This is a genomic window from Terriglobia bacterium, assembly GCA_020073205.1.
In the GTDB taxonomy this organism is placed as follows: Bacteria; Acidobacteriota; Polarisedimenticolia; order Polarisedimenticolales; family JAIQFR01; genus JAIQFR01.
Genome location: JAIQFR010000009.1, coordinates 57,672 through 103,171, shown reverse-complemented (window position 1 = coordinate 103,171; position 45,500 = coordinate 57,672). Strand labels below are relative to the sequence as shown.

At 70.0% G+C, this 45,500-nt stretch carries 41 protein-coding genes and 1 pseudogene (1 of these 42 only partly in view); 20 read left to right on the top strand and 22 right to left on the bottom strand.

What is annotated here, in order from left to right; genetic code table 11:
• The 6 genes from LAO51_03460 to LAO51_03435 form a co-directional block, all read left to right on the top strand.
• Window positions 1-1,186 (top strand): PAS domain-containing sensor histidine kinase (locus LAO51_03460; GenBank protein MBZ5637797.1); only part of this gene is annotated, 1,186 nt, incomplete at its 5' end.
• On the top strand, window positions 1,167-2,504 hold the full coding sequence (locus tag LAO51_03455; GenBank protein MBZ5637796.1) for a sigma-54 dependent transcriptional regulator: 1,338 nt from the start codon (window positions 1,167-1,169) through the stop codon (window positions 2,502-2,504). The genes LAO51_03460 and LAO51_03455, both read left to right, overlap by 20 nt.
• 147 nt (window positions 2,505-2,651) lie before the next feature.
• Window positions 2,652-4,748 (top strand): FAD-binding protein, encoded by a 2,097-nt coding sequence (locus LAO51_03450; GenBank protein MBZ5637795.1) that lies wholly within the window; start codon window positions 2,652-2,654, stop codon window positions 4,746-4,748.
• A complete protein-coding gene (locus LAO51_03445; GenBank protein ID MBZ5637794.1) occupies window positions 4,745-7,636 on the top strand; it encodes an alpha-hydroxy-acid oxidizing protein in 2,892 nt (963 codons plus the stop codon). Before LAO51_03450 ends, LAO51_03445 begins: the two co-directional genes overlap by 4 nt.
• Window positions 7,633-10,245 carry a glutamate synthase gene (locus LAO51_03440; protein ID MBZ5637793.1) on the top strand — a complete coding sequence of 871 codons (2,613 nt, stop codon included), beginning with the start codon at window positions 7,633-7,635 and terminating at the stop codon, window positions 10,243-10,245. Before LAO51_03445 ends, LAO51_03440 begins: the two co-directional genes overlap by 4 nt.
• Window positions 10,242-10,457, top strand: a complete 216-nt coding sequence (locus LAO51_03435; protein MBZ5637792.1) for a hypothetical protein — start codon at window positions 10,242-10,244, stop codon at window positions 10,455-10,457. The genes LAO51_03440 and LAO51_03435 overlap by 4 nt, the downstream gene beginning before the upstream one ends.
• A 95-nt stretch (window positions 10,458-10,552) precedes the next feature.
• Here LAO51_03435 and LAO51_03430 read toward each other — a convergent pair whose 3' ends face one another.
• The 5 genes from LAO51_03430 to ftcD form a co-directional block, all read right to left on the bottom strand.
• Window positions 10,553-10,726 (bottom strand): hypothetical protein, encoded by a 174-nt coding sequence (locus tag LAO51_03430; GenBank protein MBZ5637791.1) that lies wholly within the window; start codon window positions 10,724-10,726, stop codon window positions 10,553-10,555.
• A gap of 10 nt (window positions 10,727-10,736) precedes the next feature.
• Window positions 10,737-10,934 carry a type II toxin-antitoxin system Phd/YefM family antitoxin gene (locus tag LAO51_03425; protein ID MBZ5637790.1) on the bottom strand — a complete coding sequence of 66 codons (198 nt, stop codon included), beginning with the start codon at window positions 10,932-10,934 and terminating at the stop codon, window positions 10,737-10,739.
• A 7-nt stretch (window positions 10,935-10,941) separates the two neighbouring features.
• On the bottom strand, window positions 10,942-11,313 hold the full coding sequence (locus LAO51_03420) for a type II toxin-antitoxin system PemK/MazF family toxin (protein MBZ5637789.1): 372 nt from the start codon (window positions 11,311-11,313) through the stop codon (window positions 10,942-10,944).
• On the bottom strand, window positions 11,292-11,537 hold the full coding sequence (locus LAO51_03415; protein ID MBZ5637788.1) for a hypothetical protein: 246 nt from the start codon (window positions 11,535-11,537) through the stop codon (window positions 11,292-11,294). Before LAO51_03415 ends, LAO51_03420 begins: the two co-directional genes overlap by 22 nt.
• A gap of 118 nt (window positions 11,538-11,655) precedes the next feature.
• Window positions 11,656-13,329 carry a glutamate formimidoyltransferase gene (ftcD, locus tag LAO51_03410; protein MBZ5637787.1) on the bottom strand — a complete coding sequence of 558 codons (1,674 nt, stop codon included), beginning with the start codon at window positions 13,327-13,329 and terminating at the stop codon, window positions 11,656-11,658.
• A gap of 127 nt (window positions 13,330-13,456) precedes the next feature.
• On the opposite strand from ftcD, the gene LAO51_03405 reads away from it, so the two are divergent.
• Complete coding sequence (locus LAO51_03405; GenBank protein ID MBZ5637786.1) at window positions 13,457-14,515, top strand: DUF2157 domain-containing protein; 1,059 nt, start codon at window positions 13,457-13,459, stop codon at window positions 14,513-14,515.
• Window positions 14,512-15,252 carry a DUF4824 family protein gene (locus tag LAO51_03400; GenBank protein ID MBZ5637785.1) on the top strand — a complete coding sequence of 247 codons (741 nt, stop codon included), beginning with the start codon at window positions 14,512-14,514 and terminating at the stop codon, window positions 15,250-15,252. The genes LAO51_03405 and LAO51_03400 overlap by 4 nt, the downstream gene beginning before the upstream one ends.
• 21 nt (window positions 15,253-15,273) lie before the next feature.
• Here the strand turns inward: LAO51_03400 and LAO51_03395 are convergent, their stop codons facing one another.
• Entirely contained in the window at window positions 15,274-16,071 is a 798-nt protein-coding gene (locus LAO51_03395; GenBank protein MBZ5637784.1) for an ATP-binding cassette domain-containing protein, read from the bottom strand.
• A 28-nt stretch (window positions 16,072-16,099) separates the two neighbouring features.
• The gene (gene cbiM, locus LAO51_03390; protein ID MBZ5637783.1) at window positions 16,100-18,061 is read right to left on the bottom strand and encodes a cobalt transporter CbiM; all 1,962 of its coding nucleotides are present in this window, start codon (window positions 18,059-18,061) and stop codon (window positions 16,100-16,102) included.
• A gap of 83 nt (window positions 18,062-18,144) precedes the next feature.
• Here cbiM and LAO51_03385 point away from each other — a divergent pair, with 83 nt between their 5' ends.
• From LAO51_03385 to LAO51_03375, 3 genes are all read left to right on the top strand, one after another.
• Window positions 18,145-19,215 carry an NADH:flavin oxidoreductase/NADH oxidase gene (locus LAO51_03385; GenBank protein MBZ5637782.1) on the top strand — a complete coding sequence of 357 codons (1,071 nt, stop codon included), beginning with the start codon at window positions 18,145-18,147 and terminating at the stop codon, window positions 19,213-19,215.
• 70 nt (window positions 19,216-19,285) lie between these two features.
• Window positions 19,286-21,844 (top strand): alpha-glucan family phosphorylase, encoded by a 2,559-nt coding sequence (glgP, locus tag LAO51_03380; protein ID MBZ5637781.1) that lies wholly within the window; start codon window positions 19,286-19,288, stop codon window positions 21,842-21,844.
• A gap of 12 nt (window positions 21,845-21,856) precedes the next feature.
• Window positions 21,857-22,264 carry a zinc ribbon domain-containing protein gene (locus LAO51_03375; GenBank protein ID MBZ5637780.1) on the top strand — a complete coding sequence of 136 codons (408 nt, stop codon included), beginning with the start codon at window positions 21,857-21,859 and terminating at the stop codon, window positions 22,262-22,264.
• Window positions 22,265-22,281: 17 nt separating this feature from the next.
• On the opposite strand, the gene LAO51_03370 is transcribed toward LAO51_03375, so the two are convergent.
• A complete protein-coding gene (locus LAO51_03370; GenBank protein MBZ5637779.1) occupies window positions 22,282-22,488 on the bottom strand; it encodes a hypothetical protein in 207 nt (68 codons plus the stop codon).
• Window positions 22,489-22,745: 257 nt separating this feature from the next.
• Between LAO51_03370 and LAO51_03365 the strand changes: the two genes are divergently transcribed.
• Window positions 22,746-23,132, top strand: a complete 387-nt coding sequence (locus tag LAO51_03365; GenBank protein ID MBZ5637778.1) for a VOC family protein — start codon at window positions 22,746-22,748, stop codon at window positions 23,130-23,132.
• A gap of 323 nt (window positions 23,133-23,455) precedes the next feature.
• Here LAO51_03365 and LAO51_03360 read toward each other — a convergent pair whose 3' ends face one another.
• The gene (locus LAO51_03360) at window positions 23,456-23,875 is read right to left on the bottom strand and encodes a hypothetical protein (GenBank protein MBZ5637777.1); all 420 of its coding nucleotides are present in this window, start codon (window positions 23,873-23,875) and stop codon (window positions 23,456-23,458) included.
• A gap of 296 nt (window positions 23,876-24,171) precedes the next feature.
• Between LAO51_03360 and LAO51_03355 the strand changes: the two genes are divergently transcribed.
• Window positions 24,172-25,836, top strand: a complete 1,665-nt coding sequence (locus LAO51_03355; GenBank protein ID MBZ5637776.1) for a hypothetical protein — start codon at window positions 24,172-24,174, stop codon at window positions 25,834-25,836.
• 104 nt (window positions 25,837-25,940) lie between these two features.
• Window positions 25,941-26,408: a hypothetical protein gene (locus LAO51_03350; protein ID MBZ5637775.1), complete on the top strand. Its 468-nt coding sequence runs from the start codon at window positions 25,941-25,943 to the stop codon at window positions 26,406-26,408.
• Window positions 26,409-26,447: 39 nt separating this feature from the next.
• Here the strand turns inward: LAO51_03350 and LAO51_03345 are convergent, their stop codons facing one another.
• The 3 genes from LAO51_03345 to LAO51_03335 form a co-directional block, all read right to left on the bottom strand.
• Window positions 26,448-26,897 (bottom strand): VOC family protein, encoded by a 450-nt coding sequence (locus tag LAO51_03345; protein MBZ5637774.1) that lies wholly within the window; start codon window positions 26,895-26,897, stop codon window positions 26,448-26,450.
• A gap of 95 nt (window positions 26,898-26,992) precedes the next feature.
• Complete coding sequence (locus LAO51_03340; GenBank protein MBZ5637773.1) at window positions 26,993-27,640, bottom strand: hypothetical protein; 648 nt, start codon at window positions 27,638-27,640, stop codon at window positions 26,993-26,995.
• A 305-nt stretch (window positions 27,641-27,945) separates the two neighbouring features.
• On the bottom strand, window positions 27,946-29,001 hold the full coding sequence (locus tag LAO51_03335) for a zinc-dependent alcohol dehydrogenase family protein (protein ID MBZ5637772.1): 1,056 nt from the start codon (window positions 28,999-29,001) through the stop codon (window positions 27,946-27,948).
• Between the two features lie 488 nt (window positions 29,002-29,489).
• On the opposite strand from LAO51_03335, the gene pepF reads away from it, so the two are divergent.
• Together pepF and LAO51_03325 are read left to right on the top strand one after the other, a co-directional pair.
• The gene (gene pepF / locus LAO51_03330; GenBank protein ID MBZ5637771.1) at window positions 29,490-31,091 is read left to right on the top strand and encodes an oligoendopeptidase F; all 1,602 of its coding nucleotides are present in this window, start codon (window positions 29,490-29,492) and stop codon (window positions 31,089-31,091) included.
• Window positions 31,092-31,122: 31 nt separating this feature from the next.
• Window positions 31,123-32,304, top strand: a complete 1,182-nt coding sequence (locus tag LAO51_03325; GenBank protein MBZ5637770.1) for an aminotransferase class V-fold PLP-dependent enzyme — start codon at window positions 31,123-31,125, stop codon at window positions 32,302-32,304.
• On the opposite strand, the gene LAO51_03320 is transcribed toward LAO51_03325, so the two are convergent.
• From LAO51_03320 to LAO51_03295, 6 genes are read right to left on the bottom strand one after another with little or no spacing between them, the layout of a single operon-like run.
• Entirely contained in the window at window positions 32,301-34,547 is a 2,247-nt protein-coding gene (locus LAO51_03320) for a carbamoyltransferase (GenBank protein ID MBZ5637769.1), read from the bottom strand. The genes LAO51_03325 and LAO51_03320 overlap by 4 nt on opposite strands.
• Window positions 34,544-35,350, bottom strand: coding sequence for a L,D-transpeptidase family protein (locus LAO51_03315; protein MBZ5637768.1), 807 nt, complete (start codon window positions 35,348-35,350; stop codon window positions 34,544-34,546). Before LAO51_03315 ends, LAO51_03320 begins: the two co-directional genes overlap by 4 nt.
• The gene (locus LAO51_03310; GenBank protein ID MBZ5637767.1) at window positions 35,343-36,701 is read right to left on the bottom strand and encodes a (Fe-S)-binding protein; all 1,359 of its coding nucleotides are present in this window, start codon (window positions 36,699-36,701) and stop codon (window positions 35,343-35,345) included. Before LAO51_03310 ends, LAO51_03315 begins: the two co-directional genes overlap by 8 nt.
• Window positions 36,685-36,969, bottom strand: a complete 285-nt coding sequence (locus LAO51_03305) for a hypothetical protein (GenBank protein ID MBZ5637766.1) — start codon at window positions 36,967-36,969, stop codon at window positions 36,685-36,687. Before LAO51_03305 ends, LAO51_03310 begins: the two co-directional genes overlap by 17 nt.
• Entirely contained in the window at window positions 36,966-37,328 is a 363-nt protein-coding gene (locus LAO51_03300; GenBank protein ID MBZ5637765.1) for a hypothetical protein, read from the bottom strand. The genes LAO51_03305 and LAO51_03300 overlap by 4 nt, the downstream gene beginning before the upstream one ends.
• Window positions 37,329-37,338: 10 nt before the next feature.
• Window positions 37,339-37,647, bottom strand: a complete 309-nt coding sequence (locus tag LAO51_03295; GenBank protein ID MBZ5637764.1) for a TusE/DsrC/DsvC family sulfur relay protein — start codon at window positions 37,645-37,647, stop codon at window positions 37,339-37,341.
• A gap of 137 nt (window positions 37,648-37,784) precedes the next feature.
• Between LAO51_03295 and mscL the strand changes: the two genes are divergently transcribed.
• A complete protein-coding gene (gene mscL / locus LAO51_03290; protein ID MBZ5637763.1) occupies window positions 37,785-38,222 on the top strand; it encodes a large conductance mechanosensitive channel protein MscL in 438 nt (145 codons plus the stop codon).
• A gap of 26 nt (window positions 38,223-38,248) precedes the next feature.
• Window positions 38,249-38,578 carry a TMEM14 family protein gene (locus LAO51_03285; GenBank protein ID MBZ5637762.1) on the top strand — a complete coding sequence of 110 codons (330 nt, stop codon included), beginning with the start codon at window positions 38,249-38,251 and terminating at the stop codon, window positions 38,576-38,578.
• Here the strand turns inward: LAO51_03285 and LAO51_03280 are convergent.
• Entirely contained in the window at window positions 38,575-40,797 is a 2,223-nt protein-coding gene (locus LAO51_03280) for a heavy metal translocating P-type ATPase (protein MBZ5637761.1), read from the bottom strand. The genes LAO51_03285 and LAO51_03280 overlap by 4 nt on opposite strands.
• A 185-nt stretch (window positions 40,798-40,982) precedes the next feature.
• Here LAO51_03280 and leuS point away from each other — a divergent pair, with 185 nt between their 5' ends.
• On the top strand, window positions 40,983-43,616 hold the full coding sequence (leuS, locus tag LAO51_03275; protein MBZ5637760.1) for a leucine--tRNA ligase: 2,634 nt from the start codon (window positions 40,983-40,985) through the stop codon (window positions 43,614-43,616).
• Window positions 43,617-43,680: 64 nt separating this feature from the next.
• Here the strand turns inward: leuS and LAO51_03270 are convergent.
• Window positions 43,681-44,015 (bottom strand): annotated as a pseudogene (locus tag LAO51_03270) (nucleotidyltransferase family protein).
• A 229-nt stretch (window positions 44,016-44,244) separates the two neighbouring features.
• Here LAO51_03270 and LAO51_03265 point away from each other — a divergent pair.
• Complete coding sequence (locus tag LAO51_03265) at window positions 44,245-44,625, top strand: hypothetical protein (GenBank protein ID MBZ5637759.1); 381 nt, start codon at window positions 44,245-44,247, stop codon at window positions 44,623-44,625.
• A gap of 29 nt (window positions 44,626-44,654) precedes the next feature.
• Here the strand turns inward: LAO51_03265 and LAO51_03260 are convergent, their stop codons facing one another.
• Together LAO51_03260 and LAO51_03255 are read right to left on the bottom strand one after the other, a co-directional pair.
• Window positions 44,655-45,146 carry a hypothetical protein gene (locus tag LAO51_03260; GenBank protein MBZ5637758.1) on the bottom strand — a complete coding sequence of 164 codons (492 nt, stop codon included), beginning with the start codon at window positions 45,144-45,146 and terminating at the stop codon, window positions 44,655-44,657.
• A 136-nt stretch (window positions 45,147-45,282) separates the two neighbouring features.
• Window positions 45,283-45,500, bottom strand: partial view of an FAD-binding oxidoreductase gene (locus LAO51_03255; protein MBZ5637757.1) — the end only. It continues 1,204 nt past the right edge of the window; only the last 218 of its 1,422 coding nucleotides appear in the window; the start codon falls outside the window, past its right edge; it ends in the stop codon at window positions 45,283-45,285.

The window sequence follows — 45,500 nt, the reverse complement described above, 5'->3', positions numbered from 1 at the left end:
CTACGAGAGCTTCGCCGAGAGCCTCGGTGACGCGCTGACGCACCAGAAGTCGGCGTGGGCGCTCCGGGAGCGCGTCAAGGAGCTCACCTGCCTCTACGGGATCGCCCAAGTCGCCGAGCGCCCGGGGATCACGCTCGAGGAGATGCTCAGGTGCATCGCGGAGCTTCTCCCGCCGGGGTGGCAGTACCCGTCCGAGTGCTCCGCGAGGATCGTCCTCGACGGCCGCTCCCATCCGACCGCCGGTTTCCGGGAGGGGCCGCACCGGCAGGCCGCCGACATCGTGGTGGACGGAGTACCCCGAGGCTCCGTGGAGGTGTTCTACACGGAGGAGAAGCCGCCGCTCGACGAAGGCCCGTTCCTCAGGGAAGAGCGGAGCCTGATCCACGAGGTCGCGCGACAGGTGGCGCTCATCCTCTCGAGGCGCCAGGCGGAGACGGAGAAAGCGCGCCTCCAGGACCAGCTCCGGCACGCCGACCGCCTCGTCACGATCGGCCAGCTCGCCGCTGGCGCCGCGCACGAGCTGAACGAGCCGCTCGGAGGGATCCTGGGGTTCGCCCAGCTCGCCGGGAAGCACGAGAAGCTCCCTCCCGAAGTCCGCCGGGATCTCGAGAAGATCGTCCGGTCCGCGCTGCACGCCCGCGACGTGGTCCGCAAGCTCATGCTGTTCGCCCGCCAGACGCCGCCTCGGAAGATGCGCGTGGACCTGAACCGGCTCGTGGCCGAGGGGATCATGTTCGTCGAGCCGCGCTTCGCCGCCGAGGGGATCGTCCTGCGCCGGAGGCTGGCCACGGACCTGCCCGAGATCGTCGCCGACCCGGGCCAGATGCACCAGGTCATCGTGAACCTCGTGGTCAACGGGCTCCAGGCGATGCCGGAGGGCGGGACCCTGACCCTCGAGACTCGCGCCGGGAAGGACCACGTCGTGCTGGCGGTGGAGGACACGGGAACCGGCATGACCGAGGACGTGGTCGAGCGCGTTTTCATGCCGTTCTTCACCACGAAGGACATCGGCCAGGGAACCGGGCTCGGTCTCTCGATGGTGCACGGGATCGTCACGTCCCACGGGGGCTCGATCCGCGTGGACAGCAAGCCGGGACGCGGCTCCCGATTCGAGGTCCGGTTGCCTCGGCGGTCGGCCGGGGACGCGGCCAAGAGGGAGGAAGGGAATGGCGCCGTCGGCAGGTGAGCGCATCCTGCTCGTGGACGACTCGCCCGACACGCTCGAGGTGCTGGAGCGCAATCTCACCCTGGAGGGGTACTCGGTGGCCACCGCGCCGGGTGTCGCCGAGGCGGTGAGGATGTTGCGCAAGACCCCGTTCGACGTGGTGGTGACCGACCTCAAGATGCCGGGGGCCTCGGGACTCGAGCTGGTCCGGCACGTGCGGGACAATCACCGGTACACCGAAGTGCTCATGATCACCGGCTACCCGACGGTGGAGAGCGCCGTCCAGGCGGTCAAGATCGGCGCGGAGGACTACCTCTCCAAGCCGTTCACCGCCGAGGAGCTGGCGGCGGCGGTCGAGCGCGCGGTCGCGAAGCTGCGCTCCCGACGCGCCCTCCCCGTCGAGGATCGACGCGCGCGGGGGCCCCTCGCCGCCCTCGTCGGGAGCTCGGGAGCGATGCGCGCGGTCTCGGCGGCCGTGGAGCGGGCGGCAGCGAGTTCGGCCCCCGTCACGGTCTTCGGTGAGCACGGGACCGGGAAATCGCTGGTCGCCCGGGTGATCCACCTCGCCGGGGCGCGCTCGCGTCGTCCGTTCGTGCGCTTCGACTGCGAGCCCGTCCCGGGGCGTCACCTCGCCCGTGAATTGATCGGGGAGGCCGAGCGCGGCTCGGGCGCGAGATGGGGCTCGGACCCCGGGCTCCTCGCCGCGGCCCGAGGCGGAACCCTGGTTCTGGAGGGTTTCGACGAAGGCGACCCGGAGCTGCACAAGGCGCTCGCACGCGTTGTCCGCGCCGGGGTGACCGGCCGGTCCGGGGCCCGCGGCGGCGGTGCGGTGTCCTCTCGGGTGATCGTGGCCGTGGCCGCCGAGGCGGGAGATCCTTCCCGCCGCCCCCCCCCGCGGACGGAGCGGGGAGACGTGCTGCCCGGTATCGAGATCTCCTTGCCCCCGCTCCGCGAGCGGATCACCGACGTTCCGGCGCTCGTGGAGCACTTCGCGCGACGTTTCGCCGCGGGCGTCGGTCGTGCCGCGCCGGGCTTCACCGAGCGGACGATCGCCGCGCTCATGGAGCACGTTTGGCCGGGCAACGTCGGCGAGCTCGCCAATCTCGTCCGATGGCTCGTGGCGCGGAGCGGTGAAGACTCGGTGGACGTTCCGGACTTGCCGGCGCTCCTGCGTTATTCTGCGCAGCGGGATCCGGCGCGGTTTTCGACCCTCGCGCAGGTGGAGGCCGCGCACATCCGAAGCGTGCTGGCGGCGGTCGGCGACAACCGCACGCGGGCCGCCGAGATCCTGGGCATCGATCGCAAGACGCTGAGGGAGAAGGTGAAAAGGGGCGCCTAGCGTAGGGCGCGGGATCGAGGCACGCCGGTTGCAACATCGATCGGTGACGAACGGGACCGGAGGGCGGGCTCGAAACCGATGTCTTGGTCGGGATTCTGGAAGGATCGGGCGAATCGGGCGGCGGATCGGCGGAGGCTCCGCGACGGCGTGGAGCCGCCGCGCGCGGTGGCGCGCCTGCTCGAGGCGGGTGGCAGGGCCCTCACGCCGTGGGGCTCGGTCCGCCTCGCCGTTTACGCGGTCTTCGGCGCGCCCGGGGCGCGCCTCAGGCTCCTGGCCCTCCATCTTCTCGACCGGGACACGCCGCGGCGGATGCGGCTCGTCGCCTCGCTGGCCGCCGACCTCCGGGGGCGGCTCGGCGACGGCTGCCGGGTGACGACCGGCGGGTTCGAGCGCCGGCTCCTCCGGCGCGACCTGGCGCGGGTCCCGCGGGCGATCGGAGTTCTCCTGCACCGGTCGACACCGCTCCTCGTCGCGCAGCCTCGCGCCGAGGAGCACGTCGTCGAGATCCTGCGCTTCGCGTCCGAGCGGCGGCTCGCGGTGTTCCCTCGGGGGATCTCGTCGTCGGCCTTCGGCGGGGCCGTTCCCACCCGGAACGGCATCGTCGTCGACTTCTCCACGATGGCCCGCGTCCTCGAGATCGACCCGGTGGCGCGCGTCGCGCGGGTCGAGCCCGGGGTGCGCTGGGCCGATCTCGCCGCGCGGCTCGCACCGTTCGGACTCGCCCCGCTCACGACCCCGTCGAGCCGATTCTCGACCGTCGGCGGCTGGGCCGCGACCGGCGGCCTCGGCCTCGAGAGCTTCCGCTACGGCGCGCTCGTGGACGCGCTCCTCGCCGCCCGGGTCGCGACCGGCACCGGCCGGACGCTCGAGCTCCGCCGCGAGGACGGAACGCTCCGAGACTTCGTGGGCACCGAGGGGCAGCTCGGCCTCTTCACCGAGCTCGCGCTCCTCGTCCGCGAGATCCCGAGGACCAGCGGTCCGCGCCTCCTCTATTTCGACGGCCTTTCCGCGGCGCTCGAGTTCGTCGAGCGGCTCGCCGCCTCCGGTTGCAGGCCGTCCCACGTCGCGGTCAACGACCGGGAGCGGATGGCCGAGGAGAACCGGCTCTTCCGCGACCGCACCCGCCTCGCCCAGCCGATCGTGGAGGAGCGCGACGCCGTGCTCCTCCACTTCGACGACCCGGCCGAGGCCGCCTCGGTCCCGGCGGGCGGCGAGCCCGCGGGGGAGACGGCCGCCCGGTACCTGTGGTCCGAGAGGTTCTTCCCGCTCAAGGCGCAGCGGCTCGGGCCGAGCCTGCTCGCGAGCGAGGTCGTGCTGCCGCTCTCCGCCGTCGCCGGCTTCGTCGGCGAGGCCCGGACCGCCGCGCGGCGCTTCGGGGCCGCACTCTCCGTGGAGATGTCGGTGACGCGGGGCGAGCGGGAACCGGAGGGGGTCGTCATCGCGGCGTTCGCGTGCGACGCGTCGCACGGCCTCGACTACACGCTCCGCCTCGGGCTGGTCCAGCTCCTCACCCGGGCCGGGATGAGGCGCGGCGGCCGGCCGTACGGGATCGGCATCTGGAACGCGCCGTTCGTTCGTGCCGCGTTCCCGGCGGAGCGCCTCCGGGAGCTCGCCCGGCGAAAGCGGGAGCTGGACCCTCACGGCCTCGTCAATCCCGGGAAATTCTTCCGCGTGCGGACGCGGCTCCGCAACGTTCCCGCCCTCCTGTTCGGGCCGCGGGCCAATGCCGCGGCCCTGGCCCTCCTGGCTCTGGCGTCGCCCGCGGTGGGAGCGCTCGGCCGCGCCCTGTCGCGGCGGCGTCCGCACGCCGAGGGATGGAGGATCCCGGCGCCGGAGGAAGACGGCGGGCGCCGGCTCCTGGTCGAGACCGCGAAGCGGTGCACGTTCTGCGGCGCGTGCGTCTCCACCTGCCCGGCGTACCTGCTCACGCGCGAGGAGCTGGTCACCGGGCGAGCCAAGCTCCAGCTCGTCGAGACCCTCTCCCGTGGCGGGGCGGTTCGCGCGGAGGAGGCGCACCGCCCGTTCCAGTGCTTCGCCTGCGGGCTCTGCGAGGAGGTGTGCCAGACCCGGCTCCCGCTGGTGGCGTGCTACGAGGCCCTCGAGCGTTGGATCGCGGAGCGCGACGGCCGTCCCGACGAGCTGATCGCGGCCTTCGCCGCGCGGGCGGACGCGGAGCGGGCGAACTTCTCCCGCGCCTTCGGCCTCGATCTTCCCGAGTGGCCCGACCGGGAGGCCGAGGCGTGAGCCGCAACCACGACCTTACGCCCCGTCCGGCTCCGCCGCTCCGGCCGATTCCCCGGCCCTGTCGGGTGATCCGCTCGACCCGCTGCATGAACTGCGGAACCTGCATCGAGGCCTGCGTCTACGACTGCCACGAGCGGCGCGCGGACGACCCGCGCCGCATGGCGGACCCCAAGGAAGCCTGCTGCCGCAACTGCTTCGCGTGCGTGTTCCGCTGCCCGCGCCAGGCGCTCAGGCTCGAGCGGAACCCGGTCCACGCGGCTCTCGGCGACGCCACGTACACACCCGAGATCGTCTGCTCGCTCCAGGAACAGGCGACCGAGGGCAAGGTCCCGGTGAGCGGCGCGGGATACGGCGGCCCGTTCGACGGCGAGGGGTACGACGGGATCTGGACCGACATGTCCGAGATCGTCCGGCCGACGCGCGACGGGATCCACGGCCGAGAGCAGATCGCGACCACCGTGACCCTGGGCGCCGCGCTGCCCGATCTCTGCGGCATGGTCTTCGACGCGGAGGGAAGCCTCAAGTCCCACATCCCTCCGAGCCGCGAGATCCCGATCCCCGTGGTGTTCGGCCTCCTTCCGTTCTCTCCCGGCTCGGGCGCGGAGGAAGCGCTGGCCCTGGCGGCGAGCCGCCTCACGACCTACGCGTCGGTGCGCGCGGAGGACCGCCCCGAGCGGTTCACGGAGCACCTCAACCACCTGGTCGTCTGCATGCGCCCCGAGGAGCTCGATGCGCGGCGGTCCGTGCTCGACTGGGCGACGATCGTGGAGTTCCTGCCGGGCGGAGGCGCGGTCGCCGCCGTCGCGCGGGTGCGCGAGATCAACCCCCACGTGCTGACCGTCGTCCGCGTTCCGGCCGGGGCCGGAGCCGCCCGCGAGATCGTCGCCCTGGCCGACGCGGGTGCCGAGACGATCCACCTCGCGGCCGGGACCGACGGCCGCGGCGAAGATGGCACCGCGCTCCTCTCCTGCCTGAGGGAGAGCCACCTGTCGCTGGTGGAGCGCGGGCTCAGGGACCGGCTGACCCTCCTGGCGTCGGGCGGCGTCGCCGTGGCGGAGCACGTGCCGAAGGCCATCCTCCTCGGCGCCGACGCGCTGGTCGTGGACGTCCCTCTCCTGATCGCGATGGGCTGCACCGTCTGCTCCGACTGCGGCCTCGCGCGTCCATGTCCGCTCGGTCTCGGCGGCGTGGACGTGCGCTGGGGCGCGACGAGGGTGATCAACCTGATGCTTGCATGGCGGGACCAGCTCCTCGAAGTGCTGGGGGCGATGGGACTCCGCGACGTGCGGCGATTGCGCGGCGAGACCGGCCGGGCGATCTTCGCCGCCGACGCGCGGCGCGGGTTCCTCGAGCGCCTGGGCCGGGGCGCCGCCGGGACGCCCGCGGGAGCGCCGGGCGGGAGCGAGGCCGGGCCACGTCGTGCGGCGATCGCCGTGGCGCCACACCGCTTCGCCACCGCGCTAGGCCCCTTCCGCGTCGCCGTGGACCGTGGGCGGTGCACCGATTGCGGCCTCTGCGTCGCGAGCTGCCGGCCCGGGGTCCACCGCAGGACCGAGGGGAAGGCCTCGCTCGAAGAGCCGCGCCACGAGCGCTGCCTCGGCCCGTCCTGCCTCGAGAACGACTGGTGCTGCGTCCGGGTCTGCCCTTGGGACGCCATCGAGATCGAGGACGACCCGACGGAGCTTTCGCTCGGCGACCGCAGATGGACCGCCGCGCTCCTGCGGGAGACGTGGCGGCAGGCGAGGACCGGAGCGCCGACGCCCGATGCCCCGTCGGCGCTCTCGGGGGGCTCGGGCGGGGGCTTCGACGCGCTCAGCCTCGAGACCCCTCCGGGGGTCGAGCCACGCTCGGGCCCGATCGACCTCTCGATCGACCTGAACCGGCGGTCGGAAGGGCCGAGGCTCGCGATCCCGATCCCGATCTACGGCGGCGGCATGTCGTTCGGGTCGGTGTCCCTACAGGTCATGATGGGCCGCGCGCGCGCGGCGCGGCGCTGGGGGACGTTCACCTCGACCGGCGAAGGGGGCTACCCGCCCGAGCTGGCCGAATACTCCGACCACGTCATCACGCAGATCGCCACCGGCCTCTTCGGCGTGCGCGAGGAGACGATCCGGCTCGCGCGCCTCGTCGAGTTCAAGTACGCGCAGGGAGCCAAGCCGGGGCTCGGCGGCCACCTGCTCGGCGAGAAGAACACGCCGGGGGTCGCGGCGATGCGCGAGGCGGTCCCGGGGACGGCGCTCTTCTCGCCGTTCCCGTTCCACTCCGTCTACTCGGTGGAGGACCACAAGAAGCACCTGGACTGGATCCGCGCGATTCACCCCGAGGTCCTGATCTCGGTGAAGGTCTCGACGGCCGCCGACGTGGACATGGTGGCGGTGGGGAGCTACTACGCCGGGGCCAACGTGATCCACCTGGACGGAGCGTACGGAGGGACCGGCGCGGCGCCGGACATCGCCAAGAAGAACATCGCCCAGCCGATCGAGTACGCGGTCGCCCAGGCCCACGACTTCCTGGTCTCCGAGGGGATCCGCGACGAGGTGGCGCTGATGGCGAGCGGGGGCGTCAGGACCGCCGAGGACGCGCTCAAGGCGATCGCCCTCGGCGCCGACGGGGTCGTTGTCGGCACCGCGGAGCTCGTGGCCATCGACTGCGTCCGCTGCTGCAACTGCGAGCGCGGACGGGGCTGCCCGATCGGCATCGCGACCACCGATCCGTCGCTCGCGCCGCAGCTCACGCCCGACCTGGTCGAGGCGCGGATCTCGAACCTCTATCGCGCCTGGGCCGATCACTTCGCGCGGCGGCTCGGGGAGCTGGGACTCTCGTCCGTGCGCGCGCTGCGCGGCCGCCGCGACCTCTTAGCACCGTCGCGGGAGGAGGTGAGAGCTTGAGCGACGCCCGCGCGATCCTACGCTCCCGCATGCGTCTCGTCTCCGGCACGCCGCAGGAGCGCCGCACCCTCGAGGGGGGCTGCGGCGTCATCGGGATCGTCGGCACGGCGCCGCTTCCGGGCCGGTTCATCATCCGCCCCTGCTGCCAGATGAGGAACCGCGGCAACGCCAAGGGGGGCGGCGTCGCGGCCGTCGGCCTCTTCGGCGACCTCCGCGAGCACTACGCGATCCACGTGGCGTACCTCGAGGCCGGGCTCCGGGAGGAGATCGAGAGGGACTTCATCTTCTCCCGCTTCGACGTCGCGCACGTCGAGCGCCAGGAGAGCCTCGACGACCACCGCGAGGCCGGCCTCTCGATCCGGCCTCCCGCGGTCGTGAGGTACTTCTCCCGTGTGCGTGAGGACGTCCTCACGGCCTTCCGCGCCGAGACCGGGATCGAGGATCGCGGGGCCGCCGAGGACGAGATCGTCTACCAGAACAGCTTCCGGCTCAACCGGACCTACTACGTCCGCGAGCGCCCCGGAGCGTTCGTCCTCTCCCACGGCCGGGACCTGATGATCCTCAAGGGCGTGGGATACGCCGAGGAGATCGCGCGCTTCTACCGGCTCGAGGAGCGGCGCGCCCACCTCTGGATCGGGCACCAGCGCTACCCCACCCGCGGCCGCGTTTGGCACCCGGGGGGCGCCCACCCGTTCGCGGGGCTCCACGAGGCGCTGGTCCACAACGGCGACTTCGCGAACTACCACGCGGTGACCGAGTACCTCCGCCAGCGCGGCATCGTCCCGCTGTTCGTGACGGACACCGAGGTCTCGGTGCTCCTGTTCGACCTCTACACGCGCGTCCTGGGGTACCCGCTGGAGTACGTGATCGAAGCGCTCGCGCCGACGCCCGAGGGGGACTTCGAGCGGCTGAGCAAGAGGCGCCAGCGGATCTACCGCGCGATCCAGGCGTCGCACCTCCACGGCTCCCCCGACGGCCCCTGGTTCTTCATCGTGGCCCGCGCGGAGCCTCTGAGTCTCGCGCCGCAGCTCATCGGGATCACCGACGTCTCGATGCTGCGGCCGCAGGTGTTCTCGCTGCAGGTCGGCGACGAGAGCTACGGCGCGATCGCCTCGGAGAAGCAGGCGATCGACGCCTTCTTCGAGGGGCTCGCGGCCGAGGACCCGCGGGTGCCGCCGGTGGCGGACCGGTACTGGAACGCCCGGGGTGGAAGCTGCACCGACGGCGGCGCGTTCGCCTTCACGGTGAGGCGAAACGGGAGCGGCGCCGTCCTCGACGTGCGGGACAAGTTCGGGACCGAGGTGACCGCCGAGGCGACGGGCGCGCGCGAGCGCGCGCCGCACGTTCTCTCGCGTCCGGGCCGTCCCGCCGTGGCCGCCGCGGCGGAGGGCGGCGGATGGGAGCGGGAGGGGAGCGGCTGGCTGCCCGGCGTTCCGTTCGGGACCCGGCTCGCGCCCGGAAGTGCTTCGTTCGGACTCGCCGAGCGACTCATGCGCGATCTGAGGCGCGGAGAGTTCGGCGCCTTCGCCGAAGGGGCGGCGAAGGCGAGGAGCGAGGGAGGTCGCGCCGGCTGGCGCGCGGCGCTCGATGTCCTGACGTTCCTCCGCGACCGCCGGTGGCCGGCGGGAGGGCAGCGACACGCGTTCGTCCTCGCCGCCGCGGACCGCGCGATCCGGGAGGAGCTCGACGCGCTCCCCGGCCCCGCGGCGGCCGACGGCCTGGGAGCGGTCCGGCTCACGCGGGACACGGCGGAGATTTCGCTCGGCCCGCCTCCCGATGCCGACGCGTGCCTCGCCGTGGACGCGCGAGGGTTCGATCCCGAGGGGCCGGGGTCGACGTCGCGGGCTCTCGTCGCCGCTCACGCTGCCGGGTGGCGCCGCTACGTGGTCTACGGCGCTCGAGGGGACCGCTTCCTCGGCTGCGGCCTGGGGCCCGACACCTCGGACGTGCGGATCGACGTCTACGGCTCGAGCGGCGACTACCTCGGCTCGGGGATGGACGGCGCGACGCTCGTCGTCCACGGCGATGCCCAGGATCAGGTCGGGCAGATCCTCAAGGCCGGCCGGATCGTCGTCTTCGGAAGCGTCGGGCAGACGTTCCTGTACGGCGCCAAGGGCGGCGAGGCGTTCGTGATGGGCTCCGCGGCGGGGCGGCCCCTGATCAACGCGGTCGGCAAGATCCGCGCGATCCTGAACGGCACCTGCCTCGACTACTGCGCCGAGAGCTTCATGGCGGGGGACCAGCTCGGCGGCGGGTTCGTGGTGATCAACGGCCTCGCCTACGATGGCGGCGAGGTGATCGGCCTCGAGACCAAGTACCCGGGGAACAACCTGTTCTCGCTGGCGTCCGGGGGCGCCTGCTATCTCAACGATCCGTATCGGACCGTGACCGAGGACCAGTTGAACGGCGCCAGCTTCGTGCCGTTCAAGCAGGCGGACTGGAACGTGGTCCTGCCGTACCTTCGCCTCAACGAGGACCTCTTCGGGATCTCGATCCGACACGACCTCCTGATCGTGGACGGCGTCCTCAAGTGGCCGAAGGAGGTCTTCCGCAAGATCGTCGCGAGCGTCGCGACCGGCAAGCTCGATTGGTCGTCGCTCCCGGCGTGAGCGTCCTGCTCATGTATTGGCAAGAGGGCATCGGCTTCTTGTTGATGTCGGGAGGGCTTCTTATCCTGGGGCTGAGGCTGAGACCCGGAGATTACGATGAGGGCTCTCCGTGGCTCTACCTGACGCGATACGCCAAGTACACCTCCTTGATCGCGGCCGTGGCAGGCATCATCCTCGCCCTGAGATTGTTGATCTTCCCGCCAGCACCGTGAAGGTCGATGACGGCGGAGTGAGTCTGCTCTTCGCGTCGGGGTCCCCCTGCCCTCGTTGTGGCCTCGGATCCGAGCCGACTGAGTGTTGAAGACCGTCAAGCGGAGCCCTTGCGTACTTCCGCGAGGATCGGCTCGATCCGGAGCCCTGGAATCCGTCCGTAGTGGCGGACGTTTCCGGTGACGAGATCGAGACCGTGGTAGAGGGCGGTAGCCGCGATCGCGAGGTCCGCGTCGGCGAGGGGCTGCCCTTTCCGAGATCGGACAGCCAAGGCATCGGGTTCAGCGACTTCGGGACGGCCTCGGCCGGGTCCGTTTGATCTCGCGGATCGTCTCGACCAACTCCTCCGATCCTTTCCATCCGCCGGCGATGCTGGCGAGTCCGCCTTCGGGGCCGGCGACGCGCAGGCGCTCGAGGCGTTCGAGGTCCTCGGCGGCGACCACGGCCGCGACGGGCTCACCATGCCGCGTGATCGCCATGCGCTCGTCAGACCCCCACCAGCCCGAGACCGATCTTGAGGGCGCGGTCCACCCGCCGCATCGTCTCCGGCCTGACGCGTCCGAGCCGCTGGACGAGGCGGCGTGCGTCGATGGAGCGGATCTGGTTCAGGAGCACCAGCGACGGCTTGGACAGCCCTCCCTCCGGCGGTCGGACCTGGACCTCGGTGGGGTACAGCGCGACGTCGACCTGCGACGTGATGGCCGCGACGATGGTGACGGGGCTGTGGCGATTGTCGATGTCGTTCTGGATGACGAGAGCGGGGCGCCTTTTCCGGATCTCCGCACCGATCGTTGGATCGAAGTCCACGACGAACACGTCGCCCCGCCTCGGGGACGCTACCTTTCGCGTCCGTCCCATGATTCCTGATCGACGGGAAACCACTCCTCGGCGATCTCGAGGTCGAGTTCGGCACGCCGAACGGCGCGCTCCTTCATGAGCTTCCGCAGGCGGGCCTTGCCCACCTCCGTCACGTACCTGGTGACGGCCTCCGCGATGACACGGCTCCGGTCGCCCTTCGCCGCCACCCGATCCAGTAACCGAACGGTCTCCTCGGGAAGCGATATGTTGAGCCTGCGGTACATGGATTCGAGGCTCCTTTCCTTCGAGAGGAAAGGATACACAACTCAGGTGTGTAAGTCAACGCGAGTCGCGGGCAGGTTCCTCGCGGCGCGGCTCAAGCGTTGATTCTCCTCACTTCGCCTACCGCGCCAGCGCTCGGTCCACCGTGTCGCGCACCTCGGAGGCCAGCTCGCGCGCGCGGGCGAGGAGGCGCTCCTGGTCGCCGAGCAGCTCGCCAGCGACCTCCGCGTCGGTGAGGTTCGGCACGTTGATGCGCACGTTGAGGGACGCCCCCTCCGCGGCGGCGAGGGCGCAGGCGCCGGCGACCCCCGCGTCCGACACCGAGTTCGGGTTCCCGTCCCGCGCGACCGCGAGCGCCAGCTCGAGGGCGCGAACCGACCGGTCGACCACCTCGAGGGGGACGCGAGCCGCTCCCTGGTTCGCCAGCTCCACCGCGGCGACACGCGCCTCGACCTCCTCATCGGTCTTCTTCGGCAGTCGCATCGCCGCCAGGACCGCGTTGAACGCGTCGGTGTCGCGGTCCACCGCCTCCAGGAACCAGTCCTTGAGCCGCTGCCCCTCTACGCCGATCTCCTTCATGGCGGGGCGCGAGGACTCCATCCCTGCCTTCGACCAGGTGAGCGCGGCCACCATGCTCGACAGGGACGCGGAGAGCGAGCCCAGGAGCGCGGCGACGCTCCCGCCGCCCGGGGCGGGGGAGTCGCTGGACAGCTCGTCGGCGAACTCGGTCAGGCGCATCGCCTTCAAGCCCTTCGGGGCGCCGCGGTACCGGTACTCGATGATCTTCTGCTGGGCGTCGAACGGCGAAAGCTCGGCCAGGCCGAGGGAGAGGATCGCCGCGTGCACGCGCTCCTTCTCGGGCACCCCCGTGGTCTTCCCCTGCTTCGCGAGGTAGTAATCCCCCGCCGCGAGGACCGCGTCGAGCGGGATCAGGCCCACCAGCTCGCTCCCGGTCACGCGGAGGCCTCGCTTCGCGGCCTCCGCGCGGGCGGCGTCGAACACCTCGTGGATCGACGTGACCTTGTAGTTCGTGAAGTTGATGGAGATCTGCGCGCGGCCGTACTCCTCGATGTACCAGCCCACCGCGCGGCACTCCTTGAAGCGCCCCGGGACGTTGACGGTCCTCCCCTCGGCGTCCTTGACGATCTTCCCGTCCGGCCCGCGCTTGGGCTTCCCGGCCTCCCGGAGCTCCACGGCGACCGCGTGGGCGAGCTTCTTGTCCCGCGTGTTCAGGTTGAGATTGTACGCGATCAGGAACTCGCGGGCGCCGATCACGGTGGCGCCGCTCCGCTCGTCGAAGACCGCGGGGCCGAAGTCCGGCGCGAAGGACGGGTCCTTCATCTTCTCCGCGAGCGCCTCGTACTCCCCCTTGCGGATGTCGGCCAGCGACCTCCGTCCCGGCCGGCTGGCGGCCGCCTCGTAGAGGTACACCGGGATCTGAAGCTCGTCCCCCACGCGCTGCCCCAGCCTGCGGGCGACCGCGACGCAATCCTCCATGGTCGCGCCCTGGACCGGCACGAACGGGCAGACGTCGGTCGCGCCCATGCGCGGGTGCTCCCCTTGGTGCTTCGACATGTCGATGAGCTGCGACGCCCGCCGGATCGCGCGGAACGCCGCCTCCTCGACGGCCTCCGGGGGTCCGATGAACGTGACCACGGTGCGGTTCGTGGCCGCGCCGGGATCGACGTCCAGGAGCAGCGCCCCCTCGGTCCCCGAGATCTCGGCGGTGATCGCGTCGATCACCTGCCGGTTCCGGCCCTCGCTGAAGTTGGGAACGCACTCGATGAGCTTCATGGATTCTCCCCGTGGGTGAAGGAGGATTCTATCAAGCGCGCTTGACTTGGGGGAGGCCCGCTGAAAGACTCGGCGCCAAGCGCAGCAGGAGGGGCCCGCGTTGACCGTGGAGCGGACGGATTCCCCCATGACCCGCGAGGACGCCCAGAAGCGCGCGGACCGCGTCCGCGCGTTCCGCGACGAGATTCAGGAGCTGGAGCGGGAGGGGGTCGCCGTGCTCCCGGACGATCTCCGCGGGAGGATCCGCGCGCACCACGACGCGCTCCTCGAGCGCCTGGCCGGGCGATTCGACGTGGACCGCACCGACTCGGAGAAGCAGCTGTCCCAGGGTATGCGCATCGCCTCCTTCCTGGGCGCCGTCGCGCTCTCCTTCGCGGTGTTCTTCTTCTTCTACCGGTTCTGGGGGGCGATCCCGACCTGGGCACAGGTCGCGCTGCTGGTGGCCGCGCCCATCCTCTCGGTCGTCGGGATGGAGGTCGCCGCGCGCCGGGAGAAGACGCTCTACTTCTCCGGGATCGTCGGGCTCGTGGCCGTGGCGAGCTTCGGGCTGACGTTGACGATGCTGGGAGACATCTTCAACATCGGCGACTCTCCGGACGCGTTCCTCGCCTGGGGGCTCTTCGCGGGCATTCTCGCGTACACGTACGGCTTGCGGCTGCTCCTCCTGGCGGCGGTCGTGGGCGTCACCGTGTTCGTGTCGGGGCGGGTCGGAGCCTGGGGCGGCGCTTACTGGGGCAACTTCCTGGAACGACCCGAGAACCTCTTCCTCTCGGGAGTCGCTCTCCTCGCGATCCCGGCGGCGGCGCAACATCGCTCGCTGCCCTCGTTCCCGCCGCTGTACCGCGTCACCGGCCTGCTATCCCTGTTCGTTCCCATCCTGCTCCTCGGGCAGATCGGCAGGCTGAGCTGTCTGGATTTGCCACACACCACCGTACAGACCGTCTACCAGTTGCTCGGCTTCGTGGCCGGCGCGATCGCGGTCGGCATCGGCGTTCGGCGTCGCTGGGCCGAGACGACCGGTCTCGCGAGCGGGTTCCTCGTGGTGCTCGTCTACTTGAAGTTCTTCAACTGGTGGTGGCAGTGGATGCCCAAGTGGCTGTTCTTCCTGATCCTCGGCGCGGTCGCGGTCGGCTTCCTTCTACTGCTGCGCCGGCTGCAAGCCGCGACGAGGAGGAGCGCGGGATGAGGCGCTGGGGACCGTTCCTCGCGATCGCGTGGGTGCTGCTCAGTAGCGCGATCGCGCTTCTCGGCGTCGCGCGGAACCGGGCCGGGGAGCCGGACGCGGACGTCGTGCTCACCGAGCGGGAGCTGCGCCTCCCGCCGTCGCTGGCGGAGGAGAACACCGGGCTCTCCCTTCTGCTCACCTGGTCCGGTATGGACCCGTCGTCGCCCGGGGAGGCCGCGTGGCTCGACCGAGCGAAGCTCGAGAGCCTCGGATTCGACTGCCGCCTCCCCTCGGAGGCCTCGTCGGCCGTCGCGCATTACGGGCGCGTGCCTCCCCGCGAGGTCGTCCTGGTCCTCGAATTCGACCCGGACCGTAAGGAGCCATCGGCGACCCGCCTCTTCGTCGTGGACGCCGGTCTCGACCCCGTCGATCTGCGCCGCCGCTATCCCGATCGCTCCCGGTACGTCGTGGCCAGGGGCATCATGCGGGTGTTCGCCGCACCGGGCAGCGGTGAGGAGCTGCGCGGACAGGTGGTCTCGCTCCTCATCCGCGAGATTCACGTCCCTCGGAGCCAGCGCTCGCTGCTCGACTCGCTCATCACGCGCAACCGCGACGCGAAGGACTCCGCCGGGTCCGCGGCGGCTCACGCCGCCGGGAAGATCGCGGCCGGCCCGCCGCTCGGCCCTCCCCGCTACAAGGTCCGTGTCCGCTGGGGGCGGCGTCTCGAGCCCTGGATCGAAAGCGTCGAGCCGCTGTAGCCGGATCTCGCCGCGGCCGCCTCAGTGCTCGTGGTCGTGATCGGTGCCGTGGAAGTGCGGGTGGACGTGCAGCCGCTCGCCGTGGTGGTGGGCGTGCTCGTGGATCACGTTGACCGACTGGAGGAGGCGCGCGTCGGCGAGGATCTCGCGGACCGGCCCCTCCGCCTCGACCCCGTGGGCCTCGTTCAAGACTAGGGCGCGATCGGCCAGGTCGGGGACCAGCTCGAGGTCGTTGGTGGCGGTCACGAGCGTCTTCCCCGCCTGGTGCAGCTCCCCGAGGAAGTGGAGGAGCCAGCCCCGAGTCCGCGGGTCGAGCCCCTGGGTGGGCTCGTCCAGCAGGATCGCGTCCGGGTTCACCACCAGGACCGAGGCCAGCGCGACCTTCCGCTTCTCCCCCCCCGAGAGCCGGTAGGGCGGCCGGTCGAGGAGGTCCGTCAGGCCCAGCATTCCCGCCAGGTCGGCGATCCTCCGCTCGATCTGCTCGAGCGGCAGATCGAGCTGGAGCGGGCCGAAGGCGATCTCGTCGCGGACCGTCGGCGAGAACAGCTGGGAGTCCGCGTTCTGGAACACCAGGCCGACCCGGCGCCGGAAAGCGTACGCGGTCGCGCGATCCCTGAGCGAGCGCTCGCTGATCTCCTCGCCGAACGCCCGCAGCGTCCCGGAATCCGGATGGAGGAGCCCGGCGAGGATCCTGAGGAGCGTGGACTTCCCGGCCCCGTTCGCGCCGAGGATCGCCAGCCGGTCGCCGCGATCCACCGCGAGCGACACCGCGCGAAGCGCGTCCGTCCCCGCCTCGTAAGCGAAGCCGGCGTTCTCCAGGGAGAACGCCGGAGGGGCGCGCCGGCCGCTATCCAAGGGCTCCCCAGAAGGCGGCGAGAGCCGCGATCAGCGCCATCGTCGCCAGCCAGGCGGCATCGGCCGCCTCGAAGCGCAGCGCCGCGAGCGACCGCGCGTCGCCCGCGAAGCCGCGGGCGATCATCGCCGCGTGCACTTCCTCGCCCAGGGCCAGGGTCTTCCCGAGCAGCCCCCCCGCCGCGCCGCCGAGGAACCCGCGCCCGTCCCGCGCGCGGGCGGGCCCCACCGTCCGGCTCCTCCGCGCGATGAACGTCTCGTACGCCGCGTGGGAGAGCACCCCCAGGTAACGGTAGGTCATCGCCAGCACGGTCAGGAACGGCCGCGGGACGCCGAGCACGCGGAGACCGCGCATCAGGTCGTTCCACGGCGTCGTCAGCGCCAGCAGGACCACGAACGAGAGCGCGACGCCGACCCTGAGCGCGAGGAGACCGGCCTGCGCCAGCCCGGGAGCCGTGATGGCGAGGTACGGGTCCCGCGACAGGACGACCAGCGCGCGGCCCGGCGTCACCGCGCTCAGCGCCGCCGGGAGCGTGACGGCGCCCGCGGCCAGCGGCATCGACAGCCAGACGCGGCGGTGCAATGCGCCCAACGGGATCCGTGAGAGCGCGGCGAGCGCCGTGACCAGGAGGACCAGCGCGGAGAGCGTCCACGGATTCCGGAGGAACGCGGTGAGCACCACGAACCCCAGGAGCGCGACGACCTTGGCGCGCGGGTCGAGGCGCTGGAGCAGCCCGTCGCGCCGGGACCAGGTCTCCGAGACGAGCGCCGTCCGCGCGCTCTCCGAGAGGTCGGCGAGCGACCTCTCGACGAAATCGCGCCCCCCGAGCGTCGACCGGAGCCTGGCCGGGCGCCGAGTCTCCCGGCCGCCGGCGGCGCTCGCGCCGGTCCGCAGCCACGCGGGGAACGCTTCGGGGATCCCGGTCGCGCCGGGGCCCGGCGGCGTCCGGCCGCGCGAGACCCGTCTCGACCGCGCGAGGAGCCGTCCCGACGCGTAGAGGAGCGCCGCGACGACGAGGGCGCCGAGGAGTCCCGACAGCAGGTAGGCGAGCGGGCCGCGATCGCCGAGGTAGCCCGGGAGGAGATCGAATCCCCGGATACCGTGCCGCTCCGCCGCGACGAGCCCCGATGGGACGTACCCCACGCGGGCGAGAAGCTCCTCGAGGGACCACTCCCCCCAGGCGGGTCCCTTCGCGAGGAGGCCGAGGGGGGTCAGCGCGATCAGCGCCCCGAGCCCCGCCAGGAGCCACTCGACGCCGAGCCTAGGTGCCTCGGCGCCATCGGCCGGCGGGTCCGCAAGCGGCACGCGCGCCTTCTGGAGATAGCGCACGGCGACGGTGGTCAGCACGGCCTCGCCGATCCCCGCGACGGTCAGGTGGGCGATCAGCATCGCCGGCACGGTGACAGCGAGCCCGAGCGGGAAGTAGAGCGCGTGCCCCGCGGCGTCGTGGTAGAGCGCGGGCTGCACGCCGAGGAGCACGGCCGTGATCAGCGCCGCGGCGTTCACCCCGACGTAGGCGCCGATCCCCGCCGCCGCCGCTCGCCTTCTCGAGCCCGCGGGAGCGCGACCGGCCGCGAGTCGGTAGGCCGCGTACCCGGCCATCGGCATCGTGAACGCCATCGCCAGGCAGTTCGCGCCGATCGCGAGCACCCCGCCGTCGGCGAAGAAGAGCGCCTGGATCGCCAGGGTGACGGTCATCCCCATGACCGCGGCCCAGGGTCCCAGGAGGACGGCCAGCAGCACGCCCCCCACCGCGTGGACCGTGGTCCCGCCGGGCACGGGGAGATTGAACATCATGATCGTGAAGCAGAACGCGGCGCCTGCGGCGAGGAGCGGCACGCGGCGGGTCGAAAGCTCCGCCACCAGCCGTCGGGACGCCGCGTACCAGATCGGGACCATCGCGGCCCCGGCCAGGAGGGACGTGGCGGGGCTGACCGCCGAGTCCGGGATGTGCATTCTCGAGAGTCCTTGCCCGTGCGACCGGTCCGAGAGAGACTGTTCCGGCCCAAGAATATACAACAGCGCCTGGAGGGTCGGCCGTGAGCATGCTCCTCTCGCCTTTCAAGCTCCGCGACGTGGTCTTCCGCAACCGGATCTTCGTCTCCCCGATGTGCCAGTACTCCAGCCGCGACGGCTTCCCGACGGACTGGCACCTCGTGCACCTCGGCAGCCGCGCGGTGGGCGGGGCGGGGCTCGTGATGGTCGAGGCGACCGCGGTCGCGCCGTGGGGGAGGATCAGCCCGTCCGACTCCGGGCTGTGGTCCGAGGCGCACGGCGAGGCGTTCGGGTCGATCGCGAGCTTCCTCAAGAGCCAGGGGGCGGTCCCGGGGATCCAGCTGGCCCACGCCGGGCGCAAGGCCTCGACCCGCGCGCCGTGGCGGGGGACCGGCCAGATCCCGGAATCGGAAGGGGGCTGGCGGCCGGTGGCGCCGAGCCCGATCCCCTTCGACGGCGCGGACGCGGTGCCGAAGGAGTTGACGGTCGAGGACATCCGCTCGCTCGTGGAGCGCTTCTCCGACGCGACCCGGTTCGCCCGAATGGGAGGGTTCGAGGTCGTCGAGATCCACATGGCCCACGGCTACCTCGCGCACCAGTTCCTCTCGCCGCTCTCGAATCACAGGAAGGACGATTACGGCGGCAGCCTCGAGAACCGGATGCGCTTCCCGCTCGAGGTGACGAGCGCGGTGCGAGGGGCTTGGCCCTCGCACCTGCCGGTATTCGCGAGGATCTCCGCCACCGACTGGGTGGAGGAAGGGTGGGACCTTACGCAGGCCGTCGAGTTCGCCCGGAGGCTCAGGGCGGCCGGCGTGGACCTGGTGGACTGCTCCAGCGGCGGCACGTCGCCGCACGCGAAGATCCCGGCGGCTCCGGGATTCCAGGTCCCGTTCGCGGAGGCGGTCAAGAAGGGCGCGGGGATCGCCACCGGCGCCGTCGGGCTCATCACCGTGCCGGCGCACGCGGATGAGATCGTCTCGACCGGGAAGGCCGACGTGGTCTTCCTGGCGCGGCAGCTCCTGCGCGACCCGTACTGGCCGCTCCACGCCGCGCAGGCGCTCGGGGACAAGGTCGACTACTGGCCGGCGCAGTACGGGCGGGCGAAGCCTTCGTAGCCGGCTGCCGATTCGACTTCACGGAACCGGCGTTCCCGTGCTGGACGCCGCCCGTCGAGAAGAGGTGCCCATGCGTCCGGTCAAGACGTTCCACGTGAAGCCCGCGCTCCCCGAGCGGCTCGCCGCGCTCGAGGAGGTCGCTTACAACCTCCGCTGGTCCTGGGACCACGAGACGATCAGCCTGTTCCGCAGGCTCGATCGCGATCTGTGGGAGGAAAGCGGGCACAACCCGGTCCTGATGCTCGGGAGCATCCCGCAGGAGCGGCTCGAGGAGGCCGCTCAGGACGAGGCGTTCCTCGCGCAAATGGACCGCGTCGCCGCCGCGCTCTCGGAGTACGTCGAGGGGACCGGGACCTGGCATCAGAAGAACTACGGCTCCTGGGCGACCCCGGAGGTCGCATACCTCTCCATGGAGTTCGGCCTGACCGAGAGCCTGCCGATCTACTCGGGGGGGCTCGGCATCCTCGCCGGCGACCACCTGAAGTCGGCCAGCGAGCTGGGCCTGCCCCTCGTCGGGGTCGGGCTCCTCTACCAGAACGGATACTTCCGGCAGTACCTGACCGCCGAGGGGTGGCAGCAGGAGCGCTACCCGGTCAACGATTTCTCCGTCCTGCCGGTGCGGCCGCTCCACGGCGAGGGGGGAAGGCCCGTGCGGGTCACCGTGGACCTCGCGGGTCGCCCGCTCGCGCTGCGGCCGTGGCGGGCCCAGGTCGGCCGGGTGACCCTGGTGCTGCTCGACGCCAACATCGCGGAGAACCCGGCGGACCTGCAGGACGTCACCGCCGAGCTGTACGGCGGCGACGGCGAGATGCGGATCCGGCAGGAGATCGTCCTCGGGATCGGAGGGGTTCGGATGCTCGACGCCCTCGGCCTCAGGCCCCGGGTGTTCCACATGAACGAGGGGCACTGCGCGTTCCTGGGCCTCGAGCGGGTGCGCCTCCTGATGCGGGAGCAGCGCCTCTCGTTCCGCGAGGCGCAGGAGGTGGCGGCGGCCAGCGGCGTCTTCACCACGCACACGCCGGTCCCCGCCGGCATCGACGTGTTCGAGCCCGACCTCATGGAGCGCTACTTCGCGGGGTTCCGCGGAGAGCTGTCGCTCGACCGCGAGGCGTTCCTCGATCTCGGCAGGGTCCACCCCGGCCGGAGGGACGAGCCGTTCAACATGGCCGTGCTGGCGATCCGGACCTCGGGGTTCGCCAACGGCGTGAGCCGGCTGCACGGCGAGGTCTCCCGGCGGATGTGGCAGGAGGTCTGGCCCGGCGTTCCCCTGGACGAGATCCCGATCACCCACGTGACCAACGGGGTGCACCCGCAGTCCTGGATCTCCGACGAGATGCGGAACCTGTACGACCGGTACCTCGGGCCGCGCTGGTCCGAGGAGCCGGGCGACACGAGGGTCTGGGCGCGGGGCGAGCAGATCCCGGGGGAGGAGCTGTGGAGGACCCACGCGCGCCGGCGCGAGCGCCTGGTGGCGTTCGCGCGCCGGCGGCTCCAGGCGCAGCTCGAGGCGCGGGGAGCCGGCATGTCCGAGATCGCCCAGGCCGAGGAGGTCCTGGACGCCGACGCGCTGACCATCGGCTTCGCCCGGCGCTTCGCGACCTACAAGCGGGGGACTCTGCTGCTGCGCGACCCAGCGCGTCTCGAGCGGATCCTGAACGCTCCCGGCCGGCCGGTCCAGATCGTGTTCGCGGGGAAGGCGCACCCGAGGGACGAGCCGGGGAAGCAGCTGATCCGCGAGATCATCCAGCTCGCACGGCGCCCCGAGTTCCGGCGACGCCTGGTGTTCATCGAGGACTACGACCAGGTGGTCGCGCGCTACCTGGTGCAGGGCGTCGACGTCTGGCTCAACACGCCGCGGCGCCCGATGGAGGCCAGCGGCACCAGCGGGATGAAGGCGGCGTTCAACGGCGCGTTGAACCTCAGCATCCCCGACGGGTGGTGGGACGAGGCCTGCTCGCAACGCACCGGATGGGGGATCGGCAAGGGAGAGGACTACCGGGAGCTGGACTACCAGGACCGGGTCGAGGCGGGTGCGCTCTACGACCTCCTCGAGGCCGAGGTGGTGCCGCTCTACTACACGCGCGGCGCCGACCATCTCCCGCGAGGCTGGATCGCGCTGATGAAGACCGCCATGGGGGACCTGTGCCCGGTCTTCAACACGAACCGGATGGTCCACCAGTACATGGTGGCGGGGTACGCCCCGGCGCGCGAGCGGCGGTCCCGGCTCGAGGAGGACCGGTTCCGTCGCGCCCGCGAGCTGGCCCGCTGGAAGGAGCGCGTGCGCCAGGCATGGGGAGGGGTCAAGGTCCTCCGCGTCGAGGTCGTCCTGCCGGAGGACACCCGGGTCGGGAAGCCCTTCGAGGTCAAGGCCTGGCTCGAGACCGGCGGCCTCGAGCCTTCCGACGTCGTGGTGCAGGTCTACCTCGGGAAGCTCCGCGAGAGCCGCGAGATCGTCCATCCGGAGGTCGTGGAGATGCAGCCCGTGGGGCCGGACCCCGCCGGTGGCCGCCTGTTCTCCGCGAAGATCCCCTGCCGGACCAGCGGCACGCAGGGGCTGACGGTTCGCGTGTTGCCGCGCCACGAGGACCTCGGCCGGATGCACGAGACCGGCCTGATCGCGTGGGCGTAGATCGGAGCCGCCATGCCCGTGGAATCGTTCGCCGCGAGCCGGCTGACCCAGGGGAACCACCTGTTCCCCACGGTGATCGAGGTCGGGGACACGTTCGTCGTCAAGCGCACGCGGACGCTGTTCACGAAGAACGAGATCAGCATCCACCTGAACCGGATCGCGTCGGTCCGGATCGAGACCGGCATCGTGTGGTCCGACATCCTGATCGAGTCGTCGGGAGGCTCGGACCCGATCGCGAGCCACGGCCACCGCAAGGACGACGCCGTAAGGATCAAGCAGCTGATCGAAAGCGCCCAGGCGCGCGACTCGAACGCCCCGTCGGTCGCGACGGGAGCGACGCGCGCCTGCCCCTACTGCGCGGAGACGATCAAGGCGGCGGCGAAGGTGTGCAGGTACTGCGGGAAGACGGTGGGGTCGTAGGCGGCGCCGCGCCATTCTCACGCGGCGCATTCGCACAGCACGAGCCGCGCGACGAAGCTTGAAATTCCTATCTGGTAGATGGCCAGCAGTCCGTCACGGGAAGGGAGGAAGTTCAGTTCCGTGTTTGCCGAGTCGGCTGGAATGCCGGGTTCATCCTGGCCGACCGCGTCGGTGACTCGCCGGGGAATCCCGACGGCGTGGTGGTCGTGGACGTCAAGACGCACGCTATTTCCGGGCCGTTCACGGAAATGCAGTTGGAGGCGAACCCGAATACCGTGGGAATCAGGCTGGTAGATGCAAGTGAAGTGTGGCAGAAACTGCGGTGGAGGCCTCATAGGCTGCTGCGTGGACCCGCCAGTCCGTCCAGTCACGGCGCTTGCACAAAGCCGCAAGCGCCGCGCCGGCGGGCGCGCGCGTCAGGCGCGACGTTGAGGCCGCAGAAGAAACCTCCCTCTCACCACCACCGCGCATCGGAGGTCACATGAAACGAGTCACTGGCATCGGCGGCATCTTCTTCAAGGCCAAAGACGCTCCATCACTGCAGGCTTGGTACAAGCGGCACTTGGGAATCGATGTCCAAGTCTGGGGCGGAGCTGCCTTCACTTGGACCGACGCCGAGGGCAAGCCGGTTGCAGGCACAACTGTCTGGTCCATCGGTCCGCAAGAAGGCGATCACTTTGCTCCGAGCTCTGCTCCCTTCATGGTCAACTACCGAGTGGAAGACCTCCACGCCTTGGTCAAGGTCTTGAAGGAAGAAGGCTGCAATGTGCTCGAGAAGATTGACGAATCCGAGTATGGGAAGTTTGCCTGGGTCATTGATCCAGAGGGAAACAAGGTCGAGCTATGGCAGCCGCCTCAAGGCCAATGAGCGGGCTCGTTACTCACGGCCGCGAGTGAACGGTCGGGGAGATAGGTAACACTTCAGTCCGGGGACATCGGTAATAGGGGCGCGCGCTCGCCGCGCCTCATTGAGACACCCCGGAGAGAGTATGCGCCTACGCTCGATCGTCATGGCGTTCGCATTGCTGCTGGTCATCTTCGCGACCTCAGTGTCGGCGCAGCTGATGGGATCGCGCGTGCGGGGATCCGTTCGCGGGAGCCTTGGCGCCGCCTGATGGCGATCCAGTGCCCCGGTTCACCGGACACGGGTGCGGTCGGAGCCAGCCTGTAAAGGAATCTCGAGTCGCCGAATCACTCCGCCGGAAACCGCACCCAGGCATCTCCGATGCGGAAACCGCCACGATCGTGCCTCACATCGTCCGGTGAGAGAAAGCCCGCCCTACGGAGCAGGATCGGTGCTCGGGGATGAGCGTCGACCGCCCAGACGAGCCGATCGGGAAACCGACGGATCAGCTCCTCGATGGTTCTGAACGCGAAGCCCCGGCGATGATGCCGGGGCGCATTCTCGACGAACTTGAGCTCGATGTCGCCGCCGCCATACCCGCCCGGTCCTTCGAACACCGCGTAGGATACGCACTCGTCGCCGGCGTACGCGAGAAGGACCTGATCCCGTCTCGCGTCGCTCTCGTGGTGTGCGGGGTCGAACCACGGGCAGTCCGCGGGTTGCAGATCCCTGCGCGCGACGATCCTGAACTGAAGTTCATCCGCCATCGCAGCCGGCCTCCGTCTCGGGGGGTGTGATCGTATCGCAGATGGCGATCTCGCCCCACTCGCGGTCGACCGCGTGGCCGGGGCGGCGGCACGGCGCCGCCGGCAAGCGGATTCGTGCATGTCGGAGCGGCGCTCGGGTGTATGCTCTCCGCGGTCGACTACCCCAGGTCATGGCTCCGGTCCGAAAGGGGGTATTGTTGGCGGACTCCCAGCTCCGTTCGGCCCTCATCAGAGCCCTACGCGACCCCTCCGCGGGCCGGAAGCTCCGCCGCGCGCTCCTCAGAGCGAGGCCGGGGGTGGACGTCGGCCGTCTCACGGAGGACCAGATCGCCGACCTCCTGGCGAGCGACGCCGGCGCGGCGCTGGCGGCGGGGTTCCTGACTCGGCCGCGCGCCTCGTCCTCGGCCGAATCGGCGTCGAGTCGCCTCGGGAGCTCGGGTCGCGACGTCGGGGACGCCGTCGCGACCATCCTCTTCGCCGAGGATTACCTGCGCACGGTCCAGACCCGGTGGGAGGGCGGCGAAGCGGCCGCCGCGACGTCGGCGGCGCCCGCGCCGGCTCCGAGCAAGCCTCCGACCCTCGCGTCGCCTGCGCCTCCGCCGCCGGACGACATCAAGCTCGTGGAGCTCGTCGAGGTCTGGACGGAGTCGGGTGCGGAGAAGACGGCCGCTCCGGCCGGACGGAAGCAGTACATCAACCTCGACGAGAAAGTGGACGCCGCCAAGGCTCACCGGGAGTACGGCCGCGTCGTCCAGTTCAAGGCGAGGGCAGAGTGGGTGAGTGGCGACAAGTCGAAGTCGCTGGCCGGGCAGCCGCTGTACTGGTACTCGACCCCCGGGGGAGGCAACAAGACGGGGTTGACCGGATCGGACGCGGAGGGATTCGATTCGGCGGGCGGGGCCAAGAAGACGACGGTGTCGCTCGACGCGAAGGGATGGACGCCCGTCGTCAGCTTCTACCCGTCCCTTTACGGCGGCGACGAGTTCAAGGTGTCGGTCACCAAGGACGGCGGGTACAAAGGGGGCATGACCGCTGGCCCGTACAAGGTCTGGAGGATGTTCTGGTACCACGTCACCGAGATGAAGGACGGCTCGGGAGGGAAGTTCGACTTGCCCGCGGGGGTCACTTCGGCGTTCGAAGCGGGGTACAATACCGTATTCGCGGAATTCATCGAGAAGACCCCACGCACGGAGGCAACCCACGTCGACAACCTGCCCACCGGAACGAACCGGAGCGACGAGGCGAAGAACTACTTCGTCGCGGGCAGCGAGGCCCCGTTCAAGTGCCACATCATGACCATCGACTACGCTCAGACGGACAACGAGACCAAGACCGTCGAGGACACGCTTGCCGGCCTTACGTGGACCTCGCCGGACTGGTTCTTCCTGTGGAAGTTCGGTGGAGGGGCGCATCCGTGGAAGGTCGCCGCGCAATACCAGCCCAAGAACGGGAGCTTCACGGACATCCCGGACGCCGCGCTCAGCACGTCGACCCTCGCGACGCAGCCCGGATTCAAGCAGGTGAAGGTCGACCTGTCCTCGGTCTCTCCCGCGCCGGCCCGTCCGCTCAAGATCAAGCTCCAGATCAAGGTGGCCGGCCCCGGTCTCGCTCTCGGATGGGGCGGCGGGAGCCATCACCTCTTCCTGTGCACGGGGGCCCTCAGGGATTCGAACGTCGCGGCGGATCGAGACCCGACGCAGAAGAGCGACAGCGTGCACGAGATCGGCCACTCGCTGGGGCTCGTCAACATGCCTCCGGCGCCCGCCAACGCGCACGACGCCTGGGAGGACACGGGCCACACCGGACACTGCAAGAAGCCCGGGACGGTTTGTGCCATGTTCTGGCAGTCCTCGACGACGCGTCTGACGACGTTCCACCTCGAGGGCGGGAAAGGCTGCCATGACTACCTGCGAGGGCAGGATTTCTCCAGGTCCGTGATGAAGGACCGCTGGAGGGATTGACGATGCGTTCGCTTGGTCTTTGGGCGCTGCTGTCGCTCGCGGCATGCGGCGGCGTCGAAACCAGGCTCGCCACCGAACAGCCCGCGGACAAAGGACCGGTCGTTATGAAGCCAAGCGTCCACGAAAGGAACCAACTCGTCGATTTCGGCGCCAACCCCGACGCGCCCGAGCCGCCGGACATCGGAATCGCGATCGCGCTCGTGCCCGAGAGCCAGGGCTCCGGCACCGCTTACCATGTGGACCGTCCGATCGTCCTCGCCGGATCGTATCGCGTGGACGGCAAGCTCTTCCAGGAGTACGAGCAGAACCCCGCGGCCGCGATCAAGCTCACCCTCACCCGGAAGGACAAGCCCGGCGTCGAATCGGTTCCTCTCTATTCTCCGAAGTCGAAGATCGCGCCGCGCGGTGGCGGAACGCCGCCCGTCTACGGCGAAGGGTATCGCGTGGGAGGCCAGTTCAAGGTCGATCTGAGGCTGTTCTTCGGATTGCCCGGCGAGCCGGGGACGTACGTGGTGGTGGCATCGCTCGGGCTCCGTCCGTCGCAGGAGTTGAGCTTCGAGATCGTCCGATAGGCGGCGGGTTCGAACGACTCGGCCGCCGCCCTCTTTCGCTCAGCCCCGCTTCCGCTCCTTGACGGCCGCCTCGGTTCGCTTCGCCATCTCCTCGGGACCGACGTCCTCGATGTGCGTGCCGATCCACCACTGCATCCCCGAGGCGTCCTTCACCCCGGCGTTGCGGTCGCCGTAGAACATGTCGGCGGGCTCCATGATCGACGTGCCGCCGGCCGCGAGCGCCTTCCTGTAAACGGCGTCGGTGTCCTTGACGTAGAGATAGATCGAGCAGGGCTGCGGCGCGTGCTCGCTCGTCGCCTCGCCCATCATGATCATCGAGTCGCCGATCTTCATCTGGGCGTGCATGATCGTCCCGTCGGGCGTCGTCGAGCGGTGGACCTCCTCGGCGTCGAATGCCCTCCTCAGGAACTCCATCACCTTGGGCACGCCCTGGACGACGAGGTACGGGGTCACGGTGTGGAAACCATCGGGGATGGGCTTCACGGCCATGGGCGCTTCCTCCTTATTCCGAAGCTGTGCGTTCGGGGCGGGACACGTGTCCTCACCGCCTTTTGAATAGCTCCCGCGAAACAGGGGAAGCCGAGCTACGGCAGAGGAGGAGCCAAGGGGACCGGGGTAGCGTTGTCGTACGGGGCCGACGCGACCGCGCTGCAATGGAACGTGGCGGCCGGCAGCGGAATCGTCATGACCTGGCCGGCAGCGATTGCCGCGTTGAGCTGGCTCAGCGTCGTGATGTGGTTGGAAGCCGCCTCAGGGCTAGTGAAGAGAACGGCCACCGGAAGCCAGGCGACATTGAAGTCTCCACCGGCATGGGGAGCGCCAGGCGGCGCCGTGAGAATGTGGTCATGTCCCCACACACCGGCCCCGTACACGCCGGGAACCATGGCCTCCGCGAGACCCGCCAACGCGGGACCGTGGTCGGGACAGTTGTCGCCCGGCTGGTGCTGGCAGCTCACGGTGCCGATCTGGGCCGCCACGGCCGTGGGGTACATGATGACGTACAGCGGCGCCACGGCGTGACCGTTGGCCTTCTCGGGCGCCTTGATCGGGGTCAGCAGATACGTGAGGCTCCCATCCAGGTCGTTGTACGCCGGCTCCAAGATGCTCTGGCCGATCTGTCTTTCCCCTGAGGGCAGCGTGTCGGCGACGGTCACGGGCGTCAAAACCGCAAGGAATGCGATGGCCGCGGGAGCGAACAACCTCGCCTTCAAGCTCGAGGAGAATCGATTCATCGGTAATCTCCTTTCGATCATGGTCGGGATATCCGTCTTGACGTCTCGAGATGGAGGAATACGCGCCGGCCTTTCTCTCGCGAAGCCGCTAGGAGCGACTTCTGATTTCGCCAAACGTGCATCACTGCTCTCGCTCGCTCGCGAGTCGGCGGGTGCCGTGGCCGACGACTTCTCGCCACGATACGGTGCGCCCCGTTCCGACGGTCCGCCAACGCCCCGCGACGACTCGTGATTTGGATCAACGGCCGGGGTTAAGAAATTGCGAGAGGCGCCGGCGCTCTCGTCCGCCGGTGACTCGGGAGCGATCAGTACTGGTTGATGACGGCCACGCCCACCGTGCCGAACCCGCTCATCGCTTGCAGCACGTCACTGGCTTGCTCGATGGGGATCCGCCGCTCGACCAGCTTCTCGGGATGCAGCTGCCCGGCTACGACCATGCGGAGCATCTCGGGGTAGCGCTGCGCCTGCATGCCGAAGGAGCCGACGAAGGTGAGCTCGCGCGCGACGAAGACGTCCACAGGGAGGGAGATCTGCCCCCGGTCCTCCTTGCCACTCATCCCGATACGGACGTGCCGGCCTCGGGTGCGCAGGGCCGCGATGGCGGGCAGGGTCGTGGCGCTGGTCCCGAGGGCGTCGACGGACACGTGGACACCTCCCCCGGTCAGCTCGACGATCTCCTCCGCCACGGCCGCCCCGTCCGCCCTCACCGTGTGCACCGCGCCCAGCTCCCGGGCCAGCGCGAGCTTCTTCGCGCCGCGGCTCACCGCGATCACGTTGGCACCGAGGGCGGTCGCGATCTCGACCGCGGCGAGGCCGACGCCACCGCACCCGAAGACCGCCACCCACTCCCCGGGCTTGACGCCCGCCTGGTGCGCCACGCCATGGAAGGCGGTCATGAAACGGCAGCCGAGGCTGGCGGCCGCTTCGAAGGAGATCGGCTCGGGCAGCGGCACGAGGTTGACGTCCGCGCGGGCCACCTGCGCGTACCGCCCGAAGCCCCCGGAGTAGTGGAACGCCGGGATCCGGAGGTCGCTGCAGACGTTCTGGTGTCCGGCCTGGCAGGACTCGCAGACCCCGCACGAGTGGTGGAACGGCACCACCACCCTCTGCCCCTTCTTGAACTTCCTCACCTCGGAGCCGACCTCCTCGACGACGCCGCAGTACTCGTGCCCCAGAACCGTGGGCAGCGGCGGAACGAACCCGACCCACTCCCACCCGCCCTGCCACAGGTGCCAGTCCGAGCGGCAGATGCCGTTGGCCTCCACCCGCAGCACGGCGTCCGCCGGCCCGCACTCCGGGTCCTTCCAGTCGTTGACGACGGCAAGCGGCTTTCCGAACTCCTTCATCACGGCTGCTTTCATGTCGCTCCGTCTCCCTCGTGAGTCAAGTCGGGTCTCGCCACGGCGCGGCGCCGTCGGACGAGATCGACCTGTCTGGCCTGTTGAACGAACCCTTCAGGATACGTCCCAAGCGGACGGCGGGCAAAGGCCTGCGCGACCTTCCGCGACGGCTGACGCCCCGCCCCGCCTCGGCTACAATGCCCGGTCTCATGAGCGTCGCACCCCATACCGACGCGGCGCGGCCGCGCGTTCGGACGAAACCCGAGGAGCCCCTATCATGCGAAGCGTGCTTTCCCGCGCCATCGGCCTCCTGGCCGCGGCGGCGCTCGTGACGCCTCTCGTTCCCCACGCGGGCGCCGTCGAGCGCTCGGAGATCCCGGAGAAGTACACCTGGAACCTGAAGGACGTGTTCGCCGACGAGGCGGCGTGGAGGTCGACCCGCGAGCGCGCCTTGAAGCGGATCCCCGAGGTCGCCCGCTTTCGCGAGGGTCCGCTCGTACGCCAGCTGGCTGCGCGATCAGGACACGAGGGTGGGCCGGAGCCAGGAGATGCTGCAGGAGGCCGACCACGCCTTCGTGGAGTACCGCACGGCCACCGCGTACCTGAGGCCCGAGATCCTCTCGCTGGACCCTGCGAGGGTGAGGGGGTTCGTGGCCTTGGAGCCCCGCCTCAAGCCGTACGCGTTCTTCCTGGAGGACATCCTCCGGCGCAAGCCGCACACGCTGAGCCCCGAGGAAGAGGGGATCGTGGCGCGCGCGGGGAACCTCGAGAACGCGGGGGAGGCCATCTACTCGGTCCTCACCAACGCGGACTTCCCCTATCCCGAGGTCACGCTGTCCACCGGCGAGAAGATCCGACTCGACGCGTCGGCGTACACCAAGTACCGGGCGGCGCCGGATCGCGGGGATCGCGGGAAGGTGTTCGACGCCTTCTGGACGCGCTACCGCGAGTTCGAGCGCACGATGGGCACGTCGCTCTACGCCCAGGTGAAGGCGCACGTGTTCGACCGGGACGTCCACAAGTTCAAGGGCTCGCTGGACGACGCGCTCTTCGAGTACGCCATTCCCACCGCGGTCTACCGCCAGCTGATCTCCGACGTGCACGCGAACCTGCCGACGCTCCACCGGTACCTCGGTCTGAGGAAGCGCATGATGGGGCTCGACAAGCTCGGCTACGAGGACCTGTACGCCCCGATCGTGAAGGAGGCCAACGCGACGTTCACGCCGGAGCAGGCGATGGACCTGACCCTCGAGGCGTTCGCCCCCCTCGGAAAGGAGTACGTCGCGACGCTCCGCAAGGGGTACGCCGCGCGCTGGGTGGACTTCCTCCCCTCCAAGGGAAAGCGCTCGGGCGCGTACAGCGAGACCGTGTACGGCGTCCACCCGTACGAGCTCCTGAACTTCATGGGGAACTACGACGACGTCTCGACGCTGGCGCACGAATCGGGGCACTCGATGCACTCGTACCTCTCGGACACGACCCAGCCGTACGTCAGCCACGACTACTCGACCTTCGTCGGGGAGGTGGCGTCGACGCTCAACGAGAACCTGCTCTTCCGGAAGATGCTCCGCGACGCCAAGGACGACTCGACCCGCCTGTTCCTGCTGGGGAGCCACCTGGACCTCCTGCGGAGCACCCTGTTCCGGCAGACGCTGTTCGCGGAGTTCGAGCTCACGATCCACGAGACCGCGGAGCGCGGGGAGACGCTCACCGGCGAGGGCCTCTCGAAGCTCTACCTGAAGCTCCTCCGCCAGTACTACGGGCACGACCAGGGGGTCACGGAGGTCAAGGACCTGTACGGGATCGAGTGGGCCTACATCCCGCACTTCTACTGGAATTTCTACGTCTACCAGTACGCCACGAGCCTGGTCGCCTCGATCTCGCTCTCCCGCGGGATCCTGGAGGAGGCTAGAGCCGCCTTGGCGCCGACGTCGCGGCGCGACGCCTATCTCCACATGCTCGAGTCCGGCTCCTCCGAGTACCCCATCGATCTCCTGCGGGAGGCCGGGGTGGACATGACCACGTCGGCGCCGTTCGCCGCGGCCATGAAGGAGATGAACCAGACGATGGACGAGATGGAGGCGATCCTGGGCCGGGCGGGCGGCAAGTGACCCGCCCCGCCGGGGCGCCCCGGGGGGCTCCATGCAGAAGGTGATCTACCTCGACAACGCGGCGACGACGTTCCCCAAGCCGGACGAGATGCACGACGCGATGAGCCGGTTCTACCGGCAGTGCGGCGTCAACCCCGGCCGGACAGGGTGCGACCTGGCCCTCGAGGCGGAGGAGGTGGTCCACGGCACCCGCCGGAAGCTCACCGCGATGTTCAACGGGAGCCTCGTGCGGGCGGGGAAGGCGAAGGACCCGAACCGGCTGGTGTTCACCGCCAACGCCACCCACGCGCTGAACGTGGTGATCAAGGGGACGATCGTTCCCGGGGACCACATCGTCACGACCACCCTCGAGCACAACTCGGTGATCCGGCCCGTGAACCACATGGTCAGGCTGGGAGCCGAGGCCACCTTCGTGAGGCCCGACGGCGAGGGGTACGTGGACCCCGGGGAGATCCGGAAGGCCATCCGGAAGAACACGAAGCTCGTGATCGTGATCCACGCGTCGAACGTGATCGGCACCGTGCAAGACGTCTCGGCCATCGGAAAGGTCTGCCGGGAGGCGGGTGTCCTGTTCGCGGTGGACGCGGCGCAGACCGCGGGCGTCGTCGCGATCGACATGGCCGTGAGCCTGATCGACTTCGTCTGCTTCACCGGGCACAAGGGTCTGTTCGGCCCGACGGGGACGGGAGGGGTGTGCGTGGCCGACGACGCCTCCGTCACGGCGACCGTCTGGGGAGGGACGGGCGTGCGGTCCGCGGAGCTGTACCACCTGGAGGAGTACCCGTACCGTCTCGAGGCCGGGACGCTCAACCTCCTCGGGATCGCCGGGCTCAGGGCGGGACACGACTGGATCGAGGGGCGGGGGATGGACGCGATCCTGCGGCACGAGCTGGAGCTCCTGGGGAGGCTCGAGGACGGCTTCTCCCAGATCAAGGGGGTGCGGCTCCACGGCACGAAGCGGCTCGACCGTCGCGTCGCGGTCTCGTCGATCACCGTGGACGGCTACGACCCCTCCGACATCGGCACGATCCTCGACGTGGAGTACGGCATCCAGACCCGCACCGGCCTCCAGTGCTCGCCGCTCGTCCACGAGCACCTCGGCACGGCGCCGCGCGGCACCGTCCGCTTCTCCATCGGACCGTTCAACACGCGCGAGCACGTGGAGACGGCGGTTCGCGCGGTCGGGGAGATCGCCGCCGATCGGAACGGCTAGAACATCTTCTCGCAGGACGTAAGCGTGGCTTCCCGCTCCTCCCTCTCGACCCAGTACGTCGGCTTCCCGTCCTTCCAGGCCAGGTCGAGGGGGTCCTCGCGGAAGCCGCGCGACAGGAGCGCGAAGGGAGCGAGCACCACGTAGTAGAAGACGCCGAGGATGACCCGGGTCATGACCCACGACAGCGCTTCCGCGAACTTCATCCACACGCGGAAGAGGCGCAGCCACAGGGGGAAGAACAGGAGCGCCGAGAGAGAAACGGCGGCGGCCGCGGACGACCACGCGACGGCGCGGTCCCCGCTTCTCCGCCACGCCGAGAACGCGGCCAGGGCGAGGAAGAAGACGACGAGGATCAGGGCGAACCGACGCGCCTGCGTTGCTTCCCCCGGCTTCTTCCTGCGCACGGCTTTCGCCCTCCTACAATCCAGTTCGAGTTCCTTCGTCCGCGCGGCGTCCCGGGCCGGGAGGCTCTGATCCCGCCGATCGACGAGGTAACTCCCCAGGACGAGGTAGTCCATGTTCGTGCGGGCGAAGCAACGGTAGGCGTCCTCCGGTGTGGCCACGATCGGCTCGCCCCGGACGTTGAACGAAGTATTCACGATCACCGGGCACCCCGTCTTCTCGTAGAACTTCTCCAGAAGGCGGTGGTAGCGCGGATGGTCCTCGCGCGAAACGGTCTGGATGCGCGCCGAGTAGTCCACGTGCGTGATCGCCGGCACGGTGGAACGGATCGTCTTGAGCTTGTCCAGGCCACGGTGACGGTCACCCTGAACCGGCAGGCGTCGTTGCGGGTGGACCGGCGCGGTGAGGAGCATGTAGGGGCTCTCGACGTCCAGCTCGAAGTAGTCGCGGGCGTGCTCCTTCATGACGGACGGGGCGAAGGGACGGAACGACTCCCGGAACTTGATCTTGAGATTCATCTTGCTCTGCATCTCGCGACTTCGCGCGTCGCCGAGGATGGAGCGGGATCCGAGCGCACGGGGTCCGAATTCCATCCGTCCCTGGAACCAGCCGATCACGTTCTCCTGCTGCATCAGGTCGGTCACGCGATCCAGGAGAGCGTCGAAGTCGTCGAAACGTGCCGCACGGATCCCGCGTTCGGCGACGAATCGGCCGATCTCGACGTCGCCATAGGAGGGGCCGAGCAGCGTGGCTTGCTGGAGGTCCTTCGATCCGTCCACCACGCGGCCGTGGCCGAGCACCTGGTGATGGACGAAGAGCGCCGCCCCCAACGCTCCACCGGCGTCTCCGGCGGCGGGCTGGATCCAGATCCGCCGGAAGAGCCCCTCGCGGAGGATCTTGCCGTTCCCCACGCAGTTCAGGGCCACGCCGCCCGCCATCACGAGGTTGGGGGAGCCGGTCTGCTCACGGGCGAACCGGGCCATGTTGAGCATGACCTTCTCGGTCACGACCTGGATCGACGCCGCCATGTCCATTTCGCGCTGCGTGAGCCTGCCCTCCGGCGGCCGCGGCGGCCCGCCGAACAGGCGATCGAACCGCCGGTTCGTCATCCGGAGCCCGGCGCAGTAATCGAAGTACCGGAGGTTCAACTTGAACGAGCCGTCCTCCCTGAGGTCGATCAGCTCGTCCAGGATCAGGTCCGCGTACGTCGGCTCACCGTAAGGCGCGAGACCCATGAGTTTGTACTCGCCGCTGTTGACCTTGAATCCGGTGAAATACGTGAAGGCGGAGTAGAAGAGCCCCAGCGAGTGCGGGAAGTGGATCTCCTTGAGGATCCGGATCGTGTTCCCCTCGCCCAGTCCGAGGCTTGCCGTCGCCCATTCGCCGACCCCGTCGAGGGTCAGAATCGCGGCCGCCGGGAACGGCGAGGGGAAGAACGCGCTCGCGGCGTGGGCCTGGTGATGCTCGGTGAAGAGGATCTTCCCGTCGTAGTCCAGCTCCTCGCCGATGTTCTCCCGCATCCAGAGCTTCTTCTTGAGCCAGAGAGGCATGGCCTTGACGAACGAGCGGATCCCTCGCGGCGCGTACCGCAGGTAGGTCTCGAGCAGCCTCTCGAACTTGAGGACGGGCTTGTCGTAGAAGACGACGTAATCGAGCTCGTAGGCGGACCGGAGGCCCCCCTGCTCGAGACAGTAGGCGACCGCATGGCTCGGGAACCCGGAGTCGTGCTTGAGGCGGGTGAAGCGCTCCTCCTGGGCCGCCGCCACGATGCGCCCGCCCACCACGAGGCACGCGGCGCTGTCGTGGTAGTAGGCGGAGATCCCGAGGATGGCTTCGTTCATCGCCCCGCTCCACCCGCCGGGGTCGGGAGGGCCGGGCGCGTCACGGGGCCTAAGGCGACGATCGACACCGGCGTACCGTCGGCGAGCAGGTCGTACAGCTCGCGAATGTCCGGATTGAACAAGGCGATGCACCCCGCGGTCCAATCGTGGTACTCGCCCATCGCGCCGGGGTCCGCGTCCCCCTCTCCGAAATCCGTGCGCGCCGCGGCGCGCTCCCGGCGGTGAGCGCGGCGGAGCGAGCGCGTGAGCGACCGCTGCTGGCCGTGGAGCATGATAAGCCCGCCGAGGCGCGTGTTCTGGGGCGGGCATTCGCCGCGATCGAGCGCCTCGGCGATCTTCCGGCGCTGAGCCTCGCCGATCCGCTTCTCCTTCACGCCCCGATCGGCGTCCTCGAGGCCGGGGTAGCTGATCCACAGGCTGCGGTGATACTTCGACGGCCGATGGGCGCAGATCGCGTAGTTCCCCTCGGGCGTGCGCTGGTCGTAGCGCCGGCTCTTGGCTCCCCTCGATTGCTGGCTGAGCTGGATCCGATACGCCTTGACCATGCGGTCGCCCACCCACAGCTCGCACCGCCGCTCCGCCTTGATCACGAGCAGGCGGGCTCCCTCGAGCTTGCGGCCCGGGCCGAGCGCGATGCCTTCCGCATCGAGGACGAGGGGGAGCGGCTGCTCGGGGCCGAAGAGCGCGGCATCGTAGCGGGCGTAGGTGAGCCCCCAGGGTCCGACCCGGAACGCGCCGGCCTCGGCGGCGCCGAGGGCCGACGCCCCGATCACGAGCGGCAGGATCAGGAACCGGCTAAGCATCTCGGCCGGCGTCCTCGGCCACGGGCCGCGAGCGGGAGGCGATGCCGCTCCAGTCAATGGCGTCGTAGACGATCTCGACCACCGAGCGGATCTCGACCTCGAGGGCGTGGACCCGCGCGAGCTCGAGGAGCTGGTCGGCGCAGTTGTGGCAGGGGCAGGCCACGATCCGCGCCCCCGTGTCGCGAATCTGGGCCGCCTTGATCGCGCCGCTCGAGATCCTCCGCTCGCCGTACTCCTCCATGGCCAGGAGCCCGCCGCCGCCGCCGCAGCAGTAGTTCTGCTCGCGGTTCGGCGTCATCTCGACGAGCTTCTCCGCCACGCGCGCGAGCACCCGCCGCTGCGGGTCGACGATCCCGCCCCAGCGGACCAGGTTGCACGGGTCGTGGAGGGTCAGAGGCAGCGCGTTCCTCGAAGGGTCGACGAGCAGCCGGTCCCCCGCGAGGTACTCGTCGAGCAGCTCGAGAACGCTCCTGACCCGGACGGGGTACGCGCCGTCGAGCCACTCGGGACCTTCCCAGCGGAAGGACCGGAAACCGTGGCCGCACTCCGACACCACGATCTCGGAGGCGCCGAGGCGCTTCGCCTCTTCCACGGCACGGCGCGTCAGCTCCGCCGCGGAAGCGTCGTCCGCCGCGAAGAAGCCGTAGTTCGTCACGTCGAACACGCGGCTCGACAGCGTCCAGCTCTCTCCCGCCGCGTGGAACACCCCGGCCGCCGCCTGGAGCGAGAGAGGGAAGAACTTCACCTCGCGGGGGTTGACGAGGTAGAGCACGCGGCTCCCGGTCTCGTCCACGCGGACGCGGGCCTCCTTGTCCCCCGTCTCCCGCGCCAGCTCCTCCGAGAGCCATGACGCGGTCTCGACCAGCTCCTCCCGGGGGATGGACATCTGGTTTCCGTCGCGGATCTGGTTGTCGAGGGTCTGCCTCAACCCGGAGGGGGTGAGCCCCGCCGCCCCCAGCACCCGCCGGGCCGCCTGCATCACGGCCGAGACGTCGAGGCCGACCGAGCAGTGGAGCGAGCAGCGGCCGCACCCGGTGCACCGCCCGAAGACCGCGTCCGCCAGCTCCTCGAGCGCGTCCGGCGTGAGGTCTCGAGCGCGGGAGAGCCAGGGGGCGTTTCGGCCGAGGAGCGAGCGGCGTCCGCGGAGCAGCGACGCGAGCTTCTCGACCTTCGCCGCCGGGAGGTTCTCCGGCACCGGGTCGGCCAGGTAGAAGTGGCAGCTCTGGCCGCACAGCCCGCAGCGGACGCACGCCTTCGCGTGCAGCTCCGCGCGGCTTCCCGCGACCCCGTCGAGGGCGCGGAGCGCCGCGACGAGATCGACGCGGCCCGCGCGATCAGCCGCGTCCGCCATCGCCGCCTCCGCCGGGGGGATAGACTCCGCGGAACCCCAGCCTCCCGCTCAGGTCGGCTCGAGCGAGGTAGAAGAAGACCGCGTGGCGGAGCTTCCCGACGGGAAGATAGACGAGCAGGATCGTCGCGACGATCCTGAGCGCGACGGCGGACAGGACGCCGGCCCAGAAGGCCACAGCACCCGAAAGGAGCGCCGCGATCATCAGGCTCGCGAGGTAGTCGTCGGGAGGGCTGATCCTCCGGAGCTCCGCGGTCGCGAGCCGCTTCACCAGGAGGAGCAGGCCCGCCGCGACCCCCGCCCCGGCGAGCGGCGCCAGGAGGAGGCGCCACGAGGAGAGAGCGAGAGGCGGGGCGAGCGCGCGGAGAGCAGCACGGTGAGGAGCGACGCCGCGACGCCGAGATGGAGCAGCAGGCCCGCGGTGAAGGCGACGGGGTGCCGTCCCGCCGATTCCTTCCTCGTCGGCAGCATGGCGGTCGTGAAACCGTAGAGGATGCCGCGCGCCGCCCGCCCCGCCGCCGGCGCCCGGGGCGCGCGGATCCCGCGGCGCGCCGCGCTCGCCTGGACCGCGAGCGCCGCCGCCGCCCACACGGCGGACGTCACGAGCAGCACGAGGGACAGGGACGCCATGGGAGCCGGCCTAGACGCAGCCGTCGGGCTTCGGGAGGCCGGCGATTCGGCACGCGCCCTTGGCCGGGCCCGACCGGAACAGTCTGAACACGTCGCGGACCCCGAGGTTCGCCTCCTTGCAGAGGACGCGCACGGGCGGCGCGAGATCGTGCTCCATCCAGTACGTCCGGATGAAATTCACCACCGCCCAGTGCGGCCCGGTCATCTCGGGTATCCCCTCTTCGCGGGCGATCGCCTCCGCCACCGCGGGTCCCCACGTCTCCGGGTGCTGGAGGAAGCCATTGCCGTCGATGGGGTATTCGTCGTCGCCGACTTTCATGATCTCCGCCTCGGAAAAAAAGGTCCGTTGCGCGAAGGCGCCATTGTAGGATGAAACGGTTGAGCGGCGCGACAGGCCGGCTCGGCGGCCCCCGGACGAGCAGCGATGGCGAGCCAACGAGAGAAAAGGAGGAACCCATGCTGAAGGAGTTCAAGGAATTCGCGATGAAGGGGAACGTGGTCGACATGGCCGTGGGCATCATCATCGGCGCCGCGTTCGGGAAGATCATATCGTCCGTGGTCAACGACATCCTGATGCCCCCGATCGGGCTCCTGCTGGGCAAGGTGGACTTCTCGAACCTGTTCGTCGACCTGTCGGGTCAAGGGCACCCCTCCCTCGCGGCGGCGAAGGCGGCCGGCGCGGCGACGATCAACTACGGCGCGTTCATCAACACCGTGATCGACTTCCTGATCGTCGCCTTCGTGATCTTCCTGCTCATCCGGCAGATGAATCGCCTCAAGAAGGAAGCTCCCCCGGCGGCGCCCAGCACGAAGGAGTGCAGCCGCTGCCTGTCGATGATCCCGCTGAAGGCGACTCGCTGCCCGCATTGCACGTCGGATCTCAAGGCCGCGTAGTTCTGCGGCCGAGGTAGGGGAGAGGTATGGCGCTCGGACGAGTGGTTCTCCTGGTCTACGCGGCGCTCATGCTGCTGGGCGGGATCGCCGGGTACGCGAAGGCGGGCTCCAGGCCGTCGCTTATCGCCGGCACGGCGAGCGCGATCCTGCTCCTGGTGGCTTGGCGGCTCTCCACCACGAACCCTCCGATGGGATACTGGGCCGGGACCGCCCTGGCGCTCGTGCTGTCCGGGATGTTCGTCGTGAGGCTCGCTCGCACGGGGAAGGTCATGCCTTCGGGGGCCCTCCTGGCGCTCAGCCTCGTCGCGGCCGGCCTCCTAGCGGTGGCCGCGCTCGGCGCCTCGAAGAGCACCTAGTCCCCGAGGTCGGCCTTGCGCAATCTCAGGCTGTTGCTCACCACCGAGACGCTCGACAGCGCCATCGCGGCCGAGGCGAGCACCGGGGAGAGCAGCCAGCCGGTCCAGGGGTACAGGACCCCGGCGGCGATGGGGATTCCCAGGGTGTTGTAGCCGAACGCCCAGAAGAGGTTCTGCCGGATCGTCGCGATGGCGCGGCGGGCGAGGCGGATCGCGCGGACGACGCCGCCAAGGTCCGCGCCCACCAGCGTCACGTCCGACGCGGCGATCGCCACGTCGGTCCCGGTGCCGATCGCGATCCCGAGGTCGGCGGTCGCGAGCGCGGGCGCGTCGTTGATGCCGTCCCCGACCATGGCGACCTTGCGCCCCTCTGCCTTGAGCCGCGCGATCTCCGCGGCCTTCCGGTCGGGCAGGACCTCCGAGATCACCGTGGAGATGCCGACCTCCCGGGCCACCGCCTGCGCCGTCGCCCGATGGTCACCGGTGAGCAGCACGACGTCGAGCCCCAGCGCCTTCATCCGGGCGATCGCCTCGCGCGCCCCTTCGCGCACCGGATCCGCGACCCCGATGAGCCCCAGCGGCTTCCCGTCGACCGCGACCCAAACCGGCGTCCTTCCGCGCGCCGCGAGGTCCTCGGCGCCCGCGAGGAGGCCACCGTCCGCGACGCCCTCCTCGTCCAGGAGGCGCCGGCTGCCGAGGACGAGCCGCCGTCCCTCGACGTACGCCACGATCCCTCGGCCCGGCCTCGCGTCGAAGCCGGAGAACGGCGAGAGCACGAGACCTCGCCGCCGCGCCTCGGCCACGATCGCCTCGCCCACCGGGTGCTCCGAGCCCGCCTCCGCCGACGCGGCGAGGCGCAACAGCTCGTCCTCGGAGCCCCCGCCCTCCGTGGGGATCGCGTCGGTCACCGCGGGAGAGCCGAGGGTCACCGTGCCCGTTTTGTCGAGGACGACGGTGTCGATCGTGCCCGCCGACTCGAGCGCCCCGCCCCCCTTGACCAGGATCCCTGCCTCGGCCCCCCGACCGGTGGCGACCAGGATCGCGGTGGGGGTCGCGAGGCCCATGGCGCAGGGACACGCGATGATCAGCACCGCGACCGCGTTGACCAGCGCGGCGGCGAGGCGGGTCTCGGGAGGCGCCGCGAGGAACCACGCGAGAAAGGTCAGGGCCGCCGCCAGGAGCACCGCCGGCACGAAGACCGCGGCGACCCGGTCCGCGAGACGCTGGATCGGCGCCCTCGAGCCCTGGGCCTCCTCGACCATCCGGAGGATCTGCTGGAGAACCGTGTCCTTTCCGATCCGCGTCACGCGGAATCGAAACGACCCGGTGCGGTTCATCGTGCCGCCGGAGACCGAGGCACCGGGGCCCTTCGGCACCGGGGAGCTCTCGCCGGTGAGCATGGACTCGTCCACCCGCGAATCCCCTTCCTGGACCTCGCCGTCCACGGGAATCCTCTCGCCGGGGCGCACCACGACCACGTCGCCGACGGCGACCGCGTCCAGCGAGATCTCGATTTCCTCGCCGCCGCGGATCACCCGCGCGCTCTTCGCCTGGAGGCGAGCGAGCTTCCGGATCGCGGAGGACGTGCGGGCCCGGGCGCGGGTCTCGAGGAGCTTGCCGAGGAGGACGAGCGCGATGATCCCCGCGACGGCCTCGAAATAGACCGGCGGGGCGGCGTGCGGCGATGCGCCGCGCCCGGGAGCGACGAGTCCCGGGGCGACCGTGGCGGCCAGCGAGTACAGGAGCGCCGCGCCGGTGCCCAGGGCGATCAGCGTGTTCATGTCGACGGTGCGGTGCCGGAGGGCGGCCCACGCCCGGGTGTAGTACGACCGGCCGCTGTACAGGACGATCGGCAAGGTGAGAGCAAGCTCGATGAAGCTCGCTCCCCGGACGCGGAGCGCGCCGTGGGCCATGCCCAGGACGAGGACCGGGAGGCCGAGGGCGGCGGCCACCGCGAAGCGACGCCTGGCCTCCGCGGTCTCCCGCTCCCGCGCCGCGGCTTCCGGATCCCTCGCCGTGCCTTCCGGCGGCGCGGGCGCCGGGAGCACGAGCTCGTACCCCGCGGTCTTGACCGAAGCCGCGAGGTCCGCGACACCGACCGCCATCGGGTCGAAGGTGACGGTGGCCCGGTTCGTGGCGAGGTTGACGCTGGCGGAGCGGACGCCAGGTGTCGCCGCGAGCGCTTTTTCCACGTGGCGCACGCACGCGGCGCAGTTCATGCCGAGGACCGGCAAGTCCAACTTCAGCACCTTGCCCGCCGCAGCGACCGCACCGGGAACCGTCGTCTCGACCAAGCGAACCTCGTCCCGACCCCCAGCATCGCACTGCGCCTTGGGCCGTTCAACCGGCCCGGGAAGACATAGATGCGGGCGGGCCGCCCGGCGATACGATCCGTCTTGCTACAATGCCGCCTCCCGCGCGGGCGGCCCAGAGCGAGGAGTTCCCCGTGTCGAACGTCTACGACCCACGCGAGATCGAGCCCCGCTGGCAGGCTCACTGGCTCGAGCACCGCACCTTCGCGGTCCCGAACCCGGGGCAGGCCGGCTTCGATCCCTCGCGGCCGAAGCACTACGTGCTCGACATGTTCCCGTACCCCTCCGGGGCGGGGCTGCACGTCGGTCACCCGATCGGCTACATCGGCAGCGACATCGTCGCGCGCCGGAAGCGGATGGAGGGGTGCAACGTCCTCCACCCGATGGGCTGGGACGCCTTCGGTCTTCCGGCGGAGCAATACGCGATCCAGACCGGCAAGCACCCGAAGGAGACCACCAGGGCGAACGTGGCGAATTTCCGCCGCCAGCTCCGGCTCATCGGACTCTCCTACGACTGGGACCGCGAGGTCAACACCAGCGATCCGGCCTACTACCGGTGGACCCAGTGGATCTTCACGCGCCTTTTCGACCAGGGGCTCGTTTACCGGGCCGACGTCCCCGTCTGGTGGTGCGAGGAGCTGAAGACCGTCCTCGCCAACGAAGAGGTGATCAACGGCCGCTCAGAGCGCGGGAACTACCCCTGCGTCAGGCGTCCGCTCAAGCAGTGGATGTTCCGGATCACGGCGTACGCCGACCGGCTCGTCGATGATCTCGACCTCCTCGAGTGGCCCGAGTCGGTCAAGGCGATGCAGCGGGAGTGGATCGGGCGGTCGCGGGGCGCCGACATCGTGTTCCCCCTGGCGGGAGCGTCGGGCCAGGCCCTCACCGTGTTCACGACGCGCCCCGACACGCTGTTCGGCGCGACGTTCATGGCGGTCGCGCCGGAGCACCCCTTGCTCCCGCGGATCGCGACCGACGACCGCCGCGCGGAGGTGGAAGCGTACGTCGCGGCGGCCGCGTCGAAGTCCGACCTGGAGCGCACCGACCTCGCCAAGGAGAAGACCGGCGTGTTCACCGGGGGATACGCGCTGAACCCGCTGCTCGACCCCGCCGACCCGCGGGCGAAGATCCCGGTGTTCGTCGCGGACTACGTCCTGATCAGCTACGGCACCGGAGCGATCATGGCGGTCCCGGGACACGATCAGCGGGACTTCGAGTTCGCCACCGAGCACGGCCTTCCGATCGTGGAGGTGGTCCGCCCGCCGGCGGGGACGCCGGGACTCGCCGACGGGGTCTGCTTCACGGGCGACGGGACCGCGGTGAACTCCGGCCCGATCGAAGGCCTCCCCACCCCGGAGGCGAAGGCGGAGACGATCCGCGTCCTCGAGGAGCGGCGAGCCGGGAGCCCGAGGACCCAGTACCGGCTCCGGGACTGGCTGTTCAGCCGCCAGCGCTACTGGGGGGAGCCCTTTCCCCTGCTCCACCTCGAGGACGGCACGGTGGTGCGGGTGCCGGACGACCGGCTGCCGGTGGAGCTGCCCGAGATGACCGACTTCACCCCCTCGGCGGACGGCTCGCCGCCGCTCGCGAGGGCGAGGGAGTGGCTTCTGACCACGGACCCCGCGTCCGGTCGGCCGGCGCGCCGCGACACCGACACCATGCCCGGCTGGGCGGGCTCCTGCTGGTACTGGCTCAGGTTCATGGACCCCGGGAACGACGCGGCCCCGTTCGCACCCGAGGCGGAGAAATATTGGGGGCCGGTGGACCTCTACATCGGCGGCGTGACCCACGCGGTGCTGCACCTCCTCTACGCCCGGTTCTGGCACAAGGTCCTCTACGACCTCGGCGTCGTCTCGACCCCCGAGCCCTTCAAGCGGCTGTTCAACCAGGGGCTCCTCGTGGCGCCGGCCTACATGGACGCCACCGACCGGCTCGTTCCCGTGGACGAGGTGGACGAGGTGGAGGGGAAGTTCGTCCGCCGGTCCACGGGGCAGGAGGTCCGGCAGATCGTCGCGACCATGTCGAAGTCGCTGCGCAACGTCGTCAACCCGGACGACGTGATCGCGGAGAACGGCACCGACGCGTTCCGGCTCTACGAGATGTTCATGGCGCCGCTGGCCGATCAGCGTTCCTGGAGCTCCCGCGGGATCCTCGGCTGCCGCAGGTTCCTCGACCGGTCGTGGAGGCTCCTGGTGGACCCGGAGAGCACCGATCCGATTCGGCCGGGCCTGCGCTCGCCGGACGGGCCGCTCGAGGGGCCCGCGCTCGAGCTGGAGCGTTCGCTCAACCGCATGCTGAAGCGCGTGGACGAGTCGTTCGTCGAGTTCAACTTCAACACCGCCGTCGCCGGGATGATGACGTTCGTGAACGACGCCTCGGAACGACCGGGCGCCTTGACCCGGAGCCAGGCCGAGCGCTTCGTGCGGGCGCTCTCCCCGTTCGCGCCGCACGTCGCCGAGGAGCTGTGGCGCCGCTTGGGCCACGCCGAGTCGATCGCCCGAGCCGATTGGCCCCTGCCCGATCCCGCCTACCTCGAGGACGAGACGTTCGAGCTGGTGGTCCAAGTGCTCGGCAAGGTGCGCGGCAAGGTCGTGGCGCGGCGCGGGGCGGGGGAGGACGACCTGAAGTTCCTCGCGCGCGGCGCCGTCGAGAAGTGGCTCGAGGGGAAGACGATCGTCAAGGCGATCGTGGTGCCGGGGCGGCTCGTCAACTTCGTGGTGAGGTGACCGCGGGCGTCGAGACTCAGGCTACGCGGGACTTCGACTTACGTCCAGGATGTGGCGAGGGTACTCAACCCCGGAGGGCGACATACTGAACCTCGCGAAGAATGCGGGGGCCGATGTGGGGGCTCAGAGACTCAGGTGTGACGAATTCCACGCGTCTGCCGAGGAGGGATTCCAGGAAGAACCCGAGGTTCATGAAACTGTCGAAGTTCTCTTGCCCGGCCTTAACTCCACGATGAGGTCGACATCGCTCTCGGCGTGAGCCTCCCCACGCCGGAACGAGCCGAAGAGTCCGAGCCGATGGACGCCGAACGACCGGAGAGACGCTTCTTGTCCTTGAAGCCTGGCGATGACCTCTTCCGGCTGCGCGACGGTCACTCGTGACCTCGGCCCACCGCACATTCTCCGGAACGGCGGGCCGCTGCAACTACCGGCGGAGTCTACCACTTGGGTCCGACGAACGCGACTTCGATGCGAGCGGTTCGGCGGCTGATTGGACGGTGCCGGCATACGAGCCAAAGCACGACCCGCCAGAATGGGCACGATCACCCAGACCGTGGGTCGTCCTATCGAGACGTGGTGTTTGACTTCACATCCGCGAAAGGCCAAGTTGAGGGCATGAGGAGGTAGCATGCGAACGATCAAGACGTTGACGTCGATCGGGTTCCTCGGTCTCGTCGCCCTCGCGGTCGTCGGTGCGACCGCGGCGAAAGTACCGGGCCATCAACCCACGCACTATGGATTCGACTGGTCCATCACGCAAGAACCGGGATCCGAGAAGGCGTTCAGGTGCACGCTGGAGGTTCGCGATCTGGATACCGGCATGATCATCACGCAGCCGATGCTGTTGTCCAGGTGGGGCGAACGAGCTGAAGTGACGGCGAAGGGCGAAGGTTTCGATCTCACGGCGTCGGCCGTCGTGAGCGCCGACGGTCACAAGGCAGAGTTCGAGGCGAAGCTGCTCAGTCAAGGCCGCCCGGTCGCCAAGAATCAGGCCAGCGTCGGGCTTTAGGGCGACCACGCGGCCCGAGGGAACCAAGGTCATCCACGTGGTCGCGACGCTTCCGTTCCATGCACGAGTCTACCCGTCCGACTGAACGAAGAGGCGCGAATCTCCGGCGTTCGGTTCATGATCGCCAGGTCGTCCTGACGCGACCGGTGGAGGATGGCCTTACCGGCCTCGGCGGCGGCGTAGGATCTACTTCCTGTCCGAGGCCATCCGCGATGCATCCGGGAGGCCTCGCGGAAACCACCGCCAGCCGCGATCCCGGCGTTCGCGACCGCGCCGAGAAACGCGCTCGCGGCGTGCAGTCGGTTCGCCTCGATGCGGTCCGACAGGTTGAGCCACGCGCTCACCAGCGCGCCCGCCACGAATCCCGTCTGGACGCTCATCGTCAGCCACGACTGCTGGCCGCCGTCGAGCCGCCACTGCCGCGTCAGCTGCGGGACAACCGCCGAGGCCGAGAACCAGAGTCCCATCGCGAGGAGCTCGGCGATCAGCAGCAGACCGACGTTCCTCGTCTTGGCGAGCATCCGCTAGGTTCGTCCTACCTTTCTCCCCGCTCCTCCGCTTCGCCGGGATCGTCAATCCGGCGCGATCGCAGCCCTCACACGACGATGAGGTCGTGCCGCGCGAGGGCGCCGATCACGACGGTCCTGGCTTCGAAGACTACGCCGGCGCGATATTCTGGTTCGTGCGGAACAGGTTGCGGGGATCGTACTTCCTCTTGATCGTCGCCAGCCGCTCGTAATTGGTCCCGTACGCCGAGTGCACGCGCGCCGTCTCGTCCGCGGTCATGAAGTTCACGTAGACGCCCCCCGTCGCGAACGGCTTCGTCTTCTCGAAGAAGTCGCGCGCCCAGGCGATCCCCTTGCCGTCCTCTTCCG

What these genes read in the sequence shown, in the direction of transcription:
- LAO51_03455 (MBZ5637796.1), top strand. Translation starts at nt 1,167, where the DNA reads ATGGCGCCGTCGGCAGGTGAGCGCATCCTGCTCGTGGACGACTCGCCC.
- LAO51_03425 (MBZ5637790.1), bottom strand. Translation starts at nt 10,934, where the DNA reads ATGGCGATCACGCGGCATGGTGAGCCCGTCGCGGCCGTGGTCGCCGCC.
- LAO51_03420 (MBZ5637789.1), bottom strand. Translation starts at nt 11,313, where the DNA reads ATGGGACGGACGCGAAAGGTAGCGTCCCCGAGGCGGGGCGACGTGTTC.
- LAO51_03415 (MBZ5637788.1), bottom strand. Translation starts at nt 11,537, where the DNA reads ATGTACCGCAGGCTCAACATATCGCTTCCCGAGGAGACCGTTCGGTTA.
- ftcD (MBZ5637787.1), bottom strand. Translation starts at nt 13,329, where the DNA reads ATGAAGCTCATCGAGTGCGTTCCCAACTTCAGCGAGGGCCGGAACCGG.
- LAO51_03405 (MBZ5637786.1), top strand. Translation starts at nt 13,457, where the DNA reads ATGACCCGCGAGGACGCCCAGAAGCGCGCGGACCGCGTCCGCGCGTTC.
- LAO51_03400 (MBZ5637785.1), top strand. Translation starts at nt 14,512, where the DNA reads ATGAGGCGCTGGGGACCGTTCCTCGCGATCGCGTGGGTGCTGCTCAGT.
- cbiM (MBZ5637783.1), bottom strand. Translation starts at nt 18,061, where the DNA reads ATGCACATCCCGGACTCGGCGGTCAGCCCCGCCACGTCCCTCCTGGCC.
- glgP (MBZ5637781.1), top strand. Translation starts at nt 19,286, where the DNA reads ATGCGTCCGGTCAAGACGTTCCACGTGAAGCCCGCGCTCCCCGAGCGG.
- LAO51_03375 (MBZ5637780.1), top strand. Translation starts at nt 21,857, where the DNA reads ATGCCCGTGGAATCGTTCGCCGCGAGCCGGCTGACCCAGGGGAACCAC.
- LAO51_03365 (MBZ5637778.1), top strand. Translation starts at nt 22,746, where the DNA reads ATGAAACGAGTCACTGGCATCGGCGGCATCTTCTTCAAGGCCAAAGAC.
- LAO51_03360 (MBZ5637777.1), bottom strand. Translation starts at nt 23,875, where the DNA reads ATGGCGGATGAACTTCAGTTCAGGATCGTCGCGCGCAGGGATCTGCAA.
- LAO51_03350 (MBZ5637775.1), top strand. Translation starts at nt 25,941, where the DNA reads ATGAAGCCAAGCGTCCACGAAAGGAACCAACTCGTCGATTTCGGCGCC.
- LAO51_03345 (MBZ5637774.1), bottom strand. Translation starts at nt 26,897, where the DNA reads ATGGCCGTGAAGCCCATCCCCGATGGTTTCCACACCGTGACCCCGTAC.
- LAO51_03340 (MBZ5637773.1), bottom strand. Translation starts at nt 27,640, where the DNA reads ATGAATCGATTCTCCTCGAGCTTGAAGGCGAGGTTGTTCGCTCCCGCG.
- LAO51_03335 (MBZ5637772.1), bottom strand. Translation starts at nt 29,001, where the DNA reads ATGAAAGCAGCCGTGATGAAGGAGTTCGGAAAGCCGCTTGCCGTCGTC.
- LAO51_03325 (MBZ5637770.1), top strand. Translation starts at nt 31,123, where the DNA reads ATGCAGAAGGTGATCTACCTCGACAACGCGGCGACGACGTTCCCCAAG.
- LAO51_03320 (MBZ5637769.1), bottom strand. Translation starts at nt 34,547, where the DNA reads ATGAACGAAGCCATCCTCGGGATCTCCGCCTACTACCACGACAGCGCC.
- LAO51_03315 (MBZ5637768.1), bottom strand. Translation starts at nt 35,350, where the DNA reads ATGCTTAGCCGGTTCCTGATCCTGCCGCTCGTGATCGGGGCGTCGGCC.
- LAO51_03310 (MBZ5637767.1), bottom strand. Translation starts at nt 36,701, where the DNA reads ATGGCGGACGCGGCTGATCGCGCGGGCCGCGTCGATCTCGTCGCGGCG.
- LAO51_03300 (MBZ5637765.1), bottom strand. Translation starts at nt 37,328, where the DNA reads ATGGCGTCCCTGTCCCTCGTGCTGCTCGTGACGTCCGCCGTGTGGGCG.
- LAO51_03295 (MBZ5637764.1), bottom strand. Translation starts at nt 37,647, where the DNA reads ATGAAAGTCGGCGACGACGAATACCCCATCGACGGCAATGGCTTCCTC.
- mscL (MBZ5637763.1), top strand. Translation starts at nt 37,785, where the DNA reads ATGCTGAAGGAGTTCAAGGAATTCGCGATGAAGGGGAACGTGGTCGAC.
- LAO51_03285 (MBZ5637762.1), top strand. Translation starts at nt 38,249, where the DNA reads ATGGCGCTCGGACGAGTGGTTCTCCTGGTCTACGCGGCGCTCATGCTG.
- LAO51_03280 (MBZ5637761.1), bottom strand. Translation starts at nt 40,797, where the DNA reads ATGAACTGCGCCGCGTGCGTGCGCCACGTGGAAAAAGCGCTCGCGGCG.
- leuS (MBZ5637760.1), top strand. Translation starts at nt 40,983, where the DNA reads ATGCCGCCTCCCGCGCGGGCGGCCCAGAGCGAGGAGTTCCCCGTGTCG.
- LAO51_03265 (MBZ5637759.1), top strand. Translation starts at nt 44,245, where the DNA reads ATGCGAACGATCAAGACGTTGACGTCGATCGGGTTCCTCGGTCTCGTC.
- LAO51_03260 (MBZ5637758.1), bottom strand. Translation starts at nt 45,146, where the DNA reads ATGCTCGCCAAGACGAGGAACGTCGGTCTGCTGCTGATCGCCGAGCTC.